The sequence below is a fragment of the Hyalangium sp. genome (assembly GCF_045802625.1).
Lineage (GTDB): Bacteria > Myxococcota > Myxococcia > Myxococcales > Myxococcaceae > Hyalangium.
The window spans coordinates 1-55,633 of the sequence record NZ_JBJMQP010000247.1; the positions used below are offsets into that span (position 1 = coordinate 1).

Here is a 55,633-nt window from a genome sequence, read left to right on the forward strand (position 1 = left end):
GTCCGCGTCGTTGAGCAGCGCCAGGGCCGAGTCCTCTCCAGGACGCTCGTGCCGGGTGACGAGCCAGCGCACGCGCTCGCACGTGGCCGGAGCCACGTTCAGCTCCTCCAGCAGCGTGCAGGTGAGCTCGGCGCCGAGGGCCGCGTGGGCGTCCTTGAAGATCTGATAGTTCTCCGCCTTGTGCTCGATGCGGGCGTCCGCCTCGGAGAGCAGGCGCTCCACGTCATGGAAGAGCGCCGCCACCTGCACGGCCAGGCCGGCCTCCGGCGCGAGCCGCAGCACCCACTGCCATGCGTCCAGCGCATGCCGGTAGTCCGCGCAGACCAGGGGCTTGTTCAGATCATGCAGGGCGCGGTGGCGCTCGAGGATGCGGTCGAACAGCTCGCCAGAGGACGCCGCGTTGCGCCGGCCGATGAGCCCCTGGTAGCGCGTGAGGATCTCCAGCGCCGCGCGGGCGAGCGGCTCGCCCTGAGCGCCCACCAGGTGCAGCGAGAGGCGCTCCGAGTCCGCGGCGGAGAAGACGCGAGCATCCCACGAGAAGGGATCGAAGCCGGGCTCCTGCCACTCCTCCACGTTGAGGCACAGCACCTGGGAGCCTTCGCCCGACGCGAGGGGCTGAACGGCCACGGTGGGGAACTCCGCCGCCAGCAGGGCCCAGCCCTCCCCAGCGTCGCACCCGGCGGTGTCGACCTCGGACAGCAGTAGCTGCCGCAGCATCCAGCCTCCCCATGGGGCCCACCCTGGGCCGACCACCGCGCAGAGTGGGGGCTCCCACTCGTGGCCACCACTGGAGGCTTGGACGAGGCGTCCGTGAGCTACCGCACAGGGATAGACGATGGAGCGATGTGGCGCGTTTCAGGCTCAACACCTCGTGAGACGGGAGCGTCGGTTGTCAAAGACCTGTGCCGGCGCGGGCCATGCGCGTTGCCCGGCAGGCGACCGGCAGGCTTTCACCAAGGGCGTGTGGAGCGGAGAACTTGGTGAGTTATCACTTCCACTCAGAGGCTCCCGTAACCTGGGTGCCTCCTCATGATGCTGAGGGTACTCCATGCGGCTGCGGCAAGCGGGAGCGTTGTTGTTGACCTATCTGACGGCGTGCGCGGGCACTCCCCGCGCGCTGTACCCGGAGACCGACCCGGCCGAGGCGGAGCTGGCGGCGGCGCGCTACGAATTCCACGTGCTCACTGAGGACAGTGGACGCTCCGAGCCGGTGGCGGTGAGCACCGAGGACTTCCAGCGCGCCATGAGAGTGTTGGCGCGGGAGTTCCGCCCAGCTGCGCAGCCCGCCGAGACAGCGCACTGGTTGATGGAGGGCTCGCTCCAATCGGACTTGCTGGCGGAGGCGGAGCGCGGGCGCGTGGTGCGGCTGATGCCGCTGGAGGACGGCACCCCTCTGGAGGCAGGCTCGGCGGCGGAGTTCAAGCGCAAGTACCTGGGCTGGTGTCAGCAGGATTACGGCGGAGGCGATTGCCTGGGACTTCTAGCGGACGGGCCCACTCTCACCCGGGAGGACGTGCGCACCCTGGCACTGGCGCTCTGCATGGCCGGCGGATGGCAGAGACGTTTTTCCGCCTGATCACATTTTGATTTCGAGGGCTGTGGGAATGAGCCAGGTCAATCTCGAAGACAGGGAGATCGCGAATGAGCGGCTCGAGCTGGGCTCGGGAGTCGTCTACTTTCTTGGGCCGAATCTGACGCTTCGAAATTGTACGCTGGTGCTCGGAGTCTCGGCGCGCAACCTGATCATTCCTCAAGCACGGCTCCTGGACTGCACGGTGATTATCAAGCGGGAGTTGATGAACTTCCGCTGGGAGTCGGCTCACTTGAAAGGCTGCCGGTTCAAGGGGCGGTTCACGGGCAATGACTTCGGCGAATGGTCGGATGCTCCAGGTGAGGGCAGCATTGAAGATTGCGACTTCTCCGAAGCGACTCTCCATGCGACTCGATTCCTGGGATGCGACGCCCGTACGATTCGCTTTCCCTCCTGGCCATGCTTCACCCTCTTCGATTCGGTGCGCAGAGCCCGTGAGCTGAGCGCCCTTCCCTGGCCTGGAACTGCCGGGCGGATTGAAATGCAGGGATTCGAGCGGGATCCCCCATCGACCGTGGCGCTGACCTACTCGGCTGTGGAAATCGCAAAGCGGCGCGGCACCACCCCGGAAGCCATCAAGGCCCTCATCGAGAACCTGGACGGCGTGTACTACTGAAAGCACGGGCTCTGCGGGCTGGAAGAGGAGCAGGCGTGCCATGCTTGGCTCCCTGCCCCTCACCCGTGGGAGTTGTCTCGCGCGGCGCGTGAAAGCCTGAGCCGGGAATGGCGGTTGTCCGGGCACTCATGCAGACCGCTCTGTCTTCAGGTGGCCGGCTCCGTCGCAGCCTGGGCTACCTCCGACCTTTCCGCGGCGCCGTGGCCTCCATCCTCGGGCTGGTCCTCGTAACGGGCGCGCTCAATGCGCTCGAGCCGCTCATCCTCAAGCACATCTTCGACGAGCTCGGCGCAGGCCGCCGCTGGCAGATCCTCGCGGTGGGCGCGGGCGTCCTCGTGGCCGCGGGCTTGCTGCGCGAGGGGCTCGGGGCCGTGTCCAACTGGCTCACCTGGCGCACCCGCATCGGCGTGCACTACTCGCTCATGGAGGAGACCGTGGGGCGGCTGCACCGCCTGCCGCTCAGCTTCCATCGCGAGGAGGGCGTCGGCGCCACGCTCACTCGCCTGGAGCGCGGCATCCAGGGCTTCGTCGGCATGGTCACTGACGTCGCCTTCAGCGTCATCCCCGCCGTCACCTACCTGGTCATCTCCATCTGCGTGATGCTGAAGCTGGACTGGCGGCTGGCGGTGCTGGTGCTCGCCTTCACGCCTGGCCCGGCCCTCATCACCCGCTGGGCCGCCACCCGCCAGACGGCTCGGGAGAAGACCCTGATGGACCGCTGGGTGAAGATCTACGCGCGCTTCAACGAGGTGCTCTCCGGCATCGTCACCGTGAAGAGCTGCGCCATGGAGGAGCGCGAGAAGCAGCGCTTCCTCCACGACGTGCGCGACGCCAACGGTGTGGTCGTCCATGGCGTTGGCTTCGACTCGTGGGTGGGCCTGGCGCAGAACAGCGTCATCCTCCTGGCGCGCGTGGCGGCCCTGGCCCTGGGCAGCTTCCTCGCGCTGCGCGGAGACATCACCGCGGGCACCCTGGTGGCCTTCCTCGGCTACGTGGGCGGTGTGTTCGCGCCCGTGCAGGGCCTGAGCGGCACGTACCGCACGCTGCGCACGGCCTCGGTGGCCATGGACCAGGTGTTCCACATCCTCGACACGCAGGACCACCTGGGCGACGCGCCGGACGCCGAGGAGGTGACGCACGTGCACGGCGAGGTCGAGTTCGACGACATCCACTTCGCCTACTCGCCGGACGGCGGCAAGCCGCTCCTCAATGGCATCCAGCTGCACGTTCCCCCCGGGCAGCACGTCGCCCTGGTGGGCCCGAGCGGCGCCGGCAAGAGCACGCTGATGGCGCTGCTGTGCCGCTTCTATGATCCCATCTCGGGCGCGGTGCGCATCGACGGGCGGGACATCCGTGGCCTCAAGCAGATGTCCCTGCGCCGCAACATCGGCGTGGTGCTGCAGGAGTCGCTGCTCTTCAACGAGAGCGTGCGCGCCAACATCGCCTACGGCCGGCCCCACGCCACCCAGGAGCAGATCGAAGAGGCGGCCAAGGCGGCGCACGCGCACGAGTTCATCATGCGCCTGCCGCAGGGCTACGACACGGTGGTGGGCGAGCGCGGCAGCCGGCTGTCCGTGGGCGAGCGCCAGCGCGTGGCCATTGCCCGCTCGCTGCTGAAGGACCCGCCCATCCTCATCCTGGACGAGCCCACCTCCGCGCTCGACGCGGAGTCCGAGGCGCTGGTGCAGGAGGCGCTCGGCCGGCTGATGAAGGGCCGGACCACGTTCGCCATCGCGCACCGGCTCTCCACGGTCGTGGACGCCGACCGCATCCTGGTCCTCAAGGGCGGCCACATCGTGGAAGAGGGAGACCACGCGCGGCTCATGGAGCTGGACGGCTACTACGCCTCCCTGGTTCGTCGGCAGACACGCGGCCTGCTACCCACCGGCCCGCTCATCGCCGAGCCCTCCCACCGAGAGGTGAAGGGCGCCGCCTAGCCTCGGACTCCGCGTCAGAAGTCCATGTCGCGGCTGATCCGGATGAGCGCCTGGACGATGTGGCTCATCTTCTCGGCCGAGTCGGCCAGCTCCAGCGCGGCGGAGATGTCCGTGGGATCTCCCTGCATCTCCCGGAGCTGCTCCGCCAGCCCCGCCGCGGATTGCTGGATGAGGCTCAACGGCGCTCGCATCTCGTAGGCAATGAACTCGAACGAGTCATCCCACTGCTCTTCAGGCAAAGCGAAATCGCCCGACATCATCGGCATCTGCATGGCTCTCCACCCCCCCAGCCCGGCGGCCCTCGCGGGCCCGCCGTGCATGGCTGTGTCGCGAAGCGCGCCCCGCGACGTACGACACACGCACAACGCCGCGAATCATCCGCTGGAATGGCCCGGAAGAGATTCACCCTGAAGGGCATGTCGCATCCTGTGCTACAGCCCTTCAGGCCCTCGAGGAGCGGAGCGGCTCGGCGCCTCAGGCGGAGCGGGGTGAGGCCATGGCCAGGGGCTGGGGCTGGCTGCGGTGAGGCGGGCGCAGCCCCGCGCGGCAGGCGAGCACGGCCAGCTCGGTCCGGTTCTCCGCGGTGAAGAGCGAGAGCAGGGCGGACACGTGGGCCTTCACGGCCCGCTCGGAGATGCCCAGGTGCGCGGCGATCTTCAGGTTGTCCGAGCCGGTGGAGAGGAAGCCCAGCACCTCGCGCTGCCGGGGCGTCATCGTGGACCAGAGCTGCCGCTGGCGCAGCGCCTCCGGCGAGGGCTGGATGGGCGGGGTGGGCGCCGGGTCGGCTGCGAGTGCCAGGTTCGCCACCGCGCAGAGCACCTGGGCGTTGGCGTCGGGCGTCTCCATGAAGGCATCGGCGTCTCCGTCGACCGCGCCACTCTGGAGGGCCGTTCCAATGACCACCACCGTCATGTGAGGCGCGCGGCGGCGGAACTCGCGCAGCAGCGCGAAGGGATCATCCGCGGTGTGATCCATGTCGATCAACACCAGCCGCGGAGGGCTGACCCCGAGCGCCGCCAGGAGCTCGGCGGCCGAGCGGTACTCGCTCACCCGGTGGATTCCCTGAGCGTGGAGCAGTTGAACGACTCCCTCTCGGAACAGGTTCTGGTTCGACAGGATGGCGACGTCTGGCTCGAGCACGGTGGTTCCCTTTCGTCCCCTGAGCGTTTGCAAGCCCTGTTCCTAAGTGAACACCGAGCGGAGTGAGAGCTTGCGGCACGCAAACCCTGCGTTCCACGGCGGGGCTGCCGCAAAGCCTGCGTAAGGTTTTGAGAGCCGAGCGCGCCACCCTCCCTGCCAGGGCGGGCGTGTTGCGTCCGACGCGACGGGTTGGAAACCCAAAAGCAAGTAGACCTCGGTGCAGGTGTACCAAAGCGTAAAGACCCTTGAGTTCCAAGGGGTTGCCCATTCCTTGGCGTTGCGCTCGTACTCCGGCACGAGCCGAGTCTTTGGCACTACCCACCGCATGTAGGCCTGCCTAGGTTCGGACCCGAATGCGTGGTTCGGGACGGGGCCACGGCGGCTCGGCAGGTTTCGCCGGGGCGGGTGCTCGGTCCTCCTCGGTGAGGTGGGATCGAGGCTTACACAGGTCATACCGGTGTCGGAGGCGCAATGAAGAGCAAGCTCATCCTCATTACCGGCGGCGCGGGCTTCATCGGCTCGCACCTGGCCGATCAGCTCATCGAGCAAGGGCACCGGGTCCGTGTCCTCGACTGTCTGTTGCCGCAGGTCCACGGCGAGGCGGGCCAGCGTCCGGCCTATCTGCACCCGGCGGTAGAGCTGCAGGTGGGCGACGTGAGGGAGCCGGCGGCGGTGCGCCAGGCGCTCGAGGGAGTGGACGCCGTGTACCACTTCGCGGCGGCGGTGGGCGTGGGCCAGAGCATGTACGAGATCGCCCACTACACCTCGGTGAACAACCTGGGCACGGCGGTGCTGCTGGAGGCGCTCATCCGGCGGCCGGTGCAGCGGCTGGTGGTGGCCTCCAGCATGAGCGTGTACGGCGAGGGGCTCTTCCGAGGGCCGGAGGGGCGGATCTCCACGGGCCTGGAGCGCACGCGCGAGCAGCTCCAGGCGGGCCAGTGGGAGGTGCTGGACGCGGCCGGCCACGCGCTGTCGCCGGTGCCCACGCCGGAGACGAAGCCGCCCGCGCTCTCCTCGGTGTACGCGCTGTCCAAGTATGACCAGGAGCGCCTGTGCCTCATCGCGGGCAAGGCGTACGGCATCCCCACGGTGGCGCTGCGCTTCTTCAACGTCTACGGGACGCGCCAGGCGCTCTCCAATCCGTACACGGGCGTGCTGGCCATCTTCTCCTCGCGGCTGCTCAACGGGAACGCACCGCTCATCTTCGAGGACGGGCTGCAGCAGCGGGACTTCGTCAGCGTGCATGACGTGGCGCGCGCCTGCCGGCTGGCGCTGGAGGTGCCCGAGGCGGTGGGCGGTGTGTTCAACATCGGCAGCGGCCAGCCCATCACCGTGCGAGAGGTGGCGGCGGCCATCGCCGAGGTGATGGGCAAGCCGCACATCCGGCCGGAGATCACCGGGAAGTACCGGGTGGGCGACGTGCGCCACTGCTTCGCGGACATCTCCCAGGCGCGGCGAGTGCTGGGGTACTCGCCCCAGGTGAGCTTCCACCAGGGGCTGGCGGAGCTGGCCGAGTGGCTGCGCGGCCAGGTGGCCACGGATCGAGTCGCCCAGGCGCGGGCGGAGCTCGAGGCGCGGGGGCTGACGGTATGAAGCCCTCCGAACGTCAGGTGGTCATCTTCGGTGGCGCGGGCTTCATCGGCTGCAACGTGGCCCAGAGCTACCTGTCCGAGGGGCGCAGCGTCCTGGTCTTCGACAACCTCAGCCGGCCCGGGGTGGAGAAGAACCTGCGGTGGCTCCAGGAGCAGCACGGTGACAGGCTGCAGGTGGAGCTCGGCGACGTCCAGGACGCCAAGGCGGTGCGCCGGGCGCTGCGGCACGCGAGCGAGGCGTTCCACTTCGCCGCCCAGGTGGCCGTCACCACCAGCCTGGAAGATCCGGTGCATGACTTCCAGGTGAACGCGCTCGGCACGCTGAACGTGCTGGAGGGCCTGCGCGCCATGGAGACGCCGGCGTCGCTCGTCTTCACGTCGACGAACAAGGTGTATGGCGGGCTGCGAGGCCATCGCTTCGCGGCCGAGGCCCGCCGCTACCAACCGGTGGATCCGGCCACTCGCGCCGAGGGCATCAGCGAGCAGTGCCCGCTGGACTTCGAGAGCCCGTATGGGTGCTCGAAGGGGACGGCGGACCAGTACGTGCTGGACTACGCGCGCAGCTACGGGCTGAGGACGGCGGTGTTCCGCATGAGCTGCATCTACGGGCCGAGGCAGTTCGGCACGGAGGATCAGGGCTGGGTGGCGCACTTCCTCATCCGGACCCTGAAGCGCCAGCCCATCACCCTCTACGGCGACGGAATGCAGGTGCGCGACATCCTCTTCGTGGAGGATCTGGTGCGCGCCTTCCGGCTGGCCCAGGCGCGGATGGACCAGGTCTCCGGCGAGGCCTTCAACATCGGCGGCGGCCCGTCGCGCACGGTGAGCCTGCTGGAGCTGCTCGAGCTCATCGAGGAGCTGATCGGCCATCGGCCCGAGGTGTCCTTCGAGGGCTGGAGGACCGGCGATCAGCGCTACTACGTGTCCGATACGCGGAAGTTCCAGGCCGCCACGGGCTGGGCGCCGCGCGTGGGCGTGCGCGAGGGCGTCGCGCGGCTGCTCCACTGGCTCGAGGACATGCTCGGAGAAGCGGCGCAGCGGCAGCCCGCCACCCGGCAGGAGCCCGTTGAGACCCATGCTGGATAGAGCCACACCCCAGGCCGGAGTGCGCCGGGTGCTGATGACCGCCGACACCGTCGGCGGCGTCTGGACCTACGCGCTGGAGCTCACCCGAGCCTTCGCTCCGCTCGGCGTGGAGGTGACGCTGGCCACCATGGGCGCGCCGCTGACGTCCGACCAGTGGGAGGAGGCGCACGCCCTCGAGAACCTGCGAGTCGAGGAGAGCACCTTCCAGCTCGAGTGGATGGATGAGCCGTGGGCGGACGTCCGCGCCGCGGGGGATTGGCTGCTCGGGCTGGAGGCCCGGGTCCGGCCGGAGGTGGTGCACCTGAACGGCTACTGCCACGGGGCGCTGCCGTGGACCCGCCCGACGTTGATGGTGGGCCACTCGTGTGTCCTCTCGTGGTGGAGGGCGGTGAAGGGCGAGGAGGCTCCAGAGCGCTACGCCCGCTACCGGGAAGAGGTGGCCCGGGGGCTCCATGCCGCGGGCCGCGTGGTGGCTCCGACGCGGGCGATGCTGGAGGCGCTCCGAGAGCACTACGGCCCGCTCCCGGAGGCGGAGGTCCTCTACAACGCCCGGCGCCCGGAGGACTTTCCACCGGGGGACGAGCGCGAGCCCTTCATCCTCACCGCCGGCCGGCTGTGGGACGAGGCGAAGAACGTGGCCGTGCTGGAGGCCGCGGCGCCGCGGCTCGGCTGGCCGGTGAGGGTCGCGGGCGAGAACCGGCACCCCTCGCTGGGAGAGATGACTCGCTCCCGCAGCGTGGAGCCGCTGGGCCGGCTCTCGCCTCGGGAGCTGGCGGGGTGGATGGGACGCGCAGCCATCTACGCGCTCCCTGCTCGATACGAGCCCTTTGGCCTGTCCGTGGTGGAGGCGGCGCTCGCCGGCTGCGCGCTCGTGCTGGGGGACATTCCGAGCCTGCGCGAGGTGTGGGGAGACTGCGCGACCTTCGTCCCTCCAAATGACGTGAACGCGCTGACCGAAGCGCTGGAGTCCCTGTGCCGGGAGCCTCGGCGGCGGGCATGGCTCGCGGCGTGTGCCCGGGTCCGAGCGCTTGAGTTCTCTCCGGCCCGGATGGCCGCGGGCTACCTCAGCGCCTACGCCACGCTCCTGCGAGCGCGGAAGGGGCGTTCTTCCCTCGGGGCGCCGCCCCCTCCCCAACCCACCGTGTGAGCCACCACCATGAAAGTCGTTCTCTTCTGCCATTCGCTGCTGTCGGACTGGAACCACGGAAACGCTCACTTCCTCCGGGGCATCGTCACGGAGCTGAGCGCGCAGGGCCATGATGTCCGCGTCTACGAGCCTCAAGACGCCTGGAGCATGCAGAACCTCCTGGCCGAGCCTCGCGGACAGCAGGCGCTGGACTCGGTGCGGACCGTCTACCCCGCGGTGCGTCCGCACCGGTACTCCCTGGACAGGCTGGACCTGGAGAGCACTGTCGACGGCGCGGAGCTGGTGATCGTCCACGAGTGGAGCGAGCCCGAGCTGGTGCGCCGCCTGGGCAAGCTGCGCGCGAGGGGCGGGCGCTTCCGGCTGCTCTTCCATGACACGCACCACCGCAGCGTCACCGCCCCACTGGACATGGCGCGGTACGCGCTGGAGCACTACGACGGGGTGCTCGCCTTCGGGGAGGTGATCCGCCAGCTCTACGTCGCTCGGGGCTGGGCGCGCCAGGCCTGGACCTGGCACGAGGCGGCCGACACCCGCGTCTTCCGGCCGCTGCCGGCCACGGCGCAAGAAGAGGACCTCGTCTGGATCGGCAACTGGGGGGATGAGGAGCGCACCGCGGAGCTGCACGAGTTTCTCCTGGGCCCCGTGAAGGCGCTGGGCCTGAAGGCGAAGGTCCACGGCGTTCGCTATCCGGACGCGGCGCGCGAGGCGCTGGCGCACGCGGGCATCACCTACGCGGGCTGGCTGCCCAACCACGAGGCGCCGCTGGCGTTCGCGCGCTCGAAGGTGACGGTGCACGTGCCTCGCCGGCCCTATGTCCGGGCGCTGCCGGGCATCCCCACCATCCGGCCCTTCGAGGCGCTGGCCTGCGGCATCCCCCTGGTGAGCGCGCCCTGGTGGGACGCGGAGGGACTGTTCAAGCCGGGCCGGGACTTCCTCGTCGCGAGCACGGGCCAGGAGATGACGCGCCTGCTCCGCACGCTCCTCGCGGACGATCCGATGCGCCGCGAGCTCGCCGAGGTCGGCCGGCGCACGGTGTTGGCGCGCCACACCTGCGCGCACCGCGTGAACGAGCTGCTGATCATCTGCCGCGAGCTGGGGATCGACACCCGGGCGGCCGCACCGTTGGCACAGGAAAGGGTCACCGCATGAGCAAGGGTCTCCGCATCGCCTTCTTTGGCTCCAGCCTCGTCTCCGCCTACTGGAACGGCGCGGCCACCTACTACCGAGGCGTCATCCGCGCGCTCCATGCTCGAGGCCACCACGTCACCTTCTACGAGCCGGACGCCTACGAGCGGCAGAAGCACCGGGACATCCCGGATCCGGCCTGGGCCCGCGTCGTCGTGTACTCGGCCGAGGGCACCGAGGCCGTGGAGCGCTGCCTGGAAGAGGCTCGCGGCTCGGACGTGGTGGTGAAGGCCAGCGGCGTGGGTGTCTTCGACGCGCTGCTGGAGGCCCGCGTGCTGGATCTGCAGGCGCCGGGCACCCAGGTGGTGTTCTGGGACGTGGACGCTCCGGCCACGCTGGAGCGCGTGCAGGAGAACCCGGCGGATCCGTTCCGGCCGCTCATCCCACGCTACGATCGCATCCTCACCTACGGCGGCGGAGAGCCCGTGGTGCGGGCCTACCGCGCCCTGGGCGCTCGCCAGTGCGTGCCCATCTACAACGCGCTGGATCCGTCCACCCATCACCCGGTGCCGCCCGACCCCCGCTTCGAGGCAGACCTGGCCTTCCTGGGCAACCGGCTGCCGGACCGTGAGGCGCGCGTGGAGGAGTTCTTCCTCAAGGCCGCGGAGCTGCTGCCTCAGCAGCGCCTCCTCCTGGGCGGCAGCGGGTGGGGGGACCGCGCGCTGCCGGCCAACGTGAAGTACCTGGGGCACGTCTACACGCAGGACCACAACGCGCTGAACTGCACGCCGCGCGCGGTGCTCAACATCAGCCGCGAGAGCATGGCGCGCTTTGGCTTCTCCCCGGCCACGCGCGTCTTCGAGGCGGCGGGCGCGGCGGCCTGCCTCATCACCGATGCGTGGGAGGGCCTCGAGCAGTTCCTCGAGCCCGGGCGCGAGGTGCTGGTGGCTCGCAGCGGCGCCGAGGTGGCCGGCCTGCTCAGCGAGCTGGATCCAGAGCGGGCCCGGCGCATCGGCGAGGCGGCGAAGCGGCGCGTGCTGGCGGAGCACACGTACGCGCACCGCGCCCTGCAGGTGGAGGCGGTGCTGGGCTTCACGGCGGCTTGGAAGGCGTCCCCGGTGGCGCAGGAACAGGTGGCGTGATGGCTGGCGCACGGCTGAACATCGTCATCCTGGGGCTGTCCATCACCTCCTCGTGGGGCAACGGGCACGCCACCACGTACCGAGGGCTGGTGCGCGAGCTGGCCCGCCGCGGGCACAACGTGCTCTTCCTGGAGCGGGACGTGCCCTGGTACGCCTCCAACCGCGACATGCCTCGGCCGCCGTACGGGCGCACGGAGCTGTACTCGAGTCTGGAGGATCTGCGCGCGCGCTTCGAGGAGGATGTGCGCAAGGCGCACATCGTGATCGTCGGCTCCTACGTCCCGCAGGGCGTGGAGGTGGGCCAGTGGGTGCAGCGCACGACGCTCGGCCTGCCGGCCTTCTATGACATCGACACGCCGGTGACGCTGGCCAAGCTGTCCCGGGGAGACCACGAATACCTCTCCCCGGACCTCATCCCGGGCTACCGGCTCTACCTCTCCTTCACGGGTGGACCGCTGCTGCGGCGCCTCGAGCGGGAGCTGGGCTCGCCCACGGCCCGGGCGCTGTACTGCAGCGTGGATCCGGAGCTGTACACGCCTCGGCGGTGCGAGCCGCGCTGGGACCTGGGCTACCTGGGCACCTATAGCGACGATCGCCAGCCCACCCTGGATCGGCTCATGCTCAGCGCCGCGCGCGAGTGGCGGGCCGGACGCTTCGTCGTCGCCGGTCCTCAGTACCCGGCCTCGGTGCGGTGGCCCGCCAACGTGGAGCGGGTGGAGCACCTGGCCCCTCCCGAGCACGCGGCCTTCTACAACAGCCAGCGCTTCACGCTGAACGTCACCCGGGCGGACATGATCCAGGCGGGGTACTCGCCCAGCGTGCGTCTCTTCGAGGCGGCGGCGTGTGGGGTTCCCATCATCAGCGACTCCTGGAACGGGCTCGATACGCTCTTCACGCCGGGCGAGGAGATCCTCCTGGCGCACTCGGCCGCCGACACGCTCGGCTTCCTCCGGGAGTTGTCCGAGCAGGATCGCCGGGCCATCGGGGAGCGCGCCCGGGCCCGCGTGCTCGCCGAGCACACCGCGGCTCACCGGGCGGAGGAGCTGGAGGCCCATGCCCTGGACGCGGTCGCGGGGCGCTAGCCGCTCCGGGCGGACAGGACTTCTGCACCACGTAGCGCCGAGCGAAAGGAGCTCACACGCCATGAAGATCGCGGTCGTCGGGACGGGGTATGTGGGGCTGGTGGCAGGTACCTGCCTCGCCGAGTCGGGCAATGACGTCACCTGCGTGGACGTGGACGAGCAGAAGATCCGCGCGCTCCAGTCGGGCGTGGTGCCCATCTACGAGCCGGGCCTGGAGGAGCTGCTCCACCGCAACATGAAGGCGCGCCGGCTGCACTTCACCACGCGCATGGAGGAGGCGGCCGGCACGGCGCAGGTGGTGTTCATCGCCGTGGGCACGCCTCAGGGCGAGAGCGGGGACGCGGATCTGCAGTACGTGCTGGCCGCCGCGGAGCAGATCGGCCGGGCCCTGCGCCAGTACACGGTGGTGGTGGACAAGAGCACCGTGCCGGTGGGCACCGCGGACAACGTCCGAGAGACGATCTCCCAGGTGGCGAAGGTGGAGTTCGACGTGGTCTCCAACCCCGAGTTCCTCAAGGAGGGCGCGGCGCTGGAGGACTTCCTCAAGCCGGACCGGGTGGTCATCGGCACGGACTCGGAGCGGGCGCGCCGCATCATGGGCCAGCTCTATGCCCCCTTCGTGCGCACGGAGAACCCCATCCTCTACATGGACACGCGCTCGGCGGAGATGACCAAGTACGCGGCCAACGCGATGCTGGCCACGCGAATCTCCTTCATGAATGACATCGCCGCGCTCTGCGAGAAGGTGGGCGCGGACGTGGAGTTCGTGCGCAAGGGCATGGGCGCGGACCGGCGCATCGGCTATCCGTTCCTGCACCCGGGCATCGGCTACGGCGGCTCGTGCTTCCCCAAGGACGTGAAGGCGCTGGTGGCCACCGGCCGCGAGCACGGGCTGGAGCTGGACATCCTCCACGCGGTGGAGCGCACCAACGCCCGGCAGAAGCGCTGTCTGCTGACGAAGGCGCTGCGGCACTTCGGGGAGCTGGCGGACAAGACGTTCGCGGTGTGGGGCCTGGCCTTCAAGCCGAAGACGGACGACATGCGCGAGGCCCCCTCGGTGGAGCTCATCGAGGGGCTGCTGGGCAAGGGCGCGAAGGTGCAGTGCCACGACCCGGTGGCGGCGAAGGTGGCGCAGCGCTACTTCGGCAACCGGGTGCTGTACGCGCCCTCGAACTACGCGGCGGCGGAGGGCGCGGACGCGCTCTTCCTGGTGACGGAGTGGAGCGAGTTCCGCCGCCCAGACTTCAAGCGGCTCAAGAGCCTGATGAAGTCCCCCGTCGTCTTCGACGGCCGCAACGTCTTCGATCCCGCCCAGATGCGCGAGGAGGGCTTTACCTACTTCGGCGTCGGCCGCTGAGCCCGCCTGCGGACTCACCGCGCTGGGGCGATGCGGGCACCTCCGAGGAGGAGCGCGGCTACCCTCGCGAGGGCGGCCAGCCCGTGGCGCCCACGCCGCGCAAGTAGCGCCAGGCCCAGCGTGCGTGGCCCTCACCCCACCAGCGTCGTCTCGGTGGGGGCCACGACCGGCTCGCCTTGGGCGTGCTGGTGTGCGTGGTGGGCGTAGAGCAACCGCCGGATCGCCGCCCGGGTGATGAGGCCGCAGGTGTTGCTCCCCGGGGCGCCGGACACCGGCAGCGCGTCCACGTCCTCGTGATCCATCGCGTGGAGCGCCTGGGTGAGATCGCTCGTGGGTGAGAGTATGGGCAGCTTGCGCGCGAGATCGCTCGCCACGAGCATCATGTGCAGGGCCTGGTCCCGCCACACCTCGCGCAGCTGCTCCACCTGGACGATGCCGTACACCGCCCCGTCCGCGTCCAGCACAGGCAGCGTGCCGCCCTCGGTGGAGAGCAGCTGGTCCATCAGCGGCTGCAGGTGCAGGTTCGCGGGCACGGGCGTCATCTCCAGCATCAGCGCGCGGACCGAGGTGCTGGCCAGCAGGTCCGCGTCGGTCTGCACCTTGGGCGCCTTGCGCTCGGTGAGGTAGTGGCAGAGCGCCGAGGCGATGCTGCACGTCACCATGAGCGGCAGGATGAGGGCGTGGTTCCCGCTCAGCTCGTACACCATCATCATCCCCGTGAGCGGGCCGCGCGTGAGCGCCGCCACGCAGCCGCCCATGCCCACGATGGCGTAGGCCCCGCTCGGGGCCGTGCTCAGGGGGAAGAGCAGGTGGATCAGCGAGCCGAAGGCTCCCCCCGCCATGCAGCCGATCAGCACCGCCGGGAAGAAGGTGCCGCCCGAGCCTCCGCTGCCAATCGTCAGTGCGGTCCCCACCAGCTTCAGGAGGCACGCGGTGGCCAGGAAGAGCAGGCCCAGCTTGCCCACCGCGGCCAGCGGGAGGAAGTCGATGCCCGAGCCCCACACCGAGGGGTTGATGAAGATGAGCAGGCTCGTGCACAGCCCGCCCAGCGCGGCGCGCAGGGGCAGCGGGCGCTTGCCGAGCCACGGCGACAGCTTGCCTCCACCCTGGCCCGCGAAGAAGTGCTCCACCCCGTGCAGCAGCCGCACGAAGGCGAACGCGAGCAGACCGCACAACAGCCCCAGCACCACGTAGAGCAGCACCTCCCAGCCACTGATGAGGGAGTAGTTGAGCCGGGGCAGGATGGGCTCCATCCCCAGCACGCCCTGGCTCACCAGCGTGCCCGCCACGCTCGCGAGGATGATGGGGGAGAAGACGCGCAGCTCGAACTCGCGGAGGATGATCTCCATCGCGAACACCGCGCCGGCGATGGGCGAGTTGAACGACGCGGAGATGCCCGCGCCCGCGCCGCACGCCATCAGGATGGACAGCTCTCTCCGGGTGAAGCCCAGCGTCCGGCCCACCGTGGAGGCGAACGAGGCGCCGCCGTAGACGATGGGGCCCTCGCGGCCCGCCGAGCCTCCGCTGCCAATGGTGATGGCGGAGGCCACCAGCTTGAGCAGGCCTCGGTCCGCGGGGAGCTCCTCGCCACCACGCTTCACCGCGCGCACCACCTCGGGCACGCCGTGGCCGTGCGTCTCCGGGTGTTTGCGCAGCAGGGAGCCCACGGCGTAGCCGCCCAGCATGGGCGCCAGCATCATCATCCACCAGGGCAGCGCCTCCAGCGTGCCGGGCAGGCCGCGCGGGTGCGCGAACATCGTGTTCACGGCCGCCAGCGCCACCAGCGGGTAGTAGAGCGCGAGCCCTCCCACCACCAACAGGGACAGCAGCCGCAGCCGCGCCTTCACCTGATCGCGCGGGCCTCCCGGGGTGATGATGCGCGAGAGCCCCAGCGCCCCGAACGCCAGCGGCGCCGCGATGATGGCGTACTCCCCGTGCCAGTTCGCCGAGGCGAGCGCCTCCCACAGGGACTTGAGCTGGGCCACGGGGTGCAGCCGGATCAGCTCCGCCGTGGCGGTGGTGATGCCGCGCACCAGGTAGATGAGGTTGGCGAAGATGCCCGCGGCCAGTCCGCTGTAGAGGCCCACCACGGCCCCGGCCACGGGCAGCACCGACGGGCCTGGCAGGCGCAGGCGGTTGGAGGCCTGCAGCCCCGCCGAGAGCAGACGACGCGCCGCGGCGCGCAGCCGGGCACGGGTTGACGGGGGCTCGCCATTCATTGGAGTCCATACTAAAGCGCTCCTGGTGTGGGCGTTCAAGGACGGACTCGGGGCGGACTCGAGCCCCAGGTCCACAGGCGGCCGTGCTAGTGAACGGGGGCCCCGGAGCGGCGTTCACCAAGACACACGGCGGGGCTCCGGGCCGCCGTGACAGAGGAGGCTGAGCATGCTCAAGCCAGGAGACGTGGCTCCGGACTTCACGGTCCGGGACTCCACCGGCCGGACGCACTCGCTGTCCGAGTACCGGGGGAAGACGCTGGTGCTCTGGTTCTACCCGAAGGCGGACACACCGGGTTGAACGATCGAGGGTTGCGGGTTCCGCGACCAGAGAGCGCAGTACCAGCAGAAGAACGCAGAGATTCTGGGCATCAGCTTCGACACCGCCGACGAGAACAAGGCCTTCGCGGAGAAGTTCGGGTTCAACTTCCCGCTGCTGTGCGACACCGACCGGAAGGTGGGGCTCGCCTATGGCGCGTGTGATGACGCCAAGGCGCCCAACGCCCGGCGCGTGGGAGTCATCATCGGACCCGACGGGAAGGTGAAGGCGTACTACCCGAAGGTGGACGCGCGAGCGTTCCCTCAGCAGGCCCTCGCGGAGCTCTGAGCCGCTTCCGGCTCCGCTTCGCTGTGAGGCGCGTCCGGCCTTGCCCCCTGGACGCGCCTCGCGCCCTTCACTTCGAGGCCAGCTCCACCGCCGCCACTCCGCTCACCGCTCCGGCCGGCGCCTGCAGCACCGCCACCGCGCGCAGCTTCTCCCGCTTCCACCCCGGCGCGAGCTTCAGCCGGGCCTCGGAGACGAAGCCACCCTCCTCGGCCTTGAGCGCGGGCAGCGTCGCCAGGGTGCGGACCACCGCCGCGTGCGAGAGCTTGCGCCCCACGTTCTCCCCGCGCTTCACGTCCGAGGAGAGCCCGTCCTCGGCCAGCGCCGCCCACAGCTCCAGGCCCTGGGCCGGCGCCATGTCCATCCGGACGCGCACCACCACGGTGTCCCCCTCCACCCGAGTGCTCAGCCGCAGCGGCACCTTGGAGCGCTTCGCCGCGACGGCCGCCTGGGCCCGGGCCTCGTCCTCGCCGCCGACGAAGGAGCGTGTGCCGTCCACCACCATCTGCGGCGTGTAGACGCGGTTGTCGTCCCCATCGAGCGCGTAGCGGCGCTGGCGCTCGCCATACTCGGGCGAGGCGTACGGATCCTTCCACCCGAGGTAGTCCCAGTAGTCCACGTGGAAGCCGAGCGCGATCAGCTCCACGCCCTCCACCGGCTGCTTCTGCGCCAGCCGCGCCAGCGCAGCGTCGGCGGGCGGGCAGCTCGAGCAGCCCTCGGAGGTGAACAGCTCCACCAGGACGGGCGTGCGCGGCGCGCTGGCGGCGAGGAGCAGGGGCAGGGCGAGGAGGGCGGCGTTCATGCCTGCTGGTACGCCGGGGCGAGCGCGCGGGTTACACGCTCACGGGGCGTAGCTGCGCGTGGGCAGGCGCGAGCGCAGGAACAGCGCCACGCCGGACAGCAGAATCCACGGCACCAGGTGGCCGAGCATCAGGTGCCCGGCCGTCCCATCCGGGCAGTGCAGGTGCAGGACGAAGAGGCTCACGCCCGCGGCGGACAGCCCGGCGGCGATGGCGCGCACCGGCTGGAAGGCGGAGCGGCACAGCAGTACGAGCGCCAGCGCCAGCGGCGGAATGGACAGGAGCACCTCGGTCTTCACGCACCCCATCACGCCCACGAGGAAGTTCCGCGTTGGCGTGGTGCCCGAGCCTCCCAGCACCTGAAGGGCCGCCACGAGGGCCGCCGCCACGGCGATGGGCACCCAGGGGATGCGGCGGCGAGCCGGAGCCAGCGAGAGGTACGCCCCACCTCCCACCAGCGCGAGGATGAGGACGGCCAGCCCCGCCACCACCGGCACGGAGGCCGTGTTGCCCACCAGCCCCGCGCGGCCCAGGAAGAACACGCCCGCCACCATCACCACGGCGTACGTGCCCACCAGCGCCAGCAGCTCGCGCCACCACGGCTTCGCCAGGGGCTGGACGGCCAGCTCCTCCAGCGTCCGCGTGCGCGCGGCCTCCATGCCGGGCGTGGTCTCGGGCGTGGAGACCTTCGGCAGCGCGTCCAGCACCCCGAACCCCGAGGTGAGCGCCTTGCAGTCCTCGCACGAGGCGGCATGCGCGGCCAGCTCCGGTGGCAGGGGGCCTCCCAGGGCATCCATCACGCGCTCGCACTCGGGCGTCATTCGCTCGCCTCCTCCCTCAGCCCGGCCAACAGCTCGCGCAGCCGCGCATAGCCCCGGTGGGCCCGGACCTTCACCGCCGACTCCGTGAGGCCCATGGCCTCGGCAATCTCCGCGAAGCTCATCCCCTCGAAGCGGTGCATGACGATGGGGATGCGCTGCCCCTCGGGCAGCATCTCCAGGGCGCGTTGCACGGTGCGCTCCAGGCCCATGTCCCGCGGGCCCGCCGTGTCCGCCGCCACCGTGGCGGGCAGTTCGCCCTCCGCGGTGAGCTCCTCCGGCCGCTTGCTGCGGCGCTGGTGGTCCCTCGCGGCGTTGGTGGCGATGGCGTACAGCCACGGCTTCACCCTGGCGCCCTCCTGGAAGCGCCCACGCGCTCGCACCAAGGAGAGGAAGGTGAGCTGCACCAGGTCCTCGGCCGCCGAGGGGCTCCCGGTGAGCCGCGTCAGGTAGCCGTGCACAGGGCGCGAGAAGCGCTGGAAGAGCGCATCGAACGCGGCGGCCTCACCCTGACAGAACCTCGCCATCAACTCCTCGTCGGACTCCCCAGCCGCGGTGCGCGCAGGGGCCATTCCTGTACGCGGGAGTCCGGACTCGGGTTTCACGGAGGAGGGTGACACAGGGCCGCACACTCTACCCCGAGGCAAGCGCCCCGGGGCACGGACCTTCTTCTACCCAGCGGCCTGCACTACCGCCGCTTGAGCATCGGCTGGGGAGCAGGGGCGGATGTAGGCAGGTGATCCGCCGCGGCAGCCAGGGCCTCGCGCACCTTGTCCCCCGCCGCCCGCTTCCGAGCCGCCATGGCGCCCCAGAAGGGAGTGGGCGCGTTGAGCTCCGCCCGCTGCTCGGGCGAGTACTTCTGGAAGGAGTACTTCACCGAGTCGGACGGGGTGCGCAGGTCGCTGACAATCCGCAGCCACGAGAGCACCTTGAGGGAGTAGTAGCTGAAGTCCACCTCCCACCAGAACCAGCCCTGGTTGGCGGTGTTCTGGTGGTAGTGGTGGTTGTTGTGCCAGCCCTCGCCCAGGGTGATGAGGGCCAGCAGCCAGTTGTTCTTGCTGGTGTCCGTGGTGCGGTAGCGGCGGTTGCCGAAGATGTGGCTCAGCGAGTTGATGGTGAAGGTGCCGTGCCACAACACGGTGGTGCTCACGAAGAAGCCCCAGACGAGCATCGAGAAGCCGCCGATGAAGTACAGCGCCACGGCCAGGGCGATGCCCGGCAGCAGGTGGAAGCGGTTGAGGAAGCGCAGCTCCGGGAAGCGCGCGAAGTCCTTGATGCTGTCGTAGCGCGTCTCGCCGTACTTGTCGCAGAGGATCCAGCTCACGTGGCTCCACCAGAAGCCCTTCTGGATGGGCGAGTGGATGTCCTTCTCCGTATCCGACTCGCGGTGGTGGTGCCGGTGATTGGCCGCCCACCAGAGCACGCCCTTCTGCACGGACAGGGTGCCCACCAGGGCGAGGATGAACTGGAAGAAGCGGTTGGTCTTGTACGCCCGGTGGCTGAAGTAGCGGTGGTAGCCCGCGGTGATGCCCCACATGCGGAGCACGTACAGCCCCAGGCACACCAGCAGATCCACCGGCTTCGCCCCCACATAGAAGACGAAGAGGCACATCAGGTGGACCCCAAAGAAGGGGATGGAAGCCAGCCAGTTGATCTTCTCGTCAGTGGCCAGGACAGAGGTGTTTTCGCTCAAGGATGCCTCGGCAGGATGCAGACCGAGCAGGAAGCTGCGCAGTCTCACCCTGCATCAACACCCCCCTTTGTCATGGCTCTGTCAGGACGATGCAGATTGGCGCAGATCCGTAAGCCACGCCTCGAAGGCGGGGTGGCCGTGGAGCGGTGCCAGGTCCTCGTCCGAGGCCGCATAGGCCCCATCCCGGTAGCCCAGCTCTCTGGCGCGGTGCAGCAAGCGCACTGCGTCAGTCACGTTGTGGGCACGAGCGAATGCACACGCCGCGTTATAGGCCATCGTCGGATCGGGGACGTGCGCCAGCGCCGCCTCGCCCATGGCCGCGGCCTCGGAATAAGCGCCACGGATGAAGAGCACGCGCTCGGCGAAGGAGAAGGCGCTGGCCGGGTTCACTCCGGGCAGGCGCAGCGCCTGGGCCTCCTTCCCCGCGCGGATCAGAGAGCCGGCGTACTCGTGCATCACCGTCCGGTCCCCCGTGTCGCGCCAGGCCATCTCCCACAGGGGCAGGGCGCGCGTCTCGTCCCCGACGAGCGAGAAGGCCGCGGCCAGCGCCTGCGGCTCCACGGGTTGGCCCTGCACCTGGGAGAAGTGATCGAGCGCCGCGCGCCCCTGGCCCTCCTTGAGCGCCACCCACCCCAACTGGCGATGGGCGCGGCTGGCGAGCGCTGGCGTGAGCGCCACGCCGCCTTCCAGCACGGAGGAGGCCAGCCGCCGCGCCTCCTGGAGCTCGTTCTTCGAGAGCGCCGCCTGGGCCTGCTCGAGGGCGCGCATGAGCGGGGCCTGGGCCTCGCCCACGGCAGCGGACGGGGTCTTCAGCGCGTCGGAGATCTTCCGCACCGCCTGCAAGCCCCAGGAGCCGAACAACAGGACCCAGATCAGGTCTCTGCCGCGAAGGCCCCAGGCCACGGCCGCCAGGGACAGGACAAGGGCGAGCCCCTGCGCGGTGATGAAGCCCCCGCGCCCGAAGAAGCGGGTCAACACCGTGCTCATGATGTTGCCGCCATCCAGCGGCTGAACGGGCAGCAGGTTCAGCACCGTCCAGAAGACGTTGGCCGAGCAGAACCAGTAGAGGAAGAACGCGAGCGCGCCCGAGTCGCCTCTCCGAGAGAAGAAGTAACCCAGGCCGCACACCACGCCCAGCATGAAGCCGGACAGCGGGCCCGCGAGGCTGACCACCACCCGCCGGAACCAGGAGAGCTTTCCGCCCTCGGGGGAGTAGGTCACTCCTCCGAGGGAGACCAGGGCGATGCTCGGCCGCTGGCCGAACGCCCGGTAGGCCATGGCATGGCCTAGCTCGTGGATGAGCACCGAGATGAAGACGATGAGCATCCAGGCCAGCACGCCCAGCACCACGGCCTGTATGTAGCCGGGGTTGCCCGGGTCTCCCAGGTGCTCGGCCAGCCAGGCGGGGCCGGAGGCCTGGGCGCTGGGCAGGAAGAAGTACCAGCCGAGCATCGCCGAGACGAGCAGGTGGAAGAAGTGGACCTCGACGGGAATGCTCCCGAGCCGGAAGCGGAACATGGGTCAGCACCTTAACCGTTAGGTAGCGGCAACGCAGGGCATTGCTCGGACACTGCTCCGGGTTCACCAATCCGCTAGGTTCCCCGCCGTCCATGCTGCAGCTCGGTCCTTATACCCTCCGCAACCCCTACATCCTGGCGCCCATGGCGGGGGTGAGCGAGATGCCCTTTCGCGTCATCGCCTTCCGGCTGGGCGCGGCGCTGTGCCCCACGGAGCTGGTGAGCTCCCAGGGCTTGATGCGCACCAACCAGCGCACGCTCAAGTACCTGCGCTTCAACCCGGAGGTGGAGCGGCCCTACTCGCTTCAGATCTTCGGTGGGGATCCGGAGGCCATGGCCCGCGCCGCCGGGGTGGGCAAGGAGTACGGCGCTCAGATCATCGACATCAACATGGGCTGCCCGGTGAAGAAGGTGACGAAGAACGGCGCCGGCAGCGGCCTGCTGTGCGATCCGCCTCGGGCCGCGGAGATCGTCCGGCAGATCCGCGCGGCCACGGGGTTGCCCGTCACCTGCAAGATCCGCTCGGGCTGGGACGCGAAGAGCCTCAACTACCTGCGCATGGCCGGCGAGCTGTTCGAGGCCGGCTGCGCGGCGCTCGCCATCCACCCGCGCACCCGCGAGCAGGGCTACTCGGGGAAGGCGGACTGGAGAGTCATCGCGGACCTCAAGCGGCACTTTCCGGACCGGCCCATCATCGGCAACGGGGACGTGAAGACGCCGGAGGACGCGCACCGCATGCTGGAGGCCACCGGCTGCGACTTCGTGATGATTGGCCGGGGAGCGCTGGGCAACCCGTGGATCTTCCGTGAGCTGGCCGGTGGCGATCCGCCCGCGCCCGAGGAGCGCTGCGCGGGAGTGCTGGAGCACTTCCGGGCGCATGTGGCCTTCGTGGGGGACGAGCTCGGCGCGGTGCGCAGCTTCCGTAAGCCCATGGCCTGGTACGCGCACGGGCTGCGCGGCGCGGCCACCTTCCGTGCGGAGGTCAACACGCTGGACTCGGCCGAGGCCGTGGAGGCCTGCGCTCGGCGCTTCTTCGAGTCCGCTTCGGTGGACCTGTCAGGTCCCGCCGAGGAACAGGACGTGGACTATCGGGCCGCGCTGGGCTGAGGCGTGGGCGTCTCGGGGGGGACGAGCCGCCGCCCCTGGGCCACCGTACGGAAGTACGCGCAGGCCGCAGTGGCCCGGCGCTCCAGCGTGTCGAAGTCCACGTGGTAGAGCCCGAAGCGAGGGCCCCAGCCCTCCAGCCACTCGAAGTTGTCCAGCAGGCTCCAGTAGAGGTAGCCGCGGATGTCCACGCCCTCGGCGCGCGCCTCCAACAGCTGCGCCAGGTGCGAGTGGATGTAGTGAGGCCGCCGCTCCCCCTTCCGGTCGTCGATGCCGTTCTCGGTCACCCAGACGGGCAGCCCGTAGCGCTTCACCTCGCGGAGGATCTGCCCGAAGCCCTCGGGATAGTCCTCCCAGCCGATGTCCGTGAGGCCTCGGCCCAGCTTGTCCCGGAACTTGAACTCGATGAACGGCGCTCGAGGCACGAAGCGCAGGTGGGCGCGGGAGTAGTAGTTGACCCCGATGAACTCGCACGAGCCCTTCGCCTCGGGGATGTCCACCCGCGTGGAGGCCACGCCCGGCATGCTCACGCGCAGCTTCCCGGTGACGAGCGCCTCGTGGAAGGCGTGGTTGTAGGCCTGCGCGCCCAGCCGCACCAGGGCCCGGTCCAGCGGGTGCCACCACCGGTCCGGCGCGAAGCAGAGCATGTTCTGCGAGATGCCCAGCTCCACCTTGCCCAGCACGGCCTGCAGCTCCTGGCGCGCGGCCGCGTGGGCGCGGACCATGTTCTCCAGGGCCCGCATCGTCCTCGCCCCGTCGGCGATGCCGGGCGGGAGGAGGCCCTGCAGATACCCCCCGAGCAGCACCACCATGGGCTCATTCAGGGTGATGAGGAGCGCGTCCAGCCCCTGGAGCAGGGGCGCGCACGCCCGAGCATAGGCGCGGAAGGCCTCGACGCTGGCCGGGGTGTGCCAGGGCGTCTCGCGGTGGAACCACGTGGGGTGGGTGAAGTGGTGCAGCGTCACCACGGGCCTCAGGCCCCGCGCCTTCATCCGCAGCAGCCGCTCGCGGTAGGCCTCGAGCGCCGCGCCGTCGAACCGCCCGCGCTCGGGCTCGATGCGCGCCCACTCCAGCGAGCTGCGGAAGGCCGCGGCCCCCGCCTCCAGGGCCAGCCCATAGTCCTCTTCGTAACGGTTCCAGTGGTCCACCCCGCGCCCGCAGCGCATGTGTGGATCCTTCAGCTTCCCGGCGCGCTCCCACTCGGCCCAGTCGTTCTCGATGCCGCCCTCCACCTGATAGGCGGAGGTGGCCACTCCGAAGGTGAAGCTCTCGGGAAACGTCCTCTCGTCGGCACTCATCGCGGGCGGCACCCTAGATGCCGGTACTCAGCGGAGGAAGCGCGGCATTTGCTCCGGGCACTGAGCGCCACCGGACACTCGCGAGTGACGAGCTCCATCGCGGCCGGAGCCGAATTCTCGGCCCTGCGCACGCGTCGCGTCCCGAGCCGAATTCTCGGCCTCGGAGCGTGCTCGCCTGGCGCGCCGAAGGGCCTTCAGGGGTTCGTCGACCGCGCGGAGGCCGAAAAATCGGGCATCGCAACGCACTGCCATACGTCACCATGCGTTGACACACGTGCAAGTCGCCTCTACCATTCACGTCAAGCACTCAGTCACTTGTGTCCGAGTGCAGGGCCCCACCCCCACTGGGTGCGGGCAACCAACTCAACGGAGGGTGTAAATGGCCGCGAAGAAGAAGACCGCGAAGAAGACCACGAAGAAGGCTGCTGCCCCGAAGAAGAAGACGGCGGCGAAGAAGGGCGCTGCGCGCAAGACCACGCGCAAGACGTCCTCGCGCAAGAAGGCGGCTGCTGCTCCCGCTCCGACGGCCTAAGGCGCGGTCTCCACGGGAGTCACAAGATTCCCACCTCGACTCCCGTGAACGGCTCGGCGGACTCCGCCGAGCCGTTTTCGTTTATGCGGGCTCCCGAGCCTTCGTTCCTCCGCTCGGGCCCCAGGTGAGCGGCCGGCCGACGAAGTCAGAGGCCTCGAGCGGGAGCTTGCTTGACGGGCTGCTCGGATACTCGGTGTCCAGCAGGGTGAAGCACAGCAGATCTCCGCGCGTGTGGTGCGGCGCGAGCTGCCTGTCGCGCAGCCGCCCCTCGAAGGTGAAGCCCAGCCGGCGCGCCACCGCCGCGCTGCGCACGTTCTCCGGGTCGCACAGCAGATCCATGCGCTTCACCTTGTCGAGCTCGAAGGCGACCTTGACCACGGCCGAGGCCATCTCGGTGGCGAACCCCTGGCCGGTCGCGTCGCGGCGCAGCCAGTAGCCCACCTCGAGCGCGCCGATGCCGGCCCGCTTGAGCAGGGAGACCTCTCCGAGCAGCCGCCCTGTCTGCGGCTCGAACACGCCGTAGCCGCGGTCCTGGTCCAGATCGAACCAGCCGCGGAGCTTCCGCACATGCGCGGCGTGAGCCTCCAGCGGCATGCGCCCTTCCGGAGTGGAGGGGAAGAAGCCCTCCAGGTGCTCCCCGCTGGAGTCCACCGCCTCCTTCCGGCGCACGGCGTCCTCCGGCTGCATGCAGCGCAGGAGCAGGCGCGGCGTCTTCAGGAGGTAGGGAGGGCTCGGGGTGGCCGGGGCAGGTGCGCTCATGCGGTGGGTTCTACACGAGAAGGGAGCTCGGCTCAGCTCACCCCACGGCGCTTGCGGCCCGCGCCCCCGAGCCCGAGCGCCACGAGCCCCAGCAGCACCAGGCCCATGGACCCACCGGCCGTGCCGCAGCCCCAGCCCACCGGAGAACTCTTGTCGTTCCCCGGTCCCGGCGGAGGTCCCCCATCGGGTGTTCCCCCATCGTCGGTGCCGCCATCCGGAGCTCCGCCATCCGGAGGCGGGCCCGGGCAGGGGGTTCCCACACTGGGACGAGGGGGATGGGTGCTGGGCTGTCCATCCGTCGTCAGCGCGAGGAAGCCGTCCGAGGGACGCGTGGTGGTCAACTGCACCCCGTTCGTCGCGCGCACGGTGGTGAAGTACCACTTCCCCGGCGTGAGGGGCGGCATCTGCCCCAGGCTGGAATCCAGCGTGAGGAAGGGGTTCTGGCCGACGGAATGGAAGGGGATGAAGTCGTCAGGTTGGGATCGCCGCCAGATCCTGGGTCAGCTTGAGCAACACGGCATCGCGCCCACCGGCCGTCTCGGTCTGCGCGTTCTGCGCGCTGGCGGGGCGCGGCGGACCGGGAGGCGCCGGAAGCGAAGGAGCCAGCGACAAGACGAGCCCCAAAGCCATACCGCTGAGTGCGGCCATGGACACGAGAAGCCTCTCCCCCACGCAGGATGCAGAGACCAACCGATGAGCGCCCGGAAGTTAGCGCGAAAGGCCGGGCTCGCAATAGGGGAACCGCTCCAGTCGCCTCCGCACATCCTACGCTATGAGTAGGCTCACGGCAGCGCTTCTGGCCGAGCATTCCGAGCGCACCCGCGCCAGCGCGCCTCTGCTGAATAGTGACGGACTGTGGCCTGGGGAACGCTAGAGAAAGCCAGGCATCCTGAGGCATTCTGCGGGGCGGTCCTATCGCCAGGGCGAGCGACGCCGCCGGAGGAGAGCTCTCGTGAGTCAAGACGATGCCACCATGAGCCTGCCCGCGGCCAGGAAGGCGCATTCGAGCGCGGGACCTGAGCCGGCCGCCTCCTCGTCCACGGTGCAGGCGCTGTCCCAGGCGGACCTGAACCGCTACGACTTGGGAGGCGAGTTCGCCCATGGGGCCATCGGGCGCATCCTTCGTGCCAAGGATCGCCGCTTGGATCGGCCCGTCGCCATCAAGGAGCTGCTCACCCAGGGTGGCGACATGGAGGCCCGCTTCGTGGCCGAGGCGTTCATCACCGCCCGCCTCCAGCACCCCTCCATCGTGCCTATCTATGATGCGGGGCGCTGGACGACGGGCGAGCCCTTCTACGCCATGAAGCTGGTCTCCGGGCGCTCGCTGGCGGACGTCATCGCCGAGAAGAAGACACTGCAGGAGCGGTTGGCGCTGCTCCCTCACGTGCTGGCGGTCGCCGAGGCCATCGCTTACGCCCACTCCGAGCGCATCATCCACCGCGATCTCAAGCCGGCCAACGTGCTCGTGGGGGCTTTTGGGGAGACCGTGGTGGTGGACTGGGGACTGGCCAAGGATCTCTCCATGAGTGGAGACCCCGAGAGGGCGGTGGTGTCCTCGAAGGTGAGCACGGATTCGTCCAGTACCCAGCGGGGCATGGTGATGGGGACGCCGGCGTACATGCCTCCGGAGCAAGCCTCGGGAGATCCCGTCGACGAGCGCGCCGACGTCTATGCCCTGGGCGCCATCCTTTATCACCTGCTCGCGGGTCAGAAGCCCTATGGCGCTGGCACGCCCACGCAGGTGATCGAGAAGGTGGTGCAAGGGCCGCCCATGGCGCTCAGCCACCTCCAGAAAGGGATCCCCGCGGACCTGCTGGCGATCGTGGCCAAGGCCATGGCACGCAAGGCCTCCGAGCGCTACGCCACGGCGCGAGAGCTGGCGGAGGATCTGCGGCGCTTCGCGACCGGGCAGATCGTCAACGCGCACGTCTACTCACTGGGGGAGCGGTTCTGGCGTTTCATCCGGCGCTACCGGGCCGCCGTGGCGGTGACGGCTGTGGCCCTGCTGGTCCTGCTGGGCGTGGGGACGGCGAGCCTGCTGAGCATCGTGGCCGCGCGGGACCATGCCGAGCGCAAGCAGGCGGAGGCGGAGGCAGCCCAGCGCGATGCGGAGAGCGCACGGCAACAGACGCTCGAGCGAGCCGATGAGCTCACCCTCCTGAACGCCCGCGCCGCCGTGGACCGGGACCCCAACGAAGCCATCGCCTGGCTGCGCAGCCTCTCGCCGGGATTCCCCCGCTGGTCCGCGGTGCGAACCATCGCGGCGGATGCGCGGGCGCACGGCTTCGCCACCATCCTCAAGGGGCATACCCAGACAATCAATGAGCTGGCCTTCACCCCAGACGGCAAGCAGCTCATCACCAGCAGCGACGATCACACGGTCCGCGTCTGGGATCTGGAGCATGGCGGAGCGCGGGTGCTGGCCGGGCACACCGATGAGGTCTGGCGGCTCGAGCTCTCACCGGATGGGCGGTCGCTCGCCACTGCGAGCAAGGATAGGACCGTGCGTCTGTGGAACCTGGAGACGGGCGAGAGCCGATGGCTCGCCAGCCACCTCGGGCCGGTCAATGGCATTGGGTTCACCCCGGATGGCCGGCACCTCGTGTCGATCTGCGGGGGAGATGACCTGCTGCGCATCTGGGACGTGGCCACCGGCGCCTTGGTGCGAACGCACAAGACCGGGCTGGGAAGGCTCTTTCGCCTGGGGCTCTCGATGGACGGACGGTACGCGCTCGTCCGGGCCCGCATGGCCCCTCGAGCGCAGCTCTGGGACCTGGAGCAGGGCACCTCGCGAACGCTGGAGCATGACGGGACGATCACCGCGGGGGCGATTTCTCCCCGTGGCGATCTTGCCGCCACAGGGGCGCTGGACCAGACCGTGCGCGTCTGGGACATGCGGACCGGCAAGGGCCGGATCCTGGGAGAGAAGCTGGGAGCCATCTCGTACATGGCCTTCTCTCCAGACGGAGGGCAGCTGGCCGCGGGGAGCGCGGAAGGACAGCTCTGGCTCTGGAATCTGAAGACGGGCCAGAGCGAGCTGCTCGGCAGCCACGAAGGCCGCATCAATCAAATCCACTTCTCCCGGGATGGGCGCTTGCTGGCCACCAGCAGTGATGATCGCACCGCGCGGTTGTGGGATTTGAGCTCGGGCCACAACCGGATCCTGCGCGGCCCTCAGGCCGCCGCATTCCCGCTCGACTTCTCTCCCGATGGGCGGTGGCTGGCCGTCGGGAGTTATGACGCCACCACCCGGCTGTTTGCCGTGACGACAGAGGCCAACCGCCTCATCACGAAGACCCCCGTGGCCCTTGACGCGCTGAAGGCCTCTCCGGAGGGCCGGCGGCTGGCCATCTCGGGCGCGGACGGCGCCCTGCGGCTGGTGGATGTGGCCACGGGGAACGCCACCGTCTTGGAGAAGAGCGGCGCCGGCGAGGGAGCCCCCCGTCAGTTCTCGCCGGATGGCCGGTGGCTCGCCACGGGAGGAAAGGATGGCCGGGTGCGCTTGTGGAACGTCCTCACGGGGCAGCTCGAGCGCCAGATGGAAGGCCATTCGGGCGTGCTCACCGCGCTGGCGTTCGCTCACAGCGGCGGGGTGCTCGCCTCCGCGGATTCGAAGGGCGAGGTCCGCATCTGGGAGCTCGGCGGGGGGCAGCCCCGCTCATTGGGAAACCAGGGGGACGCGGTCCTCAAGCTCAGCTTCTCGCCCGATGACCAGCGCCTGGCCTCGGGCGGCAAGTCGGGGGTGATCCGGCTGTGGGAGCTGGCCACGGGAGGCTCCCAGGAGCTGCGAGGCCATGAGGATGAGGTCAACCATCTCCTCTTCTTCCCGGAGGGCAAGCGGCTTGTCAGCGGGAGCATGGACCACAGCCTGCGCATCTGGGATCTGGCGAGCGGCGCGAGCCAGCGGGTCGACACTGGCGGGAGCGGTGTCCTGCAGCTCCTCGTGACCTCGGACGGCAAGCTGATGATCAGCTCGAGCGCGAACGATAGCTCACTGCGGCTCTGGGATGGTCTGACGGGAGCGCCGCGCGGAATGCTCAGCGGGCATCAGGGCGAGATCACCGACATGGTGCTTTCGCCGGATGGCCGGCGACTGGCTTCCGCGAGCCCGGACCGGACCGTGCGGCTTTGGGATCTCGCGACGAGCGAGAGCCGGGTGCTGAGGGGACACACCGGGTGGGTGACAGGGGTGGTCTTCCTGGATGACCAGCACCTGGCCTCCATCAGTTGGGATGGGACCGTGCGGCTCTGGCTGGATGACCTCCCCACGGACCCGGCTGCCCTGCGAGCCTGGATGGCGACCATCGACGGCTCTCAATGATCAATCATCTCCCGGCGAGGGAGCGTCCACGGTCTGGAGCCAGGCCCGCAGCGCCTCGGGCGACGAGGGAAGATCGTCCGGCCAGATTCGGATGGTTCCATCTGCTCCCAGGGAGAGAACCTGTCGGCCATCCGGAGAGAAGCGTACAGCCTCTACGGGCCCCTGATGTCCACGCAGGACGCGGCTCTGGCCGCTCTCCAGATCCCAGAGCCTGACCGTCTGATCGTCGCTGGCGGAGACGAGCCGCTTCCCATCCGCCGAGATGTCGAGGCTCCGCACGTCGCCGCTGTGCTCGTTCAGGGCTGCCAGCTCCTGGTCAGTGGCCAGGTCCCAGCGTTCGAGCGTCTTGGCCTCGGCGATCGCATCATGGAGCGATCGGCCGGGCACGAGCCGCATGCTGTAGAAGGACTCGCCCGTTGGCCATTGGCCCACATCGTAGATGGGGACGATGGAGGGTGCTGAAGACGCGCCGTGACGAGCGCCTCCGTGCGGAAACGCTCCGCGAGCGAGCCACTCCCAGGCGCCTGGAGTTCCTTGAGCGCCACCATTCGGCTCAGGCGAGCATCGAAAGCGCGGAGGACGCGTCCCATCCCTCCCCGGGCGAACTCTCCGTAGAGGATGTAGCGGGCTTGCTCCATCACCGGCACGTGGGTGAGCCAGTGGGCTGTCACGTTGCCGGTGCGCACGGGATCCGGCGCGGGAGCGACGGGATTTTGAGCGAAGGTAACGGTGTCCTCTACCCGCGCCGCGGCAGGAGATGCTCCCTGCATACCTTTCGGTTCTTGCCCATCGTCTGCGCTCATGCGTGCTGGCACCCAACGAAGGTGAGGGGAGAGCGCTCTGGAGGTTAATCCGCTCCACGGGACGCGGTACACTGCGCGCACTCCATTCCCAGGGAGCTGCTCGAATCTGCTGGCCGAGCCGCTGGAGATGATGGAGGAGAGATCCCATGTCACTTCGTCCCACGGAGCTGGAGCAGGTAGTGGCGGACGTGGGCGCACGGCTCGCGGGCGCGGTGGTGCAGAAGGCGTGGTGCCCGCTGCCACGGCTGGCCTATCTGGAGCTGCGAGTGCCCGGGCGCTCCTTCCTCCTGTGCCTGTGCGCGGAGGGAGAGCTGGCGCGCCTCTCGGTGGCCGCAGATCGCTTCCCCACGCCGGGCGAGCCCGCTCCGTTCCAGCGCTGGCTGCGCCAGGAGCTGACGGGCTTCAAGCTGAAGGGCGCCACGTGGCGCGAGGCCGAGCGCCTGGTGGTGCTCGACTTCCACCAGGAAGAGGAGGGCACGCGGCGCGTGGTGCTGGAGCTGTCCACGCCGGGCGGGCTGGTGCTGCTGAGCGAGAGCGGCCGGGTGCTGATGCTCTCGGGCGAGGGCTTCGCGCAGCGCCGTGGGCTGCACCCGGGAGCGGAGTGGACTCCGCCCGAGCCGCTGCCTCCCGAGGCGTTGCAGAAGGCCCGAAGCGCTCCGTCCCGCCTCCAGCCCGTAGCCGGAGACTTCGCCCCCTACGCCGAGGCCGCCGAGCGGCTCCTGGGAGAGCGAGACCGCAAGAGCCGCGCGGAGTCCATCCGCCGCAGGCTCGCGCAGCCATACCGGGCGCGGCTCAAGCGCTCCGGGCGCACGCTGGAGAAGGTGCGAGCCGAGGCCGCGCGAGGCCCGGACGCCGAGGAGCACCGCCGCGTGGGCGAGCTGCTCACGCAGAACCTCCACCGCCTGCGCCGCGGCGCCACCGAGGTGACGCTCACGGCGTACACGGAAGCCGGCGTGGAGGAGGTGAAGGTGAAGCTGGATCCGAAGCGCGCGCCGAAGGAGGAGGCGGACTGGCACTTCCACCAGTACAAGCGGCTGTTGCGAGGCGTGGAGCAGGCGCGCCGCCGCGAGGCGGAGCTGGCGCGCGAGGTGGCGCAGGCCGAGGCGGCGCTCGCGCAGCTCGAGAAGATGGCCGAGGCGGCGCTGCTGGCCCAGGTGGAGATCCTCCAGGGGCCCGCGGGCGAGGAAGGCCCCCAGGAGGGCCGTCCATATAAGGAGTACGTGGGCCACGGCGGGCAGCGCATCTGGGTGGGTCGGGGCTCGGAGGACAACGACGCGCTGACCTTCAAGGTGGCGCGGCCGTACCACCTCTGGCTGCACGCCCGAGGGCAGCCAGGCAGCCATGTGGTGGTGCCCCTGGAGAAGGGCATGGAGGTGTCCCAGGAGGTGTTGCTGGATGCCGCGCACCTGGCGCTTCACCACTCGGGGGCCAAGGGCGAGCCGCGCGGCGAGGTGAGCTACGTGCCGGTGAAGTTCGTTCGCAAGGTGAAGGGAGGAGCCCCGGGCCAGGTGCTCTTCAGCCGCGAGAAGACGTTCATGGTGCGCATGGAGCCCGAGCGCCTCGAGCGCCTCCTGAAGACGCGCCACACGGAGCCGCCGCTCGCATGAAGCCCTTTCAGAGCCCCGCCTGCGCGCGCTGTGCGAAGGCGCTCGGGAAGACGTGCTGCGAGCCGCGAGGCACCGAGCACCTGGCCATGGTGACCCGAGCGGACATCGCTCGCATCAGCGAGCACACGCGGCTCGCCGCGCGCCGCTTCACCCAGGAAGACGGCGTCACCGAGGCCGGAGCGGCGGACTTCGAGGCCCGGTGGCCGCTCTACCGGGGCTACTTCCGCCGGGGCCCCGTGCGCACCCTGCTGCTGGCTCGCAACGGTTCCTGCATATTCCACGAGCGCACGCGTGGCTGCACGCTCCCCATGGACGTCCGGCCCATTGCCTGCCGGCTCTACCCCTTCGATAAATGGGCGGATGGAAGCTGGAGCCTGGCGGTGGGGCGCTATGGCGATCTCTCGGCGGCTCGAGCGGAGGGCGGCGCCTGCCTCGCGGTGGAGGAGGCCGAGTCCATGGAGGAGGTGCTCACCGCGTTCGGCACCACGCGCGAGGCGGTGGAGGCGCTGGGCGCGCAGCTCGCTGAGGAAGCGCGGAGCCATGGCCGTGGTTGAAGGCATGTTGGAGTGGAAGCAATCGGCCCCCAGCGCCCTTGAGTCCGTAAAGGTGGCGGGTACGATGCTGGCCAAGCGATGACCGAGTACCCCCGCCAGATGTCCCTCTTCACGCTGTCCGGCAGCCCGTCGGCGTCCCTGCGCCCGGCGCCGCCGCCGCTACAGCCGCCGCCGCAGCCGCCCGTGCGCAACCGGCTGGTGGAGGAGGCTCCGCGCATCGTCAGTGAGACGCGGGACGAGCTGTTCTCCCGCGCCGAGTCGCTGGCGTGGCGGCTCTCGTCGGATCTGGGCATCCCGGTCCGGCTGGCGGTGACTGACAACCGCTCGACGATGGTGTCGTTCCGCAGGGGGGGCAACGTGCTGCAGCTCCGGCTGCACCACATGTTCCTGGACGCGCCGGAGGCCGTGCTGCGCGCGGTGGCCGACTACGCGGGCCGCGGCAACCGGATCGCGGGCGGCGTGCTGGACGACTACATCCGGCATCAGCAGCCGCGCATCCGCCAGTTCCGCCGCGAGACGGACGCGGATCTCAACCCGGTGGGCCGCTGCTTCGATCTCCAGCACCTCTTCGAGTCGGTGAACCGCACCTACTTCCAGGATGGCATCCAGGCGCGGATCGGCTGGGGGCGGATGCCTCCGCGGCGCCGGCGCAAGTCCATCCGCCTGGGCGTGTACGATCACCAGACGCGGGAGATCCGCATCCACCCGGCGCTGGATCGCCCCGAGGTGCCCGCCTTCTTCGTGGAGTTCATTGTCTTCCACGAGATGTTGCACCAGCTCTTCCCGAGCACGGGGCGGGGCAGCCGCCGGGTGCACCACCCTCGGGCGTTTCGAGACAGGGAGAAGTCCTTCCCGCACTACGTTGCCGCGCTGCGCTGGGAGCGGGAGAACCTGAGCGTGCTCCTGCGAGGCTGAGCCCTCAGCGGCCGGGCGGCCCTTTTACCGTTTTACCGAGCGATGGCACCGGTTTGCATGCTTGACCCCGCGCAAGCCTCCCCCCATCCTCGCAGCCCCTATGCGAAGAGCGAAGATCGTCTGCACCCTGGGACCTGCGAGCCAGAGCCAGGAGATGCTGGAGGCGCTGCTGGAAGCCGGAATGGATGTGGCCCGGCTCAACTTCTCCCACGGCAGCCATGAGCAGCACGCCGAGAACATTGCCAAGCTGCGCGCGGCCTCTCTCAAGGTCCGCAAGGCGGTGGGCATCCTCGGAGACCTGCAGGGCCCGAAGATCCGCACCGGCCGCTTCATCACCGGCAGCACCGAGCTGAAGGAAGGCGCCACCTTCTCCATCACCACCGACGAGAGCGTGAAGGGGACCGATGACATCGTCTCCACCACGTACCCGCTGCTGGCGCAGGACGTGAACCCCGGCGACCGCATCCTCCTGGATGACGGCCTGCTGGAGCTCAAGGTCATCGAGACGGACAAGAAGCAGCTGCTGCGCACGCAGGTGGTGGTGGGCGGCACGCTGAAGAACAACAAGGGCATCAACCTGCCGGGCGTGGCGGTGCGCGCGGACGCGCTGACGCCGAAGGACCGCGAGGATCTCATCTTCGGCCTCAAGGCGGGCGTGGACTTCATCGCGCTGTCCTTCGTGCGCCAGCCCTCGGACATGGACACCGCGCGCCAGGCCATGGCCGAGGTGGGCCGCTCGGTGCCCATCATCGCCAAGCTCGAGAAGCCCGAGGCCATTGCCCGCCTCGACGCCATCCTCGACAAGACGGACGGCGTGATGGTGGCGCGTGGAGACCTCGGCGTGGAGATCCCTCCCGAGGAGGTGCCGGCGGTGCAGAAGGACATCGTCCGCCGCGCCAACGCGCGGGGCCTGCCCGTGATCGTCGCCACGCAGATGCTGAACTCGATGATCGAGAACCCGCGCCCCACCCGCGCCGAGGCCAGCGACGTGGCCAACGCGGTGTTCGACGGGGCGGACGCGGTGATGCTCTCGGGCGAGACGGCCAGCGGCAAGTACCCCATCGAGTCGGTGCAGATGATGGAGCGCATCGTCCTGGCCGCCGAGTCCTCCGCGCGGGCCCAGCACCTGGGCCGCGTCATCGAGGCTCCGCTCGGGCTGCCCTCGCACTTCCCGGACGTGATTGCCCGCGTGGCGTGCCAGGCGGCCGAGGCCAGCGGCGCCTCGCTCATCGCCGCCTTCACGCTCTCGGGGGTGACGGCGCGGCTGCTGGCGCACTACCGGCCGGCGGTGCCCATTGTCGCGTTCAGCCCCAACCAGGAAGTGCGCCGCCGGCTGGCGCTGCTGTGGGGCGTGGTGCCGCGAGTGCTGGAGCCCATCCAGGACACCGAGGCGATGGTGCGCCGCGTGGAGGAGGAGCTCCTGGCGCGCGGGCTGGCCCGGGCGGGCGAGCGCATCGTCATCGTCTTCGGAGCGCCGGTGGGGCAGCCGGGCAAGATCAACAGCCTGCGCCTGCACACCATCTCGGGCTGAGCCGAAGGCGGCGGAGGCGCGGGTCCGCGGCGCTCCGTGGACCGCGCCTACTTCACCGCGCCCAGGGCCTTCCTGGGGATCTCCGCCTCGATGAAGATGGTGAGCAGCTCGTTGTCGAGCTGGCCCGACTTGGCCTCCTTGCCGAGGATGTCGAGCGCCAGCGTGTGGGGCACGGCCTTCTTGTAGGGCCGGTCCGAGGCGGTGAGCGCGTCGTAGATGTCCGAGATGGACATCATCTTGGACTGCACGGGGATGGTCTTGCTGGGGATGGCGCGCGGGTAGCCGGTGCCGTCGAGCTTCTCGTGGTGCGCGTAGGCGATCTCCGGCACGCGGCGCAGGGTGCGTGTCCAGGGGATCTGCGAGAGGAAGCGGTAGGTGTGCTCGACGTGGCTCTCGATCTCCTTGCGCTCCTCGGAGGACAGCGTGCCGCGGGCAATGGACAGCGAGCGGATCTCGCTGTCGAGCAGCAGCGGCTGGGGCTGATCCTTCGCGTCGTTGAAGGTGACCTTGCGCAGCTCGTCGAGGCGCTCGAAGCCGCCCTTGGCCAGCACGGTGGGGCGGTTGCAGGTGAGGACGAACTCAAACACCTCGTCCAGCTGCTTGAGCTCCTCCAGCAGCCGGGCGTCCTCCTCGCCGTCGATCTCGGCCATGGCCTTGTCGCCGCGCGCCTTCACGGCGGCCAGCCTGCGGCGGTAGCTCTGCAGCTGCAGATCCTTGCGAGCGATCTGGAAGCGGGCGCGCAGCATCTCCAGCTCGTGGGGGTAGAGCTTCTCGGCCTTGACGAGCACGGGCTCGCGCACGCCCACCTTGCCGAAGTCGTGGAGCAGCGAGGCGTAGCGCAGCTCCTGGATCTCCACGGCGGTGAAGCGCGTCTGCGCGTAGCTGCCGGTGGATCGGTGCTCCAGCGCCTGGGCCAGCTGCACGGTGAGGTTGGCCACGCGGCCGGAGTGGCCCGCCGTGGTCGGATCCCTCGCTTCGATGGCCACCACGGACGCGGAGACGAAGCCCTCGAACAGGCGGTTGATCTCCTCGTGGAGCAGGGCGTTCTCGATGGCGCCGGCCGCCTGGGCGCCCAGGGCCAGCAGCAGCTCCTCGTCCTCGGCGTCGAAGATGCGGCCCCCGCGCTTGTTGAGCGCCTGGATGACGCCCGTCACATCGCCGTTGGCGTCGCGCATGGGCACGCAGAGGATGGTGTGCGTGCGGTAGCCGCTGGAGATGTCGAACGAGCGGTTGAACCGGTCATCCGCGTAGGCGTCCGGGATGTTGATGGGGGCGCCCGTCTGGGCCACCTGGCCGGCGATGCCGCTGCCCACCGGGAGGCGGATCTCGTTCTTCGAGCCCTGGGCGACCTTGCTCCACAGCTCGTTGCGCTCGCGGTCCAGGATGAAGAGCGAGCAGCGGTCGGCCTCGACCACTTTGGAGGCCTCGTAGATGATGAGTGGCAGCAGCAGGTCGAGGTCACGCTCAGCGCTCATCGCCTTGGTCACGTCGAGGATGGACGTGAGCTTCTGCAGGCGGCGGGTCAGAGCGGTTTCGTCGGACGTGTAAAGCACCTGGGCGCGACTCCGGGGGTGGTGGTCTGGGACAGCCAAGCACGGCGTTGTAGCACGAGGAGTGAGGAGGCGGCGTGCCTGGCCGCCTCTCTGCTGGGAGAGCAGGGTATCTAACGGCCTACATGCCAGGAAGGCCGGGTACCGCTGGAAACCCGGAGCGGCTATGAAGCGAGCCCACCATGAGCCGTCGCGTCCTCATCTCGCCCTCGCTGCTCTCTTGTGATTTCGGCCGTCTGGCGGAGGAGGTCCGCGCCGTGGAGGCCGCGGGCGCCGACTGGATTCACGTAGATGTCATGGATGGCCGGTTCGTCCCCAACATCACCATTGGCCCGGTGGTGGTGGAGGCGATCAAGCGGGTGGCGACTCGGCCGCTCGATCTGCACCTGATGATCGTCGAGCCGGACAAGTACCTCGAGGCCTTCGCCGCGGCGGGGGCGGACCTGCTGACGGTGCACGTGGAGGCGTGCCCCCACCTGCACCGCACGCTGCAGCACATCCGTCACGTGGGCGCGCGGCCCTCGGTGGTGCTGAACCCCTCGACGCCGCTGTCGGCGGTGGAGGAGGTGCTGGGCGATGTGGAGATGGTGCTGCTGATGAGCGTGAACCCGGGCTTCGGGGGCCAGAGCTTCATCGAGTCCACGGTGGACAAGGTGCGGAGGCTGCGCGCGATGATCGACGCGCGAGGGCTGAGCGTGGAGATCGAAGTGGACGGCGGCATCAACGCGGAGACGTCCCAGCGGGTGCTGGAGGCGGGCGCCACGGTGCTGGTGGCGGGCTCGTACGTGTTCGGCGCGAAGGACTACGCCCAGGCCATCCGCTCCCTGCGTCCGGCCGCTGAGCGGGGGTAGGGCGCGCCGCGCGTCCCCGCGAGGGCTCAGGCGGTGGGGGCCGGGCGCTGGCTCTCGGCGACGAGCCGGGCGATGCGAGGCATGAAGGTGACGTTGAAGGGCTTCACCTCATAGGCGTCCGCGCCGAGCGCGAAGCACTGGTGGCGCATGTGCTGATCCTCGACGGCGCTGAGGATGATGACCTTGCTGTCGCGAGTCTCCGGATCCTGCTTGAGCTGGGTGAGCAGGTCCCTCCCATCGCGCCGCTGGTAGATGTCCAGGATGATGACGGCGGGGTGGTGCTTGCGCGCCAGCTCCAGCACGTTGTCGGCGGTGGTGTCGGTGATGCAGGTCAGCCCTGATCGGCGTCCCTCGCGGGCCAGGGCGGACACGAGCAGGGGCTCATCATCGGAGATCAGGATCAGAGGCTCGGTCATGAGCCAGGGCCCAGCAAAGGGCGTTCCCAAGCTCAACCCGAGCAACTTCGAGGGGTTGGAGGAGAAGCGGGCGGGTGGGCGAGGCCCCGTGGGTGTAAAGGGACCCCGGGCTATCAAGGGCTGAGAAGGGGACGAAAAGGTGATGATGAGGCGTTGACTCAGCCGGGTGGGTCGGGTACATCCGCCGCCACTTCTGTCGGCCCGAGTGTCGTACACGGCAGGGGGCGTACATATCGGGGAGTGGCTCAGCCTGGTAGAGCACTTGGTTCGGGACCAAGGGGTCGCAGGTTCAAATCCTGTCTCCCCGACCATAAAAGGCCCAGGAGTTTCGCGGACTTTCGCGAGGACTCCTGGGCCTTTCTCTTTTCCCCGTCACTCTCCAGCAGCAAACCAGCAGCAAGCGGCGAGGGCTCGGCTCTAGCAACAAGCGGGGGCAGTGGAGCTTCCGTGGCCGATGCCTCCTGCACGCCCCGACCGAGAAGTATGTGGCCATACCGGTGCCCGGCAGGCGTCTTCGAGAATGACGGGAAGCCGTTCCGTCCTACAGCGAGGGCATGCCGCTGCATTCGCGGAGGCGCTGAAGAAGTTCCGTATAGTGGGCGCATACCGCCCGCGTGTCTGCATAGTTGGCGCGGAGGCTGGCGCTCCAGTTAGCCCGGATTTTAGGAGCAAGATCCGTGGCAATCGTCCTGCGCACCGACTCGGAGGACTGCTGCAACCCCGGGGGACACGTCGTTGTGCGGAGCCCACAGCAGCAGCGGGTCTTCCTCCCCCCGCAACACGCGCTCGACCTGATGGAGCCGCAGCTCCACCAGAACCAGGATGGCCGAGATGGTGAGTGGGGCTTGCAGCTCGCGCTTTCGATCCTCCAGGCCGCCTGTGGCCAGTTCATCCGCAAGGAAGCGAGCCCCCTCGACGGCGTTCCTGATCTCCGCCAGCTCCGCACTCAAGCTGATGGCCTTGTGCATCGTGCGGTTCCTCCTGGGGTGAGTAGTGAAGGCCGCACCTCGACGATGCGACCTTCTCCAAAGGCAAGAGGAGTCCCGCTACATCCGCAACAGGACTCCTCCCCGGGCACTACGGCCCGTGTCTCACCCGCTGCCGAAGATGCTCGGCCAGCGCGAAGAGGACGGCAGCCGTCATCCTCCGGGTGAGTGTCGAGGCCACCAGCTTCCTCACGGCGCTCAGCACGGCGTTCACCCCCTTCCCGCCCGACTGATCACGCATCGCCCGTACCATGACAGGTACGGGGACGAAGCCTGTTCCTCGGCTCTTATCCCGCCAAGGAGAGGAGAATTACCGAAGCCCAGGGGCCGCATCGGTAGCCTGCGCGCACTCGGCGGCAGTAGTTCCTGCGCCGCTCAGCTTGGAACCTTGGCCAGCCGCTGTCGGAACCACTCGTAGCTGTTGGTGAAGGCGTCGATCTCCGTATCGTTGAGGCTCTTTGTGTGCGCCTCGATTCGCCGCGCGACGTTGATCGCGTCCAGGTTCATCTGAAAGCGTCCACGGTCGTTGTCGAAGAGGTTCTTGAACGTCTCCCAGTGCGTCGTAATGATGGTGCCCAGGTCCAAGAGGTACAGATCCTCAATGACCTCCTTGGGCGTACGCCCGACGAATAGATCCTCGGGACGAGGGCGCTCCGACGTCTTGCGAAGACCCTCCAGCATCTTCTTCGCGAGCTTGCCTGGGTCGAAGCCACTCGCCACGCCGAGGAAGACCATCACAGCTCGCCGCAGCCCGACCTCTGTGTCCACGCGGCGCTCGAACAACTTGGACAACACATCGAGGTCGGGAACATTGGGCAGCATGGCCGGTGGGATGTCGCCGCGCGTGAACGGGCCGATCTGCGCCTTGAACTCAGAGCCATAGCGCTGCAAGAACGACTGAAGTGCTCCGATCCCGAACTGTCCGTTTCCATCGACGAGCCCGTACGCCTCGAAGTTTCGCTTAAGCGTCGGGTTTGATTCGCAGTACTCCCGGTAGAAACTCAGATCGCCGTCGGCGAGGACGCGGAGAATTTCATACTCCTCGGGATACCACCACACGAGCGACAGCAGGATGTCGCGCATCGGGTTGAAGAGTCGCTGCCTGATCTGGTCCGCGCACGCAGCGAATGATGACACGTTCACTACAGCGAGGGTCTGGGGATTGCGGCGATCAATCCGCGACCACACGACGCTGCATGCCAGCCGAGTCAGGTAGGGGTGTCCGCCGTAACTCGTGTGGAGGTAGGCGTAGACGGCCTCATCGAACTTCAGGCCGCAATAGCGACCGGTGGTGCGGACCAGTTCCCGAGTCCGCTCGTGCGTTAGTGACGGCAGGAACTTGGTGGTAACGAACTCAAAGATGGGATTGCGCTGTCCCCCGAAGGATTCGGCCTCGGTCACGCGCGGGTTCACGCCGGACACGATGAAGGAGAATGCCCCCTTCGATTCCTGGTGTACGGCACGCAAGGTCTGCCAGAACGGGAAGAAGTCGGAGTCCCAGTGGAGCCCGAGCCGACCTGACACACCTGCGGTGATGTACTCGATCTCGTCCACCATGATCACGATGCTGTCGAGCTGACCGGTGTTGATGATCGTGCGCACATCCCGGGCGAAGCGGGTGCCTGCAGTGTCCTCCTTGTAGTCGCCGCTAAGTGCGGCAGTCCGGCGCTTCTTCTGGAACAGCGCATCCTTCATACTCTCAGCGATGTTCTGCAACGCCACCCACCACCGGGCGGAGTGCATGCCGGGGTTCTGCCCATCCACGTACACGGCGAGGACCTTGGAATCCTCCGCGTCGAGCCGCCTCTCTACGGCAAACAGCACCGACGTCTTTCCCGTGCGCCGCAGCCCAAACAGGCCAAGGTTCTGGTGACGCCGGCTAACCTGGGTCACGATCTCGTTCACGATCTCGTCGCGCCCAAAGAAGTACTGATCAGCGTTGATGGGCGAGGAGAACGAGAAGAGGTCGACATCGCCGACCCACTCGGCAATGCGGGAGCGCAGGAACAGCGGTCCCCGCGTCTTGTCCAGCAGTTCCGTCGCCAGCATCGGGACCACGACGCGATCAGTCTGCTTGCTGAGCAGCGCCCTCACCGCCTTGTCGTCCCCTTCGTGAATCAGCAGTGCCACGACCTTGTCCACGCGGTGCTTGAGGACACTGGAATGCACGAGGGACTCAAGCGTGGTTAGGACACGGGCGTCCGTGATGTGGTGCCGCGAGTAAATGACCAGGAGTTCTTGGTCGAAGCCGAAGCGCTCACGGAAACCCGCCTTGGGCTCGGCGAGCCAGTAACCGAGGTCACCCTCGACACGCCCGTGCGTGACATCGAAGCCCTCATCGAGGGCCTGGGCAAGCTGCCTCTCGTGGGGCCGCGACGCGAAGTAGATATCGTCGGCATCAGCCTTGATGCTCATAGCCACCTCGGCAGGCAGGGACGCAGCGGCATTGCTAGGACTCCGTCGTTAAGAGCTGATGGGCGGAAATGTGGGTGAGGGTGGGGTAGTAAGGTGCTGAATATGCCCAGAAATACCCACCGCAGCGGTTAGTCAAGGAGCCACGGCTCCCAGGCGTCGCAGGATGAACGTTCGGTGACGGGGGGCAGTGCTGTCCCCTGGCTTCGTCTCCAACATGTCTCCAAGACGGGAGGAGACGCCAGAGACCGGGGAAGACTGACGGGAGACTACCGTGGACTCGAAGTGCCCGGATTCACTCACGATCCAGCGAAAGGCGTGTGCCGTCGCGGGGTTAGGGCCCCCCTCGTCCACGGGTTCAAATCCTGTCTCCCCGACCATTCGAAAGCCCTGGAGCTTCGCGGACTTCCGCTGAAACTCCAGGGCTTTTGTTTTTTCCGTGGGCACCGTCCCTAGGATAAAAAAAGGGGGATGAACCCGGAGGAAGTGCTGCGGCAGGCCACTTCGCGGGGGGATGCTCAGGACGCGGTGGGATGGATCGCTGATGGCCATCCGCTCGTGGCGGGCCACGCGCCGCAGGAGGTGCTCCGCGCCCTGCTCTCCCTCGATCCGCCCCCGCCCAGATGTGACAACGCCATCGCGCGGCTGGCCCGCGAGGTGGCCACCTCGAGCCTGGATACCGCCCAGATCCTGTTCGGGCTGGATCAGCTCCCCTCACCCTCGAGCTGGAGGGCCACGCTCGATGTGCTGGCCCGCAAGGCCCCGGGTGGCAACCTGGGCAACCTGGAGCCCAACTCCGTGCTCGCCGCGCAGCGCGAGGCGCCCATGACCATCGAGGTGCTCTGCGCCATCGCGGGGCTGAGCTGGCGAGACCTCAAGGATCGGTTGGGCAAAGACATTCCAGCCAAGCCCAGCTCACGCTGGACGCTGGCCCAGATCAGCCTGGCCTGGGAGGTGATCAACACCATCATCCGGGGCCAGGAGCAGACGGACATTCCCGGCGCGGGGCCCGCTCGCCCCATCGAGCTGCTGGACGAGCCCGGCTGGGAGCGGGTGGAGAAGCTGCGCCGCGAGGGCGTCCCCTATGAGCTGCTCCTGCTCCAGCGGCAGGTGGGCAGTGCCTGGCTGGTGCACCGCAACGCGACGTCGAACCTGGTGCTGTCCTCCCTGGCCGCCCGGATCTGTTCCGCCCTGAAGGCCTGCGGCCTGGAGTACCGGCTGTCCACTCGGCTGGGAGGAGACATCCGCCCCATCGAGGTCAAGCGGCTGGCGGGCGGAGCCGGCGAGATTGGCCTCGTGGTCCTGGATGGCCAGAAGCAGCCTCGCTACGCCATCGCCGTGTCCGTGGCGCGAGATGGCGGCACTGCCCGGAAGAACATTGGCCGCCTGCGCCGGGCGCCAACGCAGACGCAGCTGCCGTGCGCCATCCTGGTCGCGGGCCCAGGCTGGAAGGACCGGAACGAGACGACGGAGCTGATCCAGGCGTTCCAGGGCAGGCTCTACAACGATTCATCCATCACGGCCCTGGTCGATGACATCCAGGCCACGCTCGGGGGGAAGGCTCCATGACCGAAGAAGCTCGCCGCAAACTCATCCAGGCTCAGCTCAAGGCGCTCAAGAAGGATGGCGAGCGTCTCCACCTGGAGTGGAAGACCGGGTTCATCGACGCGCCGGTGATCGAGATCAACATCGACGCCGTCCTCCTCAACCCCCGCAGCCACCGCATCCAGTCCCAGCTCGAGTCCCACCCGCAGTGCGCCATCGTCCGGAACAACCCCTTCTCGAACGAGGCGCAGCAGATCATCGCGGAGATCCTCTCGCGCACCGAGGGCTTCGCCAAGCTCAAGGAGGACCTCAAGGCCCGGAAGCAGCGCGAGGCGGGGGTTGTCACCGACGCCGGGCTGCTCGTGAACGCCAACACCCGGTGCGTGGCCATGCGCCAGCTCGGGGAGAAGTACATCCGCGTGGCGGTGCTGCCCTCGGACGCCACGGACAAGGAGATCCAACAGGTCGAGCTCTCCTTGCAGATGCAGAAGGATTACCGGCAGGAGTACACCTTCACCAACCAGCTCCTGTTCGTCCACGAGCTCCACCGGAGCGGCTACTCGGAGAAGGAGATCGCTGCCCGGCTGGCGCTCAATGAGGAGGGCTCCGGCGGGCGCACCTCTCCGGAAGGTCAGGTCCGGCGGCTGCTGCGCATCCTGACCATCATCCGGGAAGTGCAGAAGCTGAGCAGCGACAAGGTGCCTCTCACCTATTTCGATGATGCCCAGCAGGCGCTCCTGGAGCTCGATAAGGAGTACGAGGATCAACGGACGCGTGATCCGGACAAAGCCCTCCGGATGCGCAACGCCCGGCTCGTGGGGCTGATGGTCAAGATGGGCTACCGAGAGCTGCGCGAGGTCGGCGAGGATTTCCTCCGGGATTACCTGCCCAACACGCTCCAGGAGAACCTCCTCCTCAAGCATCACTTCGAGAAGATCGTCCAGGCGGCTTCGGTGCAACCCACCCCCGCTGGCCTGGACTTGCTGGACGCGCTCGAGGACAAACCCTCCACGGCGGTCTTCGACCCGCAGAGCCTGCTCCAGCTGCTTGCCACCACGGTCGGAGACAAGGAGCTCGTCCTGGGGGATGAGAGGGTTCCACGCGAGCACCTGGTTGACTCCGTGCGCACTGCCATGGACACCGCCGTGGGGGAGCTCAAGGCGGATCGTAAACGCGAGAACGACGACGAGGCCCCGTCTCGTCTGATCCGCGAAGCCACCAAGCTGATGGGCAAGGCGTCCGAGCTCTGGCAGCAGGCCCGTCACCGGCAGACCTTCGATCAGGAGGCCTTCCGGACGGAGATGCAGGCGTTGATCCGCGCGGTGGATGCGCTGCGGAAACGCGTGGAGGACGCTTAGCGTGCCAAGCATCCGCATTCGCTCCCATCCTTCGCCCGCTGCGATCACCGTGGAGCGCGGGGCTGATGTCCCGGAGGACTTCTGGCTGCGAGTGCAGACGGAGTGGGGGACGAGCGGGCGCTACTCCGCGGACGTGCTCGAAACACCCCTCGAGCTCTTCTTGTCCCGGCTGGACTGGCTGAAGCCCACCTGCCAACTGCACGGGGTGAGCGTGGAGTGGGACGAGCGCTGCAAGGAGTTATTGCGCGCCGCCATCGCGGAGAAGCAGGCCTTGCGGCAGAGCTTGAGCACCCCGCAGCCCCAGGATGAGGGCGCGGCGGCCGCTCGCCTGGAGCGCTCGCGCTTCTTCCGGGAACTGCGCCCCTTCCAGCGGAGGGATCTCGCCCGCCTCCTCTCGCTGCGCAACGGCGCCAACTTCTCCGTGCCCGGCGCCGGGAAGACCACTGTGGCCTATGCCATCTACGAGGCGGAGCGCGTGGCGGGCCGAGTGGCTCGGCTCCTTGTCGTGGCGCCGCTCTCGGCCTTCGAAGCCTGGGAGCAGGAGGCGGTTGCGAGCCTCCGTCCTCCGCCGCGGGTCCATCGGTACGGCGGGGGGCCGATCCCCGGCGACTGCGAGGTGCTGCTGATCAACTACCAGCGCCTGGCCGCTTCGATGGAGTCACTGTCCGCGTGGCTCAGCGCACGGCCGGCCCACCTCATCCTCGATGAGGCCCACCGGATGAAGAAGGGCCAGGCGGGGCAGTGGGGCGCCGCCTGCTTGCGGCTCTCTCAGCTCGCGGCGCGGCGGGACATCCTCACGGGAACTCCTGCCCCGCAGGGGACGGGAGACCTGGAGGCCCTCTTCAACTTCCTCTGGCCCGGGCAGGCCCGGCGCCTGCTGCCCGCGGCTGCGCTGAGCCGAAACCCTCCGCCGGATGCCGGAGCCCAGGTGGCCCGGGCGATTGCCCCGCTCTTCGCCCGCACCACCAAGCGGGAGCTGGGCCTGCGAGCGCCCCAGTTCAACGTGTTGCTGGTCCCCATGGGCAAGATCCACGCGCAGATCTACAAGGCCTTGCGCGACCAGTACGATGGCCAGTTCCCCCTCGAGCGCCGCGCACGCCTGGATCTGGCTCAGATGGGGCAGGTGGTGATGTACCTGCTGGAGGCGGCCACCAATCCGGCCCTGCTGGCCGTCGGCGCCTCCGAGTATGATCCGCTCGAGTTCCGGCATCCCCCGCTGAGCATCCCCGAGGGCTCTCCGCTCCCCAGGCTCCTGGCGGACTATGGCACCTATGAAACGCCGCGGAAGTTCGTGGAGCTGGCCCGCCTGGTGCGCGACAACGCCAGGCTCGGCCGCAAGACGCTGGTCTGGACCCACTTCGTGCGGAACCTCCAGATCCTCGAGCGGCAGTTCGCCGGGCTGAACCCCGCCGTCATCCACGGCGGCATTCCTCCCGCTCAGAGCGCCACGGGCTCCGGGCGCACCCGCGAGCAGGAGCTGGCCCGCTTCCGCGAAGAGCCCTCCTGCGCGGTGCTGCTGGCCAACCCCGCCGCCACCAGCGAGGGCATCAGCCTGCACCACTGGTGTCACGACGCGGTGTACCTGGAGCGCACCTTCAACGCCGGGCAGTACCTCCAGAGCGTCGATCGCATCCATCGCCTCGGGTTGGGGCCTGACCAGGAGACGCGCATCACCTTCCTGGTGAGCGAGGGGACCATTGACGAGGTGGTGGATCGCCGCGTCGGAGAGAAGGCGGAGCGGCTCGGGACGATGCTGGACGATCCCGACATCCGCACCATGGCGCTGCCGGATGACGACGACTACGGCGCCGCGCTCGACAGCGAGGAGGATCTGGTCGCCCTCTTCGCCCACCTCCGAGGAGACAAGTGACCCGGTTCGGCCGCGGGTGTCCCAGCGGCTTTCTGCTGCGCTCGGCGCTGCTCGTCGCAGGGTGCATGGGAGCTTCGGGGACCTCGGTGAGCGCGGCCCGAGGGGCCTATCGAGCGCTCCCCACGAGCGGCCTGTACACCCCGGACGATCTCGAGCGGGGCGAGGGCCTGCTGCTGGAGAGTGGGCTGCTGTCCCTCGAGGCCTCCCAGCTGGTCCCCGCGCCCGAGTTGCTGGAGCTGTGCGCGCTCCCGCCGGAGGAGGGGCTGCGGCTGTTGCTCATTCGCTATCTGCAGCAGTGCCCTCCCATCTGGCTGCCCGGCGCCACTCGGGGCCCGGGCCTGCAGGAGGAGCTGATCCCGGATGAGGACGTGCGCAACCTACACGAGCTGCTGATGGACGCGGAGGAGCGCGAGGCCTTCCTGCTGACCCTGGGCCGCCGCTTTGATCAGGAGCAGGCGCGGGCGCTGGGCGACACGGGCGAGCAGGTGGCAGTGAGGCTCTTCCGCGAGGAGCTCCAGCGCTTGGGCCGGCCGGAGCTCGCGGCAGCGGTGCGCCGGGTGAGCCTCCTCTCGGATCAGCTCGGCTATGACTTGGTGGTGCCCACGCTGGAGGCAGGGCCCTGGCGGATCGAGGTGAAGGCCATCCGCGGACTGCGTGAGGAGCTCTTCCTCAGCCGCAACGAGGCGCGGGTGGGCCTGAGAGATCCCCGCTGGCGGCTGCTGGTGTGCCGGGTGGAGGCCAGCGGCGGCGAGTGCGTGGGCTGGTGCAGCGGGGCGGCCCTGGAGCCCCTGCTGCCGCGCGATCCTCCCGGCGGAGGATGCTGGGAGAGCGTCCGGCTGACCCTCGAGCAGGTGAGGGTGACGCCGGGCCTGCCGCCGCTCGCGGACGCCTGACAGGCAGGGCGCGGAAGAGCGCACGGCAAAAACGAAACGGCCGCATGGGCGAACCCATGCGGCCGTTCTGAATCAGACGACGGCGCTCTGAATCAAGCGCCGCCGTGCTGGCTCACTGCACCGACACGTCGTCGACGAAGAAGCTGGTCGCCAGCGACGAGTCCTCGACGCCGCTGAAGTTGATCGAGATCGTCTGGCCGCGGTACGCGGTGACGCTGAAGCTCTTCTGCGCGTAGGTGGTGCTCTTGTTCAGGTTGCTGTAGGTCTGCGTGGAGAGCACCGTCCCGGCGCTGTTCTTCAGCGTCACGGTGAGCTTGTCGTACTGCGTGGTGGTCGTGGTCTCCGACGTGGTGACCTTCAGCCAGTAGGTCAGCGTGGTGGCCGTGGAGGGCACGGTGAAGGACTGAGACAGCGTGTCCGTGTGCGCGGTGCCGTAGCCGTCCAGGTAGGCCTCCCAGCTGCCCGCGTGCGCCAGGGTGCTGTCGTTGTTGATCACGCCAGCGGTCGAGGTCCACACGGTGGCGCCGCTCTCGAAGCCGCCGTTGGCGAACGTACCGCCACCACCACCACCACCACCGCCACCGCCGACGTTGATGGCCGCGAAGGCGTTCTGCACCGCGGTGACCTCAGGGCTGGTGGCGCCGTACAGGTCCGTGGCCGCGTTGATGTAGGCCGTGCGAGCCGCCGCGTAGTTGGTGCTCGAGGTCTCGTACACGGTGAGCGCGCGGTAGCCGATGCGGGCCGCGTGATCATTGCCGATACCCGTCATGCCGGCGGGCAGGTAGGAGCTGTAGAAGTCGCTCGTCGAGCTGCTGCTCGAGCCCTGGCTCAGGAAGTAGAACATGCGGTTGTGCGGGCCGCTGGAGTAGTGCACGTCCAGGCTGCCAACGCTGCTGGACCAGGCGTCAGGGCTGCTGCCGTCCTTGCTCGGCTTGTACATGTAGCGCAGCGGCGTGGCGCTCAGCTGGTCGCCGATGAGCCAGTTGCCGCCCGTGGCCGGCACGGTCGTGCCGCCGGCGGGGCCGGTGCGGTAGAACTCCACCATGGTGCCGCCGATGTCCGAGGTGGACTCGTTCAGGCCGCCGGACTCACCCGAGTAGGTGAGGTTGGCGCTGTTGGCCGTCACGCCGTGGGTCATCTCGTGGCCGGCCACGTCGATGGAGGTCAGCGTGGTGAAGGACGAGCCATCGCCGTACGTCATGCAGAAGCAGGTGTCATCCCAGAACGCGTTGTCGTAGCTGTTGCTGTAGTGGACGCGGCTGTAGGTGGCCTTGCCGGCGCCGTTGATGCCGTTCCGGTTGTGCACGTTCTTGTAGTAGTCGTAGGTGGCGCCCACGCCGAAGTGCGCGTCCACGCCGGCCGTCTGGCCGTTGGCCGCGGTGGTGGAGCTCCCCTCGACGTAGTTGGCGCCGTCACCCCAGGAGTTGTCGGAGTCGGTGTAGACGGTGCCGGTTCCGCTCGTGGCGTGGTTGAGGTTGTACGTGGTCTGGTTCATGCCACGCACCAGATCATGCAGCTCCCAGCCGCCGCCGGTGAGCGAGTTGGTGTTGAGCGACACGGAGCCGCTGTACTGGCTGAGGCCGGTGCCGGTGGCGGCGGTGGTCTCCAGCGAGTCCCACTGCTTGAGGACGTCGCCGCTGGCCGCGTCGATGATGTAGTCGACGTGACGGGTCTCGGCGTCGTTCTCGAGCGCGGTGTGGACGTGGTAGGCCAGGGTGTAGCCCGTCACCACGCGCTCCATGTCGACGGCGTTGAGCTCGCCCAGCGCGCCGCGGAGCTTGGTGGGCTTGGCCTTCTCCACCACCTGCGGATAGACGATCAGCTCAGCGGACGGGACCTGCGCGTAGGGGCCCTGGGGACGCAGCAGCGCGTGGGCGATCGAGCGCGCATCCTCCGCGGTCAGCCGCGGGGTGGTGCTGACCTGGATGCTGGGGTGCGAGTCACCCGTGACGGTCGTCAGGCCGGCCACGTTGTGAGCAACGGTGTCACCCTCCCAAACCCGGACGCCGCGATACAGGTGCTCGTAGCGGGTGTGGGTCTGGCCCAGCTCGTCCTTCAGGCTGCCACGGGCAACCAGGGAGTGGTCAGCGCCGAGGCCCATCGCGTTCTTCACCTGCAGGGCTTCGCTGGTCTGCTGCAGATCGAGAGCGGCCGGATCGCTCTCGGTAGTCTCGGGGGTACCGCAAGCCGCGCCAAGCATCGACGCAGCGGCCACAGCTCCTACGACCGCTGAACGGATACGCATCAGGGGAACTCCAGGGCTTCGGGGGATAAGCGGCGCGGTTATAACTCGCGTCTAAACGCTAATACAAACTAAATCGCGACATTCTAGCATAGCGTGCATGTACGCCGCCGGCTCACAGGCGTGAGCCGCCCTGGGAGTTGCTGGAGATGGGGCAAAATACCTCGAAAACTCAATCCCATACGCAGCAATGGGGCGGAGTGCCTCAAGGCGATACACGTCAGGCCTGAAAGTTTCACGTCAAATTACACGTGTCGCACCCAAAGCCGGCTTAATACGGTTTGGCGACAAAACACGTAACTGCGCGGGTTTTTGAGTGACTCCGCTGAGCCGCACCACGCGGGGGCCGCACGGTCCCTAGGAGCTCCGGGCCCTAGGACCTGGGCTCGTCAATCATCCTCGCCGCGGTAGATGGCGCCGCACGTCGTGTTCTCGTGCACCACCACCTGGCAGAGCATGGGGAAGGTGGGGCGCAGCTTGCGCCAGATCCACCGGGCGAGGTTCTCGCTGGTGGGGTTGGACAGGCCCTCCACCTCATTGAGGAAGTGGTGGTCGAGCTGCTGGTGGAGCGGCTCCCACGCCTGGCCGATGTCGGCGAAGTCCATGACCCATCCGTAGGGCTCCTGCACGGGGCCGCGCAGATGGAGGGCCACCTTGAAGGTGTGGCCGTGCAGCCGGTGGCACTTGTGGCTCGGAGGGACGTTGGGGAGGCGGTGGGCTGCCTGGAAGGTGAACTCCTTGAAGATCTCCATGGGGATCCCTAATTGGCCCGCTTTGCCTGCTGCGTCAACGTGGGCTTATCCCCACTGAACAGCCAGCAGGCGGGAACACCGCCCCGAGAGCCGCTCCGAGGCCTCTTGGCGGGTGAGCGGCCATCCGGCATGGGCCGCCACAGCCCGCAGAGACGTTCATTCAGTTCCGACGACGAGCAGCTTGAAGGTGCCCGTCTCGCCCTTGCGGGGGCCCGTCACTAGGTAGATGTGGTGGGACTTGGGATCGAGCGCCAGCGTGCGAGCTCCAGGCTCGGTCTTCACGGTCGCGACCACGCTGAACTTCTCGGGCGAGTCCTCATGGATGACCGTGAGCGTGCCCTCTCCGTTGGAGCTGAAGGCAAGCTGCCGGTCCGCATCGAACGCGGTGCCATCCACGCCCGCTCCAATGGGCAGGGTCGTGATCAGCTTTCCGGTATTCGCGTCGACCACCGCCATCAGCTTGTTGCTGCACCCGGCGAACAAGCGCCGGTGCGCCGCGTCCAGCGCCAGCCCCGTGGGCTCCTCGCAGGGCGCGAGCGGCCACCGGTGCGTGATGGCCAGCTTCTTGGGATCCAGGGCCAGCAGCTCGGCTTTGTCCTCGAGGTTGACGAAGACCTGCCCCTGGCCATCCGTCACGGCGAACTCGGGCTTGCCGCCCAGCGCGAGCGTCCCCGCGATCGCGTGGGTCGCGGCATCAATGACGGTGGCGTCGTGGCTGCGTCCGTTGAAGACGAACACCCGCTTCGAGGCGGGATCGAACAGGATGGCGTCGGGGTTCTCACCGGCCTTGACCGTCCCCAGCACCTTTCGGGACTCCAGCTCGAAGATCGTGACGTCTCCGGCGCGGCCATCGCTGATGAAGCCCTTCCCCAGCTCCGGAGCGAGCGCCACTCCATGGACCCCAGGGGTGTTCGGGATGTCGCCGATCTGCTTTCCCGAGTCCGCATCGACGACCAGCACATGGCTGCCATGCGAGAGGTAGACGTGCCGGGCCTGGCTATCGACCGTCAGGTAGTCCCAACCGCCTTCTTTGTCGAACTCGAACTGCTTGAGCACATGGGGCTCGGCGGCTCTCGCTGGCGCAGCGGCGAGGCACATCGTCAGCACCGAGGTGACACGGAAGACGCAAGACAGGATCCCGTTCTTCATTCCCCGCAAGCTACTACCAATAGCGGCGTTGAGGCGCCGGGGGCGGGGGCGGGGCGGGCACTGGCTCGAGCATGCCGCATTCCAGCAGCCGCTTGACGGCCGCCTTGACCTCTTTGGCCGTGGTGCCACAGCCCTCGAGGTTGCGCACCGCCTCCGGGAGCGTCCGATCACTCTCTCCGAACTCCACGAGGAAGAGCCCATCCTCGGGGGCAATTCCGCGAGGCGCTCCCCACCCGGCCCGGGCCGCATCGAACTGGGCGCGCCCCGAGCCGTTCTGGGCCTCCTTGACCATGATGACGTACGCCGCCATGGCCTCGGCGCCCTTCGGCGAGAGCCGGAACTTCTGCGCACGCCCGAAGCGAGTCTTCTCCGCGGTTTCGTCACTCATGCCGCACCTCCCAGGGCAGGACGCCCCATTCGTTTGAGCCAGCGCACGTGGCTCCTGAGCGCTGTGCCTACACTCTGCTGCGAGCGGTAACGGACGCCGTGCTCCCGGCAGGTCTCCTCGACGATGCGCGAGAGCGCCGGGTAGTGCAGGTGGCTCACGCGCGGGAAGAGGTGGTGCTCCACCTGGAAGTTGAGCCCGCCCAGATACCAACTCACCAGCGGGCTTCCCCGAGCGAAGTCGACCGTCGACTCCACCTGATGCACGGCCCAGTCGCGCGGGAAGGTGTTGCTGTCCTCCGGCACCTGGGGGAACTCCGCCTCCTCCACGCAGTGCGCCAGCTGGAACACGGTGGAGAGCGTCACCCCGAGCACGAGCGAGGTCAGCGCATAGCCGAGCGCCACCATCCAAAGGGGATGGAGGAGCGCCGGCAGCACCAAGGCCCAGCCGAAGAACAGGAGCTTTCCACCGAGGACTCCAGCCAGCTTCCACGCGCTGGGGCGCGGCATCTTCTGCTGGCCGATCCGGCCGCTGAGCAGGTTCCTGAAGTCATCGATGAAGTGCCACTTCACCGGCAGGAGCCCGTAGAGCAGCCAGATGTAGAGGTGCTGGAAGCGGTGGGCGGCGTTCAGCCGCTGGCCTGGAGCGATCCGGCACAAGGGCTGGATGTCGATGTCCTCATCGAGCCCCATCACGTTGGGGTGGCTGTGGTGGAAGATGTTGTGCTTCCAGCTCCACACGTAGGAGGAGCCGCCGAGGACGTCGAGCGTCCATGCGAAGAGGCGGTTGATCAGCCGCCGCTCCGAGTAGCTGCCGTGGTTGGCATCGTGCTGGACGCTGAAGCCGATGCCCGCCATCGCCAGCCCGAGCGACACGCAGCCTCCCATCGCGCCCCAGGGCCCCTTCGCTCCAAAGACGAGCCAGGCATAGGAGGCCACGAACCAGCCGAGGATCGCCGCCGACTTGAGGTACATGCCCGGGAGATCGCGCGGCGAGCGCCCGCTTGCTGCCAGGTACTGCTCGACCCTGGCCTTGAGGCTCTGGTGAAAGGGCCCCGACTCCAGGAACTTCACCTTCGTCGCTTGCGACAACGTCCACCCGCTCTCACGCCACCAAGGGGCCACCGCTGGAGCATGAGCCGTCGCGGGGCGAATCCCAGCGCGGTCCCACTCCGCTCGATGACGTATCCCTTCGTAACACACCTGGGCGGGGACGAACTTCCTTGGTTCCCGGAACCCACCTGAATTGGAGGGGAAAATGCCGTGTCAGGCCCGCCGCCGCCGCCGCGTCCTTGTGGGCATAGGCGAGGTGACGGCGAAACGCCGCGCAGCTCGCGAACGCTTTTGAAGCGCCCGGCCGGAGAGGCCATACAAGCCCTCATGTTGGTTCGACTCCAACTCCCGTCACCATATGACGGGATAGCCTAATGGATAGGCACTCGATTACGACTCGAGACGTCAATCGGCTTCCCCACTCGGGCGTTTCAATTTTTTCTGACGAATTCGCGTCCGGCCGAAGAGGCCATACAAGCACTGGGAACTCGATGTCGCCGGTTCGAATCCGGCTCTCCCGACCATGCCGGGAGATAGCTCAGAGGGTAGAGCGCGAGTCTAAAAACAGGGCTTCTTCACTCGGGCGCATCCTTCTTTCATCCCTGCGGCGGCAGAAAGGGTCGCGCGGCAAGCTGTGTTCGGGGAGACTCCCTCTCGGAGGGACCCCATGAACACCCCGCGCAACCCGCCGCTGCTCCCCGAGGCCCAGCTGGGCCCCGCCGAGAAGCTGCTCGATCTGATTCTGAGCTCCTCGGCGCACCTGTGGCACAACCGCCCTGGCCTCAACGTCCGCAACGTCTGGCAGCCCGCTCCCAGGAAGCGAGGCGTCGCGGGGCCCGCCAACGCGGCGCGCGTGCCCCCCGGCCTCTTCGTCCCGGCCGCCGTCAACCTCTACCGGCGCTTGCTGGAGATCTACCAGCTCAACCAGGACCTGATGGCGCACTTCTCCTCGTACGCGCTGACCCAGACGGAGTGGCGCGATCTGAAGGTGGCCTGCGCCGCGCTGATGCTGGTGCAGAGCCGCTCGGGCCAGCCCGTGCGCGAGGACGATGGCTCCGTCGCCTTCCACGACGATGACTTCCGCTCCATCGGCGAGTCCATGCTCCTGCACTACGAGAAGAAGTCCACGCGCATGCTCACGCCCAAGGGAGTGCTCCGCGTGGCCGAGCTCTTGGAGACGCCCGAGATCGCCGCGCTCAACCGCAAGGCTGGCTTCGCTGACCCGGGCTCGAAGAAGCCTCCGCTCGGCCGGTGGAAGCGGGCGGCGACCAAGTGGCTGGCGATTCGCGAGAAGAACCCGGCCATGCTCACGGGCCTGGTGAAGGCGGGCTTCAAGGAGACCATCAAGAAGATCGCCCGCAAGGCAGGGTACAAGCCCGAGTCGCAGGCCTTCTTCGAGATCCTCGGCTGGAAGCAGAAGCAGGCGGCGGGCGGCCACCGCAGCGTGGGGCTCACTGATCTCAAGCTGGCGAAGAGCGAGCGCTTCGATGGGCTCTCCGAGGCCGAGATCTGCGAGGCCATCGAGTCGCAGAGGCTCTCCTATAAGGAAGTGGTGGGCCGGCTGCCGAAGGACGTGGGGCTCACGCCCGCCATCATGGTGGTGCTGCTGCCGTCGCTGTCTGACCGGGACCTGCGGCTGCTGACGCCCACGCTGGAGGAGCTGGGGCTGATGGCCGAGCCGGAGATCCGCGCTCGCTGGGAGAAGGCGGTCGCCGAGTCCACGGATCAGCGGGCGCTCAACGTGGCGAAGAACGTCCGCAACAAGGAGCTGCGCGAGAAGCTGGAGGAGGCGGCCGACAACGCCGCGCGCAAGGCCGTCTCCGAGGCGACGACCGAGGCGGACGTGCGCATCATGTTCCTCATCGACAAGTCCGGCTCCATGGAGGGTGCCATCGAGCAGTCCAAGGAGGCGCTCACGCGCATCCTCGCGGGCTTCCCGCTGGACAAGCTGCACATCGCCACCTTCGACACGGTGGGCACGGTGCTCAAGCCGAAGGCGCCGTCGCGCACCGCGGTCCAGCACATGCTCAAGGACATCAAGGCCAGCGGCGGCACCATGCACGGAGCCGCCGTGCGCGCGCTGCACCAGGCCGGGGTCGCGTTCCCTCAGCAGGCCCGGCTGGTGGTCATCGTGGTGGGTGATGAAGCGGGGGAGGCCGGTGATCAGCTCGCACGCGCCTTCCGTGAATGCGGCTACTCCGTGGCGGCGCTGGCGATGCTCGTCTCGGTCTCGCACGCGCGAGGCAGCACCGTGAAGAGCGCCGCCCACCAGCTCAAGGTGCCCTTCAGCGAGGTGTCCGTGGACAGCTTCAATGATCCCTACCAAGTGCCTCGGGTGCTCAAGGCGCTCCTGGATGCGCCGGTGGCCGCTGGCGCCGCTCCGCAGTCGGGCTGGGTGGAGCGGGTGATGCGGACGCCGCTGCTCCAGCTCACGCCCACGGGGGCCGTGGCGAAGAGCGCCACCGCGTAGGAGGCAGGCGTGGACTATCGGAAGTTCCTGGGCAAGGAGGAGGAGCGGGTGCTGCCGTACTTCGGCGGCGCCTTCCTCCATGCCGCTGATCGACGGCTGCGGCTTCCCACCGAGCCCGAGGCTCCGGGCTGGTACCGGTTCCGCATCAAGGGCCGCGAGGCGACTCCGCTGGGGCCCGCCGAGCCCGAGGCCCTGGAGTCGTTGCCCTCCGTGCGCGGGCACCTCGTGGGGGAGCGGCTGGTGCGCGAGGGCTCCATCGCCGAGCGGCTCCACTTCCTTCCCGAAGAGGAGCCTCCTCGGCTCGCCCCTTGCCGCGCTCGGCGCTGGTATTCGGGAGAGCTGCTGTTCGACTCGCTCGACTTCGAGAGCGAGGCCGAGGAGGCCGCGCGGCGTGCGCTCGAGGAGGACGCAGCCCTAGCCCAAGTCAAAGGTGTGCCCGCCACGCTGCGCGCGGCTTTTGCCTACGCGGTGCTCGAGGCCGAGTCACGCCGGATCGGCATTCCCGCCGCGCCCGCGGAGCTTCGCCCCCACCTGGGCCGCGTCGCCGAGCTGGGACGGCCCGAGGCGGAGCGGGCGCTGCGAGCCCTCGCCGCCGAGCGGGCGCTGGCCGAGCGCGAGATGCGGGAGCTGCGCATGCGCCGGGAGCTGGTGGACCGGGCGCGGCAGGCCGTCCAGGAGCAGGCCCAGCCGGTGGATCCGAGGAGGCAGCCGAGGCGCTGGGCCGAGGACGCGATGGCGCGCGCCGAGCTGGCGCTGGAGGCCGCCGGGGCTCGGATGCGCAGCGCCCGGGTGCTCGGCAATGGCAACCTGGAGGT

49 protein-coding genes and 2 tRNA genes (1 of these 51 cut by a window edge) are annotated in these 55,633 nt (G+C 68.7%); 27 read left to right on the forward strand and 24 right to left on the reverse strand.

What is annotated here, in order from left to right; translation table 11 throughout:
* On the reverse strand, positions 1–717 hold a 717-nt coding region (locus ACJ8AT_RS38300), incomplete at its 3' end, for a DUF4202 family protein (protein WP_407742937.1).
* Positions 718–1,048: 331 nt separating this feature from the next.
* Between ACJ8AT_RS38300 and ACJ8AT_RS38305 the strand changes: the two genes are divergently transcribed.
* From ACJ8AT_RS38305 to ACJ8AT_RS38315, 3 genes are all read left to right on the forward strand, one after another.
* Positions 1,049–1,576, forward strand: coding sequence for a hypothetical protein (locus ACJ8AT_RS38305; RefSeq protein WP_407742938.1), 528 nt, complete (start codon positions 1,049–1,051; stop codon positions 1,574–1,576).
* Positions 1,577–1,604: 28 nt separating this feature from the next.
* Entirely contained in the window at positions 1,605–2,207 is a 603-nt protein-coding gene (locus tag ACJ8AT_RS38310) for a hypothetical protein (protein WP_407742939.1), read from the forward strand.
* A 200-nt stretch (positions 2,208–2,407) separates the two neighbouring features.
* Positions 2,408–4,144: an ABC transporter ATP-binding protein gene (locus ACJ8AT_RS38315; RefSeq protein ID WP_407742940.1), complete on the forward strand. Its 1,737-nt coding sequence runs from the start codon at positions 2,408–2,410 to the stop codon at positions 4,142–4,144.
* A gap of 14 nt (positions 4,145–4,158) precedes the next feature.
* On the opposite strand, the gene ACJ8AT_RS38320 is transcribed toward ACJ8AT_RS38315, so the two are convergent.
* Both ACJ8AT_RS38320 and ACJ8AT_RS38325 read right to left on the reverse strand, forming a co-directional pair.
* On the reverse strand, positions 4,159–4,416 hold the full coding sequence (locus ACJ8AT_RS38320) for a hypothetical protein (RefSeq protein WP_407742941.1): 258 nt from the start codon (positions 4,414–4,416) through the stop codon (positions 4,159–4,161).
* A gap of 202 nt (positions 4,417–4,618) precedes the next feature.
* Positions 4,619–5,284 (reverse strand): LuxR C-terminal-related transcriptional regulator, encoded by a 666-nt coding sequence (locus ACJ8AT_RS38325; RefSeq protein ID WP_407742942.1) that lies wholly within the window; start codon positions 5,282–5,284, stop codon positions 4,619–4,621.
* Between the two features lie 471 nt (positions 5,285–5,755).
* Between ACJ8AT_RS38325 and ACJ8AT_RS38330 the strand changes: the two genes are divergently transcribed.
* The 7 genes from ACJ8AT_RS38330 (at position 5,756) to ACJ8AT_RS38360 (ending at position 13,815) form a co-directional block, all read left to right on the forward strand.
* Positions 5,756–6,877, forward strand: a complete 1,122-nt coding sequence (locus tag ACJ8AT_RS38330) for an NAD-dependent epimerase/dehydratase family protein (protein ID WP_407742943.1) — start codon at positions 5,756–5,758, stop codon at positions 6,875–6,877.
* Positions 6,874–7,962: a GDP-mannose 4,6-dehydratase gene (locus ACJ8AT_RS38335; protein ID WP_407742944.1), complete on the forward strand. Its 1,089-nt coding sequence runs from the start codon at positions 6,874–6,876 to the stop codon at positions 7,960–7,962. Before ACJ8AT_RS38330 ends, ACJ8AT_RS38335 begins: the two co-directional genes overlap by 4 nt.
* Positions 7,952–9,109: a glycosyltransferase family 4 protein gene (locus ACJ8AT_RS38340; protein WP_407742945.1), complete on the forward strand. Its 1,158-nt coding sequence runs from the start codon at positions 7,952–7,954 to the stop codon at positions 9,107–9,109. Before ACJ8AT_RS38335 ends, ACJ8AT_RS38340 begins: the two co-directional genes overlap by 11 nt.
* A gap of 9 nt (positions 9,110–9,118) precedes the next feature.
* On the forward strand, positions 9,119–10,258 hold the full coding sequence (locus ACJ8AT_RS38345) for a glycosyltransferase (RefSeq protein WP_407742946.1): 1,140 nt from the start codon (positions 9,119–9,121) through the stop codon (positions 10,256–10,258).
* A complete protein-coding gene (locus ACJ8AT_RS38350; protein ID WP_407742947.1) occupies positions 10,255–11,376 on the forward strand; it encodes a glycosyltransferase in 1,122 nt (373 codons plus the stop codon). Before ACJ8AT_RS38345 ends, ACJ8AT_RS38350 begins: the two co-directional genes overlap by 4 nt.
* Positions 11,376–12,458: a glycosyltransferase gene (locus ACJ8AT_RS38355; protein WP_407742948.1), complete on the forward strand. Its 1,083-nt coding sequence runs from the start codon at positions 11,376–11,378 to the stop codon at positions 12,456–12,458. Before ACJ8AT_RS38350 ends, ACJ8AT_RS38355 begins: the two co-directional genes overlap by 1 nt.
* 61 nt (positions 12,459–12,519) lie before the next feature.
* Positions 12,520–13,815 carry a UDP-glucose dehydrogenase family protein gene (locus tag ACJ8AT_RS38360; RefSeq protein ID WP_407742949.1) on the forward strand — a complete coding sequence of 432 codons (1,296 nt, stop codon included), beginning with the start codon at positions 12,520–12,522 and terminating at the stop codon, positions 13,813–13,815.
* A 131-nt stretch (positions 13,816–13,946) separates the two neighbouring features.
* Here the strand turns inward: ACJ8AT_RS38360 and ACJ8AT_RS38365 are convergent, their stop codons facing one another.
* Positions 13,947–16,034, reverse strand: coding sequence for a chloride channel protein (locus tag ACJ8AT_RS38365; protein ID WP_407742950.1), 2,088 nt, complete (start codon positions 16,032–16,034; stop codon positions 13,947–13,949).
* Between the two features lie 166 nt (positions 16,035–16,200).
* Here ACJ8AT_RS38365 and ACJ8AT_RS38370 point away from each other — a divergent pair, with 166 nt between their 5' ends.
* Positions 16,201–16,638, forward strand: coding sequence for a peroxiredoxin (locus tag ACJ8AT_RS38370; protein WP_407742951.1), 438 nt, complete (start codon positions 16,201–16,203; stop codon positions 16,636–16,638).
* Between the two features lie 67 nt (positions 16,639–16,705).
* Here ACJ8AT_RS38370 and ACJ8AT_RS38375 read toward each other — a convergent pair whose 3' ends face one another.
* The 5 genes from ACJ8AT_RS38375 to ACJ8AT_RS38395 all read right to left on the reverse strand — a co-directional run bounded on the left by ACJ8AT_RS38375 (position 16,706) and on the right by ACJ8AT_RS38395 (position 21,464).
* On the reverse strand, positions 16,706–17,437 hold the full coding sequence (locus ACJ8AT_RS38375) for a DUF1223 domain-containing protein (protein ID WP_407742952.1): 732 nt from the start codon (positions 17,435–17,437) through the stop codon (positions 16,706–16,708).
* Positions 17,438–17,476: 39 nt separating this feature from the next.
* Positions 17,477–18,256 (reverse strand): NrsF family protein, encoded by a 780-nt coding sequence (locus ACJ8AT_RS38380; RefSeq protein ID WP_407742953.1) that lies wholly within the window; start codon positions 18,254–18,256, stop codon positions 17,477–17,479.
* Positions 18,253–18,780 (reverse strand): RNA polymerase sigma factor, encoded by a 528-nt coding sequence (locus tag ACJ8AT_RS38385; protein WP_407742954.1) that lies wholly within the window; start codon positions 18,778–18,780, stop codon positions 18,253–18,255. The genes ACJ8AT_RS38380 and ACJ8AT_RS38385 overlap by 4 nt, the downstream gene beginning before the upstream one ends.
* A 161-nt stretch (positions 18,781–18,941) precedes the next feature.
* On the reverse strand, positions 18,942–19,865 hold the full coding sequence (locus ACJ8AT_RS38390; protein WP_407742995.1) for an acyl-CoA desaturase: 924 nt from the start codon (positions 19,863–19,865) through the stop codon (positions 18,942–18,944).
* A gap of 162 nt (positions 19,866–20,027) precedes the next feature.
* Positions 20,028–21,464 carry a site-2 protease family protein gene (locus ACJ8AT_RS38395; protein WP_407742955.1) on the reverse strand — a complete coding sequence of 479 codons (1,437 nt, stop codon included), beginning with the start codon at positions 21,462–21,464 and terminating at the stop codon, positions 20,028–20,030.
* A 92-nt stretch (positions 21,465–21,556) separates the two neighbouring features.
* Here ACJ8AT_RS38395 and dusB point away from each other — a divergent pair, with 92 nt between their 5' ends.
* Positions 21,557–22,570: a tRNA dihydrouridine synthase DusB gene (dusB, locus tag ACJ8AT_RS38400; RefSeq protein ID WP_407742956.1), complete on the forward strand. Its 1,014-nt coding sequence runs from the start codon at positions 21,557–21,559 to the stop codon at positions 22,568–22,570.
* Here dusB and ACJ8AT_RS38405 read toward each other — a convergent pair.
* Positions 22,549–23,865: a glycoside hydrolase family 1 protein gene (locus ACJ8AT_RS38405; protein ID WP_407742957.1), complete on the reverse strand. Its 1,317-nt coding sequence runs from the start codon at positions 23,863–23,865 to the stop codon at positions 22,549–22,551. The two genes, dusB and ACJ8AT_RS38405, sit on opposite strands and share 22 nt — an antisense overlap.
* A gap of 379 nt (positions 23,866–24,244) precedes the next feature.
* Here ACJ8AT_RS38405 and ACJ8AT_RS38410 point away from each other — a divergent pair, with 379 nt between their 5' ends.
* Positions 24,245–24,397, forward strand: coding sequence for a hypothetical protein (locus tag ACJ8AT_RS38410; RefSeq protein ID WP_407742958.1), 153 nt, complete (start codon positions 24,245–24,247; stop codon positions 24,395–24,397).
* An 81-nt stretch (positions 24,398–24,478) separates the two neighbouring features.
* Here the strand turns inward: ACJ8AT_RS38410 and ACJ8AT_RS38415 are convergent, their stop codons facing one another.
* From ACJ8AT_RS38415 to ACJ8AT_RS38425, 3 genes are all read right to left on the reverse strand, one after another.
* Positions 24,479–25,156 carry a GNAT family N-acetyltransferase gene (locus ACJ8AT_RS38415; RefSeq protein ID WP_407742959.1) on the reverse strand — a complete coding sequence of 226 codons (678 nt, stop codon included), beginning with the start codon at positions 25,154–25,156 and terminating at the stop codon, positions 24,479–24,481.
* Positions 25,157–25,188: 32 nt separating this feature from the next.
* Positions 25,189–25,560, reverse strand: coding sequence for a hypothetical protein (locus ACJ8AT_RS38420; RefSeq protein WP_407742960.1), 372 nt, complete (start codon positions 25,558–25,560; stop codon positions 25,189–25,191).
* 67 nt (positions 25,561–25,627) lie between these two features.
* Positions 25,628–25,810 carry a hypothetical protein gene (locus ACJ8AT_RS38425; protein WP_407742961.1) on the reverse strand — a complete coding sequence of 61 codons (183 nt, stop codon included), beginning with the start codon at positions 25,808–25,810 and terminating at the stop codon, positions 25,628–25,630.
* 298 nt (positions 25,811–26,108) lie between these two features.
* Here ACJ8AT_RS38425 and ACJ8AT_RS38430 point away from each other — a divergent pair, with 298 nt between their 5' ends.
* Complete coding sequence (locus ACJ8AT_RS38430; RefSeq protein WP_407742962.1) at positions 26,109–29,477, forward strand: WD40 repeat domain-containing serine/threonine protein kinase; 3,369 nt, start codon at positions 26,109–26,111, stop codon at positions 29,475–29,477.
* Here the strand turns inward: ACJ8AT_RS38430 and ACJ8AT_RS38435 are convergent, their stop codons facing one another.
* The gene (locus ACJ8AT_RS38435) at positions 29,478–29,909 is read right to left on the reverse strand and encodes a WD40 repeat domain-containing protein (RefSeq protein ID WP_407742963.1); all 432 of its coding nucleotides are present in this window, start codon (positions 29,907–29,909) and stop codon (positions 29,478–29,480) included.
* A 517-nt stretch (positions 29,910–30,426) separates the two neighbouring features.
* On the opposite strand from ACJ8AT_RS38435, the gene ACJ8AT_RS38440 reads away from it, so the two are divergent.
* The 4 genes from ACJ8AT_RS38440 (at position 30,427) to pyk (ending at position 34,887) form a co-directional block, all read left to right on the forward strand.
* The gene (locus tag ACJ8AT_RS38440; protein WP_407742964.1) at positions 30,427–31,887 is read left to right on the forward strand and encodes an NFACT RNA binding domain-containing protein; all 1,461 of its coding nucleotides are present in this window, start codon (positions 30,427–30,429) and stop codon (positions 31,885–31,887) included.
* Positions 31,884–32,441 carry a YkgJ family cysteine cluster protein gene (locus ACJ8AT_RS38445; RefSeq protein WP_407742965.1) on the forward strand — a complete coding sequence of 186 codons (558 nt, stop codon included), beginning with the start codon at positions 31,884–31,886 and terminating at the stop codon, positions 32,439–32,441. Before ACJ8AT_RS38440 ends, ACJ8AT_RS38445 begins: the two co-directional genes overlap by 4 nt.
* A 78-nt stretch (positions 32,442–32,519) precedes the next feature.
* On the forward strand, positions 32,520–33,356 hold the full coding sequence (locus ACJ8AT_RS38450) for a hypothetical protein (protein ID WP_407742966.1): 837 nt from the start codon (positions 32,520–32,522) through the stop codon (positions 33,354–33,356).
* 100 nt (positions 33,357–33,456) lie between these two features.
* On the forward strand, positions 33,457–34,887 hold the full coding sequence (gene pyk, locus ACJ8AT_RS38455; protein WP_407742967.1) for a pyruvate kinase: 1,431 nt from the start codon (positions 33,457–33,459) through the stop codon (positions 34,885–34,887).
* Positions 34,888–34,934: 47 nt separating this feature from the next.
* Here the strand turns inward: pyk and ACJ8AT_RS38460 are convergent, their stop codons facing one another.
* The gene (locus ACJ8AT_RS38460; RefSeq protein ID WP_407742968.1) at positions 34,935–36,440 is read right to left on the reverse strand and encodes a GAF and HD-GYP domain-containing protein; all 1,506 of its coding nucleotides are present in this window, start codon (positions 36,438–36,440) and stop codon (positions 34,935–34,937) included.
* 179 nt (positions 36,441–36,619) lie between these two features.
* Here ACJ8AT_RS38460 and rpe point away from each other — a divergent pair, with 179 nt between their 5' ends.
* Positions 36,620–37,288: a ribulose-phosphate 3-epimerase gene (gene rpe, locus ACJ8AT_RS38465; RefSeq protein ID WP_407742969.1), complete on the forward strand. Its 669-nt coding sequence runs from the start codon at positions 36,620–36,622 to the stop codon at positions 37,286–37,288.
* 26 nt (positions 37,289–37,314) lie between these two features.
* Here rpe and ACJ8AT_RS38470 read toward each other — a convergent pair whose 3' ends face one another.
* The gene (locus ACJ8AT_RS38470) at positions 37,315–37,704 is read right to left on the reverse strand and encodes a response regulator (RefSeq protein WP_407742970.1); all 390 of its coding nucleotides are present in this window, start codon (positions 37,702–37,704) and stop codon (positions 37,315–37,317) included.
* 234 nt (positions 37,705–37,938) lie between these two features.
* Between ACJ8AT_RS38470 and ACJ8AT_RS38475 the strand changes: the two genes are divergently transcribed.
* Positions 37,939–38,015 (forward strand) — tRNA-Pro (locus tag ACJ8AT_RS38475).
* A gap of 351 nt (positions 38,016–38,366) precedes the next feature.
* Here the strand turns inward: ACJ8AT_RS38475 and ACJ8AT_RS38480 are convergent.
* From ACJ8AT_RS38480 to ACJ8AT_RS38490, 3 genes are all read right to left on the reverse strand, one after another.
* Complete coding sequence (locus tag ACJ8AT_RS38480; RefSeq protein WP_407742971.1) at positions 38,367–38,672, reverse strand: hypothetical protein; 306 nt, start codon at positions 38,670–38,672, stop codon at positions 38,367–38,369.
* Positions 38,673–38,781: 109 nt separating this feature from the next.
* Positions 38,782–38,931: a hypothetical protein gene (locus ACJ8AT_RS38485; RefSeq protein WP_407742972.1), complete on the reverse strand. Its 150-nt coding sequence runs from the start codon at positions 38,929–38,931 to the stop codon at positions 38,782–38,784.
* A gap of 134 nt (positions 38,932–39,065) precedes the next feature.
* Positions 39,066–41,105: a hypothetical protein gene (locus ACJ8AT_RS38490; RefSeq protein WP_407742973.1), complete on the reverse strand. Its 2,040-nt coding sequence runs from the start codon at positions 41,103–41,105 to the stop codon at positions 39,066–39,068.
* Positions 41,106–41,573: 468 nt separating this feature from the next.
* Here ACJ8AT_RS38490 and ACJ8AT_RS38495 point away from each other — a divergent pair, with 468 nt between their 5' ends.
* Genes ACJ8AT_RS38495 through ACJ8AT_RS38510 form a run of 4 tightly spaced genes read left to right on the forward strand, consistent with a single transcriptional unit; the run spans position 41,574 to position 46,768 of the window.
* Positions 41,574–42,671, forward strand: a complete 1,098-nt coding sequence (locus tag ACJ8AT_RS38495; protein WP_407742974.1) for a hypothetical protein — start codon at positions 41,574–41,576, stop codon at positions 42,669–42,671.
* On the forward strand, positions 42,668–44,005 hold the full coding sequence (locus ACJ8AT_RS38500; protein WP_407742975.1) for a hypothetical protein: 1,338 nt from the start codon (positions 42,668–42,670) through the stop codon (positions 44,003–44,005). Before ACJ8AT_RS38495 ends, ACJ8AT_RS38500 begins: the two co-directional genes overlap by 4 nt.
* A 1-nt stretch (position 44,006) precedes the next feature.
* A complete protein-coding gene (locus ACJ8AT_RS38505; protein ID WP_407742976.1) occupies positions 44,007–45,875 on the forward strand; it encodes a DEAD/DEAH box helicase in 1,869 nt (622 codons plus the stop codon).
* Positions 45,872–46,768, forward strand: a complete 897-nt coding sequence (locus tag ACJ8AT_RS38510) for a protein NO VEIN domain-containing protein (protein ID WP_407742977.1) — start codon at positions 45,872–45,874, stop codon at positions 46,766–46,768. The genes ACJ8AT_RS38505 and ACJ8AT_RS38510 overlap by 4 nt, the downstream gene beginning before the upstream one ends.
* A gap of 112 nt (positions 46,769–46,880) precedes the next feature.
* Here the strand turns inward: ACJ8AT_RS38510 and ACJ8AT_RS38515 are convergent, their stop codons facing one another.
* The 5 genes from ACJ8AT_RS38515 to ACJ8AT_RS38535 form a co-directional block, all read right to left on the reverse strand.
* Positions 46,881–49,013 carry a M4 family metallopeptidase gene (locus ACJ8AT_RS38515; RefSeq protein WP_407742978.1) on the reverse strand — a complete coding sequence of 711 codons (2,133 nt, stop codon included), beginning with the start codon at positions 49,011–49,013 and terminating at the stop codon, positions 46,881–46,883.
* A 386-nt stretch (positions 49,014–49,399) separates the two neighbouring features.
* The gene (gene queD / locus ACJ8AT_RS38520) at positions 49,400–49,768 is read right to left on the reverse strand and encodes a 6-carboxytetrahydropterin synthase QueD (protein WP_407742996.1); all 369 of its coding nucleotides are present in this window, start codon (positions 49,766–49,768) and stop codon (positions 49,400–49,402) included.
* 150 nt (positions 49,769–49,918) lie between these two features.
* Positions 49,919–50,911: a YncE family protein gene (locus ACJ8AT_RS38525; protein WP_407742979.1), complete on the reverse strand. Its 993-nt coding sequence runs from the start codon at positions 50,909–50,911 to the stop codon at positions 49,919–49,921.
* A 13-nt stretch (positions 50,912–50,924) separates the two neighbouring features.
* Positions 50,925–51,299 carry a hypothetical protein gene (locus tag ACJ8AT_RS38530; protein ID WP_407742980.1) on the reverse strand — a complete coding sequence of 125 codons (375 nt, stop codon included), beginning with the start codon at positions 51,297–51,299 and terminating at the stop codon, positions 50,925–50,927.
* On the reverse strand, positions 51,296–52,387 hold the full coding sequence (locus tag ACJ8AT_RS38535; protein ID WP_407742981.1) for a fatty acid desaturase family protein: 1,092 nt from the start codon (positions 52,385–52,387) through the stop codon (positions 51,296–51,298). Before ACJ8AT_RS38535 ends, ACJ8AT_RS38530 begins: the two co-directional genes overlap by 4 nt.
* A gap of 211 nt (positions 52,388–52,598) precedes the next feature.
* Between ACJ8AT_RS38535 and ACJ8AT_RS38540 the strand changes: the two genes are divergently transcribed.
* The 3 genes from ACJ8AT_RS38540 to ACJ8AT_RS38550 all read left to right on the forward strand — a co-directional run.
* A tRNA-OTHER gene (locus ACJ8AT_RS38540) sits at positions 52,599–52,705 on the forward strand.
* Positions 52,706–53,015: 310 nt separating this feature from the next.
* Positions 53,016–54,818 (forward strand): vWA domain-containing protein, encoded by a 1,803-nt coding sequence (locus ACJ8AT_RS38545; RefSeq protein WP_407742982.1) that lies wholly within the window; start codon positions 53,016–53,018, stop codon positions 54,816–54,818.
* A gap of 9 nt (positions 54,819–54,827) precedes the next feature.
* Positions 54,828–55,633, forward strand: partial view of a hypothetical protein gene (locus ACJ8AT_RS38550; RefSeq protein ID WP_407742983.1) — the 5' portion only. 184 nt of this gene lie beyond the right edge of the window; only the first 806 of its 990 coding nucleotides appear in the window; the start codon lies at positions 54,828–54,830; its stop codon lies beyond the right edge, outside the window.

What these genes read in the sequence shown, in the direction of transcription:
- ACJ8AT_RS38380 (WP_407742953.1), bottom strand. Translation starts at nt 18,256, where the DNA reads ATGACGCCCGAGTGCGAGCGCGTGATGGATGCCCTGGGAGGCCCCCTG.
- ACJ8AT_RS38390 (WP_407742995.1), bottom strand. Translation starts at nt 19,865, where the DNA reads ATGTGCCTCTTCGTCTTCTATGTGGGGGCGAAGCCGGTGGATCTGCTG.
- rpe (WP_407742969.1), top strand. Translation starts at nt 36,620, where the DNA reads ATGAGCCGTCGCGTCCTCATCTCGCCCTCGCTGCTCTCTTGTGATTTC.
- ACJ8AT_RS38415 (WP_407742959.1), bottom strand. Translation starts at nt 25,156, where the DNA reads ATGAGCGCACCTGCCCCGGCCACCCCGAGCCCTCCCTACCTCCTGAAG.
- ACJ8AT_RS38525 (WP_407742979.1), bottom strand. Translation starts at nt 50,911, where the DNA reads ATGAAGAACGGGATCCTGTCTTGCGTCTTCCGTGTCACCTCGGTGCTG.
- ACJ8AT_RS38495 (WP_407742974.1), top strand. Translation starts at nt 41,574, where the DNA reads ATGAACCCGGAGGAAGTGCTGCGGCAGGCCACTTCGCGGGGGGATGCT.
- ACJ8AT_RS38360 (WP_407742949.1), top strand. Translation starts at nt 12,520, where the DNA reads ATGAAGATCGCGGTCGTCGGGACGGGGTATGTGGGGCTGGTGGCAGGT.
- ACJ8AT_RS38345 (WP_407742946.1), top strand. Translation starts at nt 9,119, where the DNA reads ATGAAAGTCGTTCTCTTCTGCCATTCGCTGCTGTCGGACTGGAACCAC.
- ACJ8AT_RS38485 (WP_407742972.1), bottom strand. Translation starts at nt 38,931, where the DNA reads ATGCGTGATCAGTCGGGCGGGAAGGGGGTGAACGCCGTGCTGAGCGCC.
- ACJ8AT_RS38480 (WP_407742971.1), bottom strand. Translation starts at nt 38,672, where the DNA reads ATGCACAAGGCCATCAGCTTGAGTGCGGAGCTGGCGGAGATCAGGAAC.
- ACJ8AT_RS38500 (WP_407742975.1), top strand. Translation starts at nt 42,668, where the DNA reads ATGACCGAAGAAGCTCGCCGCAAACTCATCCAGGCTCAGCTCAAGGCG.
- ACJ8AT_RS38385 (WP_407742954.1), bottom strand. Translation starts at nt 18,780, where the DNA reads ATGGCGAGGTTCTGTCAGGGTGAGGCCGCCGCGTTCGATGCGCTCTTC.
- ACJ8AT_RS38335 (WP_407742944.1), top strand. Translation starts at nt 6,874, where the DNA reads ATGAAGCCCTCCGAACGTCAGGTGGTCATCTTCGGTGGCGCGGGCTTC.
- ACJ8AT_RS38340 (WP_407742945.1), top strand. Translation starts at nt 7,952, where the DNA reads ATGCTGGATAGAGCCACACCCCAGGCCGGAGTGCGCCGGGTGCTGATG.
- ACJ8AT_RS38305 (WP_407742938.1), top strand. Translation starts at nt 1,049, where the DNA reads ATGCGGCTGCGGCAAGCGGGAGCGTTGTTGTTGACCTATCTGACGGCG.
- ACJ8AT_RS38365 (WP_407742950.1), bottom strand. Translation starts at nt 16,034, where the DNA reads ATGAATGGCGAGCCCCCGTCAACCCGTGCCCGGCTGCGCGCCGCGGCG.
- ACJ8AT_RS38375 (WP_407742952.1), bottom strand. Translation starts at nt 17,437, where the DNA reads ATGAACGCCGCCCTCCTCGCCCTGCCCCTGCTCCTCGCCGCCAGCGCG.
- dusB (WP_407742956.1), top strand. Translation starts at nt 21,557, where the DNA reads ATGCTGCAGCTCGGTCCTTATACCCTCCGCAACCCCTACATCCTGGCG.
- ACJ8AT_RS38310 (WP_407742939.1), top strand. Translation starts at nt 1,605, where the DNA reads ATGAGCCAGGTCAATCTCGAAGACAGGGAGATCGCGAATGAGCGGCTC.
- ACJ8AT_RS38395 (WP_407742955.1), bottom strand. Translation starts at nt 21,464, where the DNA reads ATGTTCCGCTTCCGGCTCGGGAGCATTCCCGTCGAGGTCCACTTCTTC.
- ACJ8AT_RS38350 (WP_407742947.1), top strand. Translation starts at nt 10,255, where the DNA reads ATGAGCAAGGGTCTCCGCATCGCCTTCTTTGGCTCCAGCCTCGTCTCC.
- ACJ8AT_RS38450 (WP_407742966.1), top strand. Translation starts at nt 32,520, where the DNA reads ATGACCGAGTACCCCCGCCAGATGTCCCTCTTCACGCTGTCCGGCAGC.
- ACJ8AT_RS38545 (WP_407742982.1), top strand. Translation starts at nt 53,016, where the DNA reads ATGAACACCCCGCGCAACCCGCCGCTGCTCCCCGAGGCCCAGCTGGGC.
- ACJ8AT_RS38330 (WP_407742943.1), top strand. Translation starts at nt 5,756, where the DNA reads ATGAAGAGCAAGCTCATCCTCATTACCGGCGGCGCGGGCTTCATCGGC.
- ACJ8AT_RS38515 (WP_407742978.1), bottom strand. Translation starts at nt 49,013, where the DNA reads ATGCGTATCCGTTCAGCGGTCGTAGGAGCTGTGGCCGCTGCGTCGATG.
- ACJ8AT_RS38405 (WP_407742957.1), bottom strand. Translation starts at nt 23,865, where the DNA reads ATGAGTGCCGACGAGAGGACGTTTCCCGAGAGCTTCACCTTCGGAGTG.
- ACJ8AT_RS38530 (WP_407742980.1), bottom strand. Translation starts at nt 51,299, where the DNA reads ATGAGTGACGAAACCGCGGAGAAGACTCGCTTCGGGCGTGCGCAGAAG.
- ACJ8AT_RS38420 (WP_407742960.1), bottom strand. Translation starts at nt 25,560, where the DNA reads ATGCCGCCCCTCACGCCGGGGAAGTGGTACTTCACCACCGTGCGCGCG.
- ACJ8AT_RS38410 (WP_407742958.1), top strand. Translation starts at nt 24,245, where the DNA reads ATGGCCGCGAAGAAGAAGACCGCGAAGAAGACCACGAAGAAGGCTGCT.
- ACJ8AT_RS38470 (WP_407742970.1), bottom strand. Translation starts at nt 37,704, where the DNA reads ATGACCGAGCCTCTGATCCTGATCTCCGATGATGAGCCCCTGCTCGTG.
- pyk (WP_407742967.1), top strand. Translation starts at nt 33,457, where the DNA reads ATGCGAAGAGCGAAGATCGTCTGCACCCTGGGACCTGCGAGCCAGAGC.
- ACJ8AT_RS38445 (WP_407742965.1), top strand. Translation starts at nt 31,884, where the DNA reads ATGAAGCCCTTTCAGAGCCCCGCCTGCGCGCGCTGTGCGAAGGCGCTC.
- ACJ8AT_RS38440 (WP_407742964.1), top strand. Translation starts at nt 30,427, where the DNA reads ATGTCACTTCGTCCCACGGAGCTGGAGCAGGTAGTGGCGGACGTGGGC.
- ACJ8AT_RS38320 (WP_407742941.1), bottom strand. Translation starts at nt 4,416, where the DNA reads ATGCAGATGCCGATGATGTCGGGCGATTTCGCTTTGCCTGAAGAGCAG.
- ACJ8AT_RS38490 (WP_407742973.1), bottom strand. Translation starts at nt 41,105, where the DNA reads ATGAGCATCAAGGCTGATGCCGACGATATCTACTTCGCGTCGCGGCCC.
- ACJ8AT_RS38355 (WP_407742948.1), top strand. Translation starts at nt 11,376, where the DNA reads ATGGCTGGCGCACGGCTGAACATCGTCATCCTGGGGCTGTCCATCACC.